Source organism: Pseudomonas sp. (assembly GCF_035497915.1).
Taxonomy (GTDB): Bacteria; Pseudomonadota; Gammaproteobacteria; order Pseudomonadales; family Pseudomonadaceae; genus Serpens.
This window is the reverse complement of sequence record NZ_DATJCS010000039.1, coordinates 1-56,319: the sequence shown is the minus strand read 5'-3', so window position 1 is coordinate 56,319 and position 56,319 is coordinate 1. Positions and strand designations below refer to the sequence as shown.

The 56,319-nt window shown below is 65.9% G+C and carries 53 protein-coding genes and 1 tRNA gene (1 of these 54 only partly in view); 23 read left to right on the top strand and 31 right to left on the bottom strand.

The window, feature by feature from the left end; translation table 11 throughout:
* On the top strand, positions 1–315 hold the 3' portion of the coding sequence (locus VL129_RS12230) for a phosphatidate cytidylyltransferase (RefSeq protein WP_325413094.1). 615 nt of this gene lie to the left of the window's left edge; the window shows 315 of its 930 coding nt (coding positions 616–930); the start codon falls outside the window, past its left edge; its stop codon occupies positions 313–315.
* Here VL129_RS12230 and VL129_RS12225 read toward each other — a convergent pair whose 3' ends face one another.
* The 6 genes from VL129_RS12225 to VL129_RS12200 all read right to left on the bottom strand — a co-directional run bounded on the left by VL129_RS12225 (position 316) and on the right by VL129_RS12200 (position 3,776).
* Positions 316–837, bottom strand: coding sequence for a DUF3299 domain-containing protein (locus VL129_RS12225; protein ID WP_325413093.1), 522 nt, complete (start codon positions 835–837; stop codon positions 316–318). It lies immediately after the preceding gene.
* Between the two features lie 64 nt (positions 838–901).
* The gene (locus tag VL129_RS12220; RefSeq protein WP_027588819.1) at positions 902–1,153 is read right to left on the bottom strand and encodes a GlsB/YeaQ/YmgE family stress response membrane protein; all 252 of its coding nucleotides are present in this window, start codon (positions 1,151–1,153) and stop codon (positions 902–904) included.
* A gap of 261 nt (positions 1,154–1,414) precedes the next feature.
* A complete protein-coding gene (locus tag VL129_RS12215; protein ID WP_325413092.1) occupies positions 1,415–2,500 on the bottom strand; it encodes a 5-(carboxyamino)imidazole ribonucleotide synthase in 1,086 nt (361 codons plus the stop codon).
* A 22-nt stretch (positions 2,501–2,522) separates the two neighbouring features.
* The gene (gene purE, locus VL129_RS12210) at positions 2,523–3,014 is read right to left on the bottom strand and encodes a 5-(carboxyamino)imidazole ribonucleotide mutase (protein ID WP_325413091.1); all 492 of its coding nucleotides are present in this window, start codon (positions 3,012–3,014) and stop codon (positions 2,523–2,525) included.
* A gap of 170 nt (positions 3,015–3,184) precedes the next feature.
* Entirely contained in the window at positions 3,185–3,469 is a 285-nt protein-coding gene (locus tag VL129_RS12205; RefSeq protein WP_325413090.1) for a helix-turn-helix domain-containing protein, read from the bottom strand.
* Positions 3,462–3,776 (bottom strand): transcriptional regulator, encoded by a 315-nt coding sequence (locus VL129_RS12200; RefSeq protein ID WP_325413089.1) that lies wholly within the window; start codon positions 3,774–3,776, stop codon positions 3,462–3,464. Before VL129_RS12200 ends, VL129_RS12205 begins: the two co-directional genes overlap by 8 nt.
* 110 nt (positions 3,777–3,886) lie before the next feature.
* Here VL129_RS12200 and ggt point away from each other — a divergent pair, with 110 nt between their 5' ends.
* Positions 3,887–5,605: a gamma-glutamyltransferase gene (gene ggt, locus VL129_RS12195; RefSeq protein WP_325413088.1), complete on the top strand. Its 1,719-nt coding sequence runs from the start codon at positions 3,887–3,889 to the stop codon at positions 5,603–5,605.
* A gap of 414 nt (positions 5,606–6,019) precedes the next feature.
* Here the strand turns inward: ggt and VL129_RS12190 are convergent, their stop codons facing one another.
* Positions 6,020–6,928, bottom strand: coding sequence for a LysR substrate-binding domain-containing protein (locus VL129_RS12190; protein ID WP_325413087.1), 909 nt, complete (start codon positions 6,926–6,928; stop codon positions 6,020–6,022).
* Between the two features lie 237 nt (positions 6,929–7,165).
* On the opposite strand from VL129_RS12190, the gene VL129_RS12185 reads away from it, so the two are divergent.
* From VL129_RS12185 to VL129_RS12175, 3 genes are read left to right on the top strand one after another with little or no spacing between them, the layout of a single operon-like run.
* Positions 7,166–7,303 carry a hypothetical protein gene (locus VL129_RS12185; RefSeq protein WP_325413086.1) on the top strand — a complete coding sequence of 46 codons (138 nt, stop codon included), beginning with the start codon at positions 7,166–7,168 and terminating at the stop codon, positions 7,301–7,303.
* 38 nt (positions 7,304–7,341) lie between these two features.
* Entirely contained in the window at positions 7,342–8,334 is a 993-nt protein-coding gene (locus tag VL129_RS12180) for an asparaginase (RefSeq protein ID WP_325413085.1), read from the top strand.
* Positions 8,335–8,369: 35 nt separating this feature from the next.
* Positions 8,370–8,831, top strand: coding sequence for a GNAT family N-acetyltransferase (locus tag VL129_RS12175; protein ID WP_325413084.1), 462 nt, complete (start codon positions 8,370–8,372; stop codon positions 8,829–8,831).
* A 108-nt stretch (positions 8,832–8,939) separates the two neighbouring features.
* Here VL129_RS12175 and zwf read toward each other — a convergent pair whose 3' ends face one another.
* Complete coding sequence (zwf, locus tag VL129_RS12170; protein ID WP_325413302.1) at positions 8,940–10,367, bottom strand: glucose-6-phosphate dehydrogenase; 1,428 nt, start codon at positions 10,365–10,367, stop codon at positions 8,940–8,942.
* A 117-nt stretch (positions 10,368–10,484) separates the two neighbouring features.
* Between zwf and hexR the strand changes: the two genes are divergently transcribed.
* Positions 10,485–11,351 carry a transcriptional regulator HexR gene (gene hexR / locus VL129_RS12165; protein WP_325413083.1) on the top strand — a complete coding sequence of 289 codons (867 nt, stop codon included), beginning with the start codon at positions 10,485–10,487 and terminating at the stop codon, positions 11,349–11,351.
* Between the two features lie 200 nt (positions 11,352–11,551).
* Positions 11,552–11,695, top strand: coding sequence for a PA3496 family putative envelope integrity protein (locus tag VL129_RS12160; RefSeq protein ID WP_325413082.1), 144 nt, complete (start codon positions 11,552–11,554; stop codon positions 11,693–11,695).
* Here VL129_RS12160 and VL129_RS12155 read toward each other — a convergent pair.
* Positions 11,689–12,633 carry a LysR family transcriptional regulator gene (locus VL129_RS12155; protein ID WP_325413081.1) on the bottom strand — a complete coding sequence of 315 codons (945 nt, stop codon included), beginning with the start codon at positions 12,631–12,633 and terminating at the stop codon, positions 11,689–11,691. The genes VL129_RS12160 and VL129_RS12155 overlap by 7 nt on opposite strands.
* A 127-nt stretch (positions 12,634–12,760) precedes the next feature.
* Here VL129_RS12155 and VL129_RS12150 point away from each other — a divergent pair, with 127 nt between their 5' ends.
* The 12 genes from VL129_RS12150 to VL129_RS12095 all read left to right on the top strand — a co-directional run bounded on the left by VL129_RS12150 (position 12,761) and on the right by VL129_RS12095 (position 28,509).
* Positions 12,761–14,176, top strand: coding sequence for an acetyl-CoA carboxylase biotin carboxylase subunit (locus VL129_RS12150; protein WP_325413080.1), 1,416 nt, complete (start codon positions 12,761–12,763; stop codon positions 14,174–14,176).
* 11 nt (positions 14,177–14,187) lie between these two features.
* Positions 14,188–16,002 carry a sodium-extruding oxaloacetate decarboxylase subunit alpha gene (gene oadA, locus VL129_RS12145; RefSeq protein ID WP_325413079.1) on the top strand — a complete coding sequence of 605 codons (1,815 nt, stop codon included), beginning with the start codon at positions 14,188–14,190 and terminating at the stop codon, positions 16,000–16,002.
* A 369-nt stretch (positions 16,003–16,371) separates the two neighbouring features.
* A complete protein-coding gene (locus VL129_RS12140) occupies positions 16,372–16,887 on the top strand; it encodes an Hcp family type VI secretion system effector (RefSeq protein WP_325413078.1) in 516 nt (171 codons plus the stop codon).
* 52 nt (positions 16,888–16,939) lie between these two features.
* Positions 16,940–19,003 (top strand): type VI secretion system tip protein TssI/VgrG, encoded by a 2,064-nt coding sequence (tssI, locus tag VL129_RS12135; protein ID WP_414705198.1) that lies wholly within the window; start codon positions 16,940–16,942, stop codon positions 19,001–19,003.
* The gene (locus VL129_RS12130; protein ID WP_325413076.1) at positions 19,000–22,266 is read left to right on the top strand and encodes a hypothetical protein; all 3,267 of its coding nucleotides are present in this window, start codon (positions 19,000–19,002) and stop codon (positions 22,264–22,266) included. Before tssI ends, VL129_RS12130 begins: the two co-directional genes overlap by 4 nt.
* Before the next feature lie 527 nt (positions 22,267–22,793).
* Positions 22,794–23,441, top strand: a complete 648-nt coding sequence (locus VL129_RS12125; protein ID WP_414705200.1) for a hypothetical protein — start codon at positions 22,794–22,796, stop codon at positions 23,439–23,441.
* A gap of 233 nt (positions 23,442–23,674) precedes the next feature.
* Positions 23,675–23,851 carry a sulfur starvation response protein OscA gene (gene oscA, locus VL129_RS12120; protein WP_325413075.1) on the top strand — a complete coding sequence of 59 codons (177 nt, stop codon included), beginning with the start codon at positions 23,675–23,677 and terminating at the stop codon, positions 23,849–23,851.
* A gap of 96 nt (positions 23,852–23,947) precedes the next feature.
* Positions 23,948–24,946 (top strand): sulfate ABC transporter substrate-binding protein, encoded by a 999-nt coding sequence (locus tag VL129_RS12115; RefSeq protein WP_325413074.1) that lies wholly within the window; start codon positions 23,948–23,950, stop codon positions 24,944–24,946.
* Positions 24,947–24,961: 15 nt separating this feature from the next.
* Positions 24,962–25,780: a sulfate ABC transporter permease subunit CysT gene (gene cysT, locus VL129_RS12110; protein WP_325413073.1), complete on the top strand. Its 819-nt coding sequence runs from the start codon at positions 24,962–24,964 to the stop codon at positions 25,778–25,780.
* Between the two features lie 5 nt (positions 25,781–25,785).
* Positions 25,786–26,664 (top strand): sulfate ABC transporter permease subunit CysW, encoded by an 879-nt coding sequence (cysW, locus tag VL129_RS12105; RefSeq protein ID WP_414705197.1) that lies wholly within the window; start codon positions 25,786–25,788, stop codon positions 26,662–26,664.
* Between the two features lie 4 nt (positions 26,665–26,668).
* On the top strand, positions 26,669–27,658 hold the full coding sequence (locus VL129_RS12100) for a sulfate/molybdate ABC transporter ATP-binding protein (protein ID WP_325413071.1): 990 nt from the start codon (positions 26,669–26,671) through the stop codon (positions 27,656–27,658).
* Between the two features lie 113 nt (positions 27,659–27,771).
* A complete protein-coding gene (locus tag VL129_RS12095) occupies positions 27,772–28,509 on the top strand; it encodes a hypothetical protein (RefSeq protein WP_325413070.1) in 738 nt (245 codons plus the stop codon).
* 117 nt (positions 28,510–28,626) lie between these two features.
* Here VL129_RS12095 and gabT read toward each other — a convergent pair whose 3' ends face one another.
* The gene (gabT, locus tag VL129_RS12090) at positions 28,627–29,907 is read right to left on the bottom strand and encodes a 4-aminobutyrate--2-oxoglutarate transaminase (RefSeq protein ID WP_325413069.1); all 1,281 of its coding nucleotides are present in this window, start codon (positions 29,905–29,907) and stop codon (positions 28,627–28,629) included.
* A gap of 8 nt (positions 29,908–29,915) precedes the next feature.
* On the bottom strand, positions 29,916–31,364 hold the full coding sequence (gabD, locus tag VL129_RS12085) for an NADP-dependent succinate-semialdehyde dehydrogenase (RefSeq protein ID WP_325413068.1): 1,449 nt from the start codon (positions 31,362–31,364) through the stop codon (positions 29,916–29,918).
* A gap of 179 nt (positions 31,365–31,543) precedes the next feature.
* Here gabD and VL129_RS12080 point away from each other — a divergent pair.
* The 3 genes from VL129_RS12080 to VL129_RS12070 all read left to right on the top strand — a co-directional run bounded on the left by VL129_RS12080 (position 31,544) and on the right by VL129_RS12070 (position 33,789).
* Positions 31,544–31,620: transfer RNA gene (locus tag VL129_RS12080), tRNA-Arg, on the top strand.
* A gap of 146 nt (positions 31,621–31,766) precedes the next feature.
* Positions 31,767–32,645 carry a PA4780 family RIO1-like protein kinase gene (locus VL129_RS12075; RefSeq protein WP_325413067.1) on the top strand — a complete coding sequence of 293 codons (879 nt, stop codon included), beginning with the start codon at positions 31,767–31,769 and terminating at the stop codon, positions 32,643–32,645.
* 370 nt (positions 32,646–33,015) lie between these two features.
* Positions 33,016–33,789 carry a nuclease-related domain-containing protein gene (locus VL129_RS12070; RefSeq protein ID WP_325413066.1) on the top strand — a complete coding sequence of 258 codons (774 nt, stop codon included), beginning with the start codon at positions 33,016–33,018 and terminating at the stop codon, positions 33,787–33,789.
* A 10-nt stretch (positions 33,790–33,799) separates the two neighbouring features.
* On the opposite strand, the gene VL129_RS12065 is transcribed toward VL129_RS12070, so the two are convergent.
* The 20 genes from VL129_RS12065 to flgB form a co-directional block, all read right to left on the bottom strand.
* Positions 33,800–34,024: a hypothetical protein gene (locus tag VL129_RS12065; protein ID WP_325413065.1), complete on the bottom strand. Its 225-nt coding sequence runs from the start codon at positions 34,022–34,024 to the stop codon at positions 33,800–33,802.
* A 196-nt stretch (positions 34,025–34,220) separates the two neighbouring features.
* Positions 34,221–38,180: a trifunctional transcriptional regulator/proline dehydrogenase/L-glutamate gamma-semialdehyde dehydrogenase gene (gene putA, locus VL129_RS12060; RefSeq protein WP_325413064.1), complete on the bottom strand. Its 3,960-nt coding sequence runs from the start codon at positions 38,178–38,180 to the stop codon at positions 34,221–34,223.
* Positions 38,181–38,373: 193 nt separating this feature from the next.
* Positions 38,374–39,024 carry a DNA oxidative demethylase AlkB gene (gene alkB / locus VL129_RS12055; RefSeq protein ID WP_325413063.1) on the bottom strand — a complete coding sequence of 217 codons (651 nt, stop codon included), beginning with the start codon at positions 39,022–39,024 and terminating at the stop codon, positions 38,374–38,376.
* Between the two features lie 243 nt (positions 39,025–39,267).
* The gene (locus VL129_RS12050; RefSeq protein ID WP_325413062.1) at positions 39,268–40,647 is read right to left on the bottom strand and encodes a nucleobase:cation symporter-2 family protein; all 1,380 of its coding nucleotides are present in this window, start codon (positions 40,645–40,647) and stop codon (positions 39,268–39,270) included.
* A 201-nt stretch (positions 40,648–40,848) separates the two neighbouring features.
* Entirely contained in the window at positions 40,849–41,409 is a 561-nt protein-coding gene (locus tag VL129_RS12045; protein WP_325413061.1) for a hypothetical protein, read from the bottom strand.
* 74 nt (positions 41,410–41,483) lie between these two features.
* Positions 41,484–42,686 (bottom strand): transglycosylase SLT domain-containing protein, encoded by a 1,203-nt coding sequence (locus tag VL129_RS12040; protein ID WP_325413060.1) that lies wholly within the window; start codon positions 42,684–42,686, stop codon positions 41,484–41,486.
* Positions 42,687–42,751: 65 nt separating this feature from the next.
* A complete protein-coding gene (locus VL129_RS12035) occupies positions 42,752–43,765 on the bottom strand; it encodes a hypothetical protein (protein WP_325413059.1) in 1,014 nt (337 codons plus the stop codon).
* A 55-nt stretch (positions 43,766–43,820) separates the two neighbouring features.
* Positions 43,821–44,801, bottom strand: a complete 981-nt coding sequence (locus VL129_RS12030) for an LPP20 family lipoprotein (protein ID WP_325413058.1) — start codon at positions 44,799–44,801, stop codon at positions 43,821–43,823.
* 311 nt (positions 44,802–45,112) lie between these two features.
* Positions 45,113–46,159, bottom strand: a complete 1,047-nt coding sequence (locus VL129_RS12025; RefSeq protein ID WP_325413057.1) for a hypothetical protein — start codon at positions 46,157–46,159, stop codon at positions 45,113–45,115.
* A gap of 15 nt (positions 46,160–46,174) precedes the next feature.
* Positions 46,175–47,071: a flagellar hook-associated protein FlgL gene (gene flgL / locus VL129_RS12020; RefSeq protein ID WP_325413056.1), complete on the bottom strand. Its 897-nt coding sequence runs from the start codon at positions 47,069–47,071 to the stop codon at positions 46,175–46,177.
* A gap of 19 nt (positions 47,072–47,090) precedes the next feature.
* Positions 47,091–48,482: a flagellar hook-associated protein FlgK gene (flgK, locus tag VL129_RS12015; RefSeq protein WP_325413055.1), complete on the bottom strand. Its 1,392-nt coding sequence runs from the start codon at positions 48,480–48,482 to the stop codon at positions 47,091–47,093.
* On the bottom strand, positions 48,479–48,961 hold the full coding sequence (locus VL129_RS17200; RefSeq protein WP_414705196.1) for a rod-binding protein: 483 nt from the start codon (positions 48,959–48,961) through the stop codon (positions 48,479–48,481). The genes flgK and VL129_RS17200 overlap by 4 nt, the downstream gene beginning before the upstream one ends.
* A 2-nt stretch (positions 48,962–48,963) precedes the next feature.
* Positions 48,964–50,061: a flagellar basal body P-ring protein FlgI gene (locus VL129_RS12005; protein WP_325413054.1), complete on the bottom strand. Its 1,098-nt coding sequence runs from the start codon at positions 50,059–50,061 to the stop codon at positions 48,964–48,966.
* Positions 50,062–50,072: 11 nt separating this feature from the next.
* Positions 50,073–50,735, bottom strand: coding sequence for a flagellar basal body L-ring protein FlgH (gene flgH / locus VL129_RS12000; protein WP_325413053.1), 663 nt, complete (start codon positions 50,733–50,735; stop codon positions 50,073–50,075).
* A gap of 5 nt (positions 50,736–50,740) precedes the next feature.
* A complete protein-coding gene (flgG, locus tag VL129_RS11995) occupies positions 50,741–51,523 on the bottom strand; it encodes a flagellar basal-body rod protein FlgG (RefSeq protein ID WP_325413052.1) in 783 nt (260 codons plus the stop codon).
* A 216-nt stretch (positions 51,524–51,739) separates the two neighbouring features.
* The gene (locus tag VL129_RS11990; protein ID WP_325413051.1) at positions 51,740–52,465 is read right to left on the bottom strand and encodes a flagellar basal body rod protein FlgF; all 726 of its coding nucleotides are present in this window, start codon (positions 52,463–52,465) and stop codon (positions 51,740–51,742) included.
* A gap of 13 nt (positions 52,466–52,478) precedes the next feature.
* A complete protein-coding gene (flgE, locus tag VL129_RS11985) occupies positions 52,479–53,678 on the bottom strand; it encodes a flagellar hook protein FlgE (RefSeq protein ID WP_325413050.1) in 1,200 nt (399 codons plus the stop codon).
* 25 nt (positions 53,679–53,703) lie between these two features.
* Positions 53,704–54,351, bottom strand: a complete 648-nt coding sequence (locus tag VL129_RS11980; RefSeq protein ID WP_325413049.1) for a flagellar hook capping FlgD N-terminal domain-containing protein — start codon at positions 54,349–54,351, stop codon at positions 53,704–53,706.
* On the bottom strand, positions 54,351–54,779 hold the full coding sequence (gene flgC, locus VL129_RS11975) for a flagellar basal body rod protein FlgC (protein ID WP_325413048.1): 429 nt from the start codon (positions 54,777–54,779) through the stop codon (positions 54,351–54,353). Before flgC ends, VL129_RS11980 begins: the two co-directional genes overlap by 1 nt.
* A 3-nt stretch (positions 54,780–54,782) precedes the next feature.
* Entirely contained in the window at positions 54,783–55,142 is a 360-nt protein-coding gene (gene flgB / locus VL129_RS11970; RefSeq protein WP_325413047.1) for a flagellar basal body rod protein FlgB, read from the bottom strand.
* Between the two features lie 191 nt (positions 55,143–55,333).
* Here flgB and flgA point away from each other — a divergent pair, with 191 nt between their 5' ends.
* Positions 55,334–56,017, top strand: coding sequence for a flagellar basal body P-ring formation chaperone FlgA (gene flgA / locus VL129_RS11965; protein WP_325413046.1), 684 nt, complete (start codon positions 55,334–55,336; stop codon positions 56,015–56,017).
* Positions 56,018–56,319: the final 302 nt, after the last annotated feature.

The following is a 56,319-nucleotide window of genomic DNA, read 5'->3' as shown; positions in this document are numbered from 1 at the left end:
CGCAAGATCGCGCCCTTGCTGTCGCCGTCGAAGACCGTGGAGGGGTTCGTGGGCGGCGTCGCCTTGTCCACGCTGATCGGCGCGCTGCTGTGCTGGATCACGCCGTTCAGCTTCTGGCAGGCGCTGGGCATCGCCTTGATCGTCAATCTGCTCGGCTTCTTCGGCGGGCTGGTGATGAGCGCCATCAAGCGCGACCGCGGGGTGAAGGACTGGGGGCACATGATCGAGGGCCACGGCGGCATGCTCGATCGGCTGGATTCGGTGTGCTTCGCCGCGCCGATCTTCTTCCACCTGGTGCGCTACTTCTGGACCTGATTACTCCAGCACCCTGACCTTCGCCGCGCCCAGCGCGTAGGCCGCATCGGCCGCCGCGTTGCTGGCCGCCTCGACGCGCAGGCGGCCGTCGACTTCCAGCGGCGCGTAGATGTCGTCGATGCGGATGCCCCTGGGGTAGCGCACCAGCACGATCTGGTTCGGTGGCGGCGGTGGCACGTGGATGCAGGCGCCCGGATAGGGCACCAGGAAGAACTCGACGAAGCGTCCCTGTGCGTCGCTTTCCAGCGGCACCGGGTAGCCGGCCAGGCGGATCTCCCGGTTGTCCAGCGCCGTCACGGTGCGGGTCGAGTACATCACCTCGGGCAGGCCGGGCGCCTGCTTCAGATAGCCGCCCCCGTCGCTGAAGCCCTGGGCCTCGGCGCCGTCGTGTTCGATCTCCGGCATGGCCTCCAGCGCCGCCAGGTCCTCGGGCGGCAGCAGCTCGAGCCAGTCCAGCTCGGCGGGAGCGGCGTGCAGGGTCAGGGACAAGGTGAACAGCAGCAGGGTGACAAGGCTTCGCATGGACGACTGGCTCATGAACAGGACGGGGCCGCGCGCGACCCCGACAAAGACAACGGCGTGAGGGTCAGGTTCGCTTGCGCGTCACCATGCCATAGATCACCAGCAGGATGATCGCGCCAATCACCGCGCCGATGAATCCGGCCGGTTCGCCAGCGTCGTAGAAGCCCACCGCCTGGCCGCCGTAGGTGGCCAGCAGGGCGCCGCCGATGCCCAGCAGGATGGTCATGATCCAGCCCATGCTGTCGTCGCCCGGTTTGAGGAAGCGCGCGATCAGGCCAACGATCAGGCCGATGATGATGGTTCCGATGATGCCCATGAATCCTCCGTCCCGACGGGGGTTGCGTGGCGGACGCCACTCCGTTGCTTGGGACCGTGAGGGGGCGGGGCAGTTCGCGGCTCTGCGCAAAGCGGTGTTGATGTGCCATTGCGGGGGTTGCTACCCCTCTCCCCAGCCCTCTCCCGCAAGGGGAGAGGGAGTGGTGCCCCATGGCGGAGTCCTTGCTCCCATGTTGCCGGCTTGCACAATGGTTTCCCCTCTCCCCTCGCGGGAGAGGGGCCAGGGGAGCGGGGGCAGTTCTCAGCCCTTGGCGATCAGCGCCTGAACCTCGGCGATGCGGGCCTGCAGCGTGGCGGAATCCTTGCAGCGCAGGGTGGCGTGGCCGACCTTGCGGCCCGCCTTGAACGCCTTGCCGTAGTGGTGCAGGTGGCAGTCGGCGATACGGATGACCTGCTCGGTCGGCGGCACCGAACCGAGGAAGTTGACCATCGCGCTTTCGCCTACCTTGGCGGTCGAACCCAGTGGCAGGCCGGCGACGGCGCGCAGGTGGTTCTCGAACTGGCTGCACTCGGCGCCTTCGATGGTCCAGTGCCCGGAGTTGTGCACACGCGGGGCGATCTCGTTGGCCTTCAGGCCACCGTCCACCTCGAAGAACTCGAAGGCCAGTACGCCGACGTAATCCAGCTTGGTCAGCACACGGCTGATGTAGTCCTCGGCCAGCGTCTGCAGCGGATGCGCGCTGCTGGCGATGGACAGGTTCAGCACGCCACCCACGTGGGTGTTGTGGGACAGCGGGTAGAAGCGGGTTTCCCCGTCGCGACCGCGCACCGCCACCAGCGACACCTCGCCGGTAAAGGGTACGAAGCCTTCGAGGATGCAGGGCACGCTGCCCAGCTCGGCGAAGGCGCCGGTCACGTCGGCGGGCTGGCGCAGCACCTTCTGGCCCTTGCCGTCGTAGCCCAGGGTACGGGTCTTGAGCACCGCCGGCAGGCCGATGGCGGCCACCGCGGCGTCCAGGTCGGCCTGCGACTGGATGTCGGCGAAATCGGGGGTGGGAATGCCCAGTTCCTTGAACAGGGACTTCTCGAACCAGCGGTCGCGGGCGATGCGCAGGGGCTCGGCGGCCGGGTACACCGGCACGTACTTCGCCAGGAAGGCGACGGTTTCCGCCGGCACGTTCTCGAACTCGAAGGTCACCAGATCGACGCTCTCGGCCATGCGGCGCAGCGCCTCAGGGTCGTCGTAGCCGCCCAGCAGATGCTCGCCCAGCGCGGCGGCGCAGGCGTCCGGCGCCGGGTCGAGGAAGACGAAGTTCATGTCCAGCGGCGTACCCGCCAGCGCCAGCATGCGACCCAGCTGGCCGCCACCGATTACACCGATTTTCATGTTCGCGTTCCTAACTAACGTCTCAGGCCTGACGGGGGTCCGGGTTGTCCAGCACCGTGTTGGTCTGGTCTTCGCGGAACTGCTTGAGCGCCGCATGGTACTGCGGATGCTTGCCGCCGAGGATGCTCGCCGCCAGCAGCGCGGCGTTGATGGCGCCGGCCTTGCCGATGGCCAGGGTGGCGACCGGGATGCCGCCGGGCATCTGCACGATGGACAGCAGCGAGTCCACGCCGGAGAGCATCGACGACTGCACCGGCACGCCGAGCACCGGCAGGTGGGTCTTGGCCGCGCACATGCCCGGCAGGTGGGCGGCGCCGCCGGCACCGGCGATGATCACCTCGATGCCGCGTTCCTCGGCCTGCTCGGCGTACTGGAACAGCAGATCCGGGGTGCGGTGCGCGGACACCACCTTCACCTCGTGGGGAATGCCGAGCTTTTCCAGCATTTCCACCGTATGACTCAGGGTGCTCCAATCGGACTTGGAACCCATGATCACGCCAACCAGTGCGCTCATCCTCGTGCCTCTTTGCGGTGCGCCAGGCGGCGCGCTCAAAAACCAACAAGCCACGCGGATCGGGCGTGGCTTGTCATGTCGGGGCAAACCAGCGGGCCGGCTGGCTTGAAGGCGCGGCATTATACCGGAAAGGCGCGGCTGTCGCGCCTGTGGCTTGTCGGACCCGCCGGCTAGGCGTCGTGCAGATCGAGCAGCGCTTCGGGATGCCGTGCGGCCACGCGCAGCAGGGTCTGCGCCGCGCCAGTGGGCTGCCGGCGGCCCTGCTCCCAATCCTGCAGGGTCCGCAGACTGACCCCCAGCAATTCGGCGAAGGCGCTCTGCGTCATGCCCGTCCGGGCGCGCGCCTCTGCGGCCGGGGTCAGCCGTACTTCGGTCCGGCGCGCGGCTTGACCGGCCTTCATCTGGCGAACGGACTGGAGCAGGTCCGCCTGGAATTGCTCGAATTCCTTATCCATCGCTAATCGCCTCTTTCAGCTGCTTGAGAAAGGCCACGGGAAGGTTGTCGAAGCGCGCCTTGGCGTAGGCGATCAACAGCCAGATTTGCCCTTGCGGCAGAGCGTTGTAGTAGATGACCCGCACCCCGCCCCGCTTACCCGTCCCGGGCCGTGACCAGCGCACCTTGCGCAACCCGCCGCTGCCGGGAATGACGTCACCCGCCAGCGGATTGGCCGCCAGCCAGGCGATAAACGCCTCTCGCTCGCCATCCTCCCAGATCGTCTCGGCATAGCGCACGAAGATGTCGGTTTCGATGACGGTGTACATGACGAAGGAAGGTACGGCGATGCCGTATTCATGACAAGTACCGAGCAGCGGGAACGCCCCGCCATTTGCTGCCACACTCTGCGAGCCGCTTCGTTACCCGGAGATCCCCCATGACGCGCCTCGTTTCCCTTCTGTTGCTCAGCCTGAGCCTGTTTTCCGTCGGCCCGCTGCAGGCCGCCCGGCTGGAGGCCGCCGCCGTGGCCGCGCCGGACCGGCATTCGGCCGAAGTCGCCGCCCAGGTGCTGCGCCGCGGCGGTAACGCGGTGGATGCCGCGGTGGCCACCGGCTTCGCCCTGGCGGTGACCCACCCGGAAGCCGGCAACATCGGCGGTGGCGGCTTCATGACCCTGTTCGTGGAGGGCCAGGCCTACTTCCTCGACTACCGCGAGATGGCGCCGCAGGGCGCGCGGCGCGACATGTATCTGGATGAAAGCGGCGAGGTAGTGCCAGACCTCAGCACCGTCGGCGCCAAGGCCGCCGGCGTGCCCGGCACGGTGATGGGCCTGTGGGAGGCGCATCGCCGCTTCGGCAGCCTGCCCTGGGCCGAACTGCTGACCCCGGCCATCGTGCTGGCGCGCCAGGGCTTCATCGTCGACGAGCGGCAGGTGGCGGAGCGCGACGGGGCGGCGAAATTCTTCGCCGGACGTACCAATTTCGAGCGCTACTTCGGCGGCATGCAGGCCGGCAAGCGTTTCGTGCAGGAGGAGCTGGCGCAGACCCTGGAGCGCATCGCCGACCAGGGTCCGGAGGATTTCTACCGTGGCCGCACCGCCGAGCTGCTGGTGGCGCAGATGCAGCGCAGCGACGGGCTGATCCGCGCCACCGACCTGCACGCCTATCGCGCCATCTGGCGCGAGCCGCTGCGCTTCGACTGGCAGGGCCAGGTGGTCTACACCGCGCCGCCGCCCAGCTCCGGTGGCATCGCCCTGGCGCAGCTGCTGGGCATCAAGGCGCTGCGCGAGCAGGACTTCGCCGGCGTGCCGCTCAACTCGGCGCGCTACGTGCACCTGCTGGCGGAAATCGAGAAGCGCGTGTTCGCCGACCGCGCCGACTACCTGGGCGACCCGGATTACTTCGAAGTGCCCACCGCGCAGCTGACCGCCCCCGAGTACCTGCAGCGGCGCGCGGCGGAGATCGATCCGCAACGCATCTCACCCACCGAGGCGGTACGCCCGGGGCTGGAGTCGCCGCAGACCACGCACTTCTCCATTATCGATGCCGACGGCAACGCGGTAAGCAATACCTATACCCTGAACCTGGATTTCGGTAACGGGCTGGTGGTGGAGGGCGCCGGCTTCCTGCTCAACAACGAGATGGACGACTTCAGCGCCAAGCCCGGCGTGGCCAACGCCTTCGGGGTGATCGGCAGCGACGCCAACGCCATCGACGCCGGCAAGCGCATGTTGTCGTCGATGAGCCCGACGGTGCTGACCCGCGACGGGGCGGTGACGCTGGCCATCGGCACGCCCGGCGGCTCGCGGATCTTCACCACCGTCTTCCAGGTGCTCAGCAACATCTACGACCACGGGCTGCCGCTGCCCGAGGCGCTGAAGGCGCAGCGCGTGCATCACCAACTGCTGCCCAGGGACACGATCTTTCTCGACCCCCATTCGCCGCTCAAGGGCCAGGCCGCCCAGGAGCTGCGGGCGATGGGCTACACGCTGACCGAGCAGGGCTGGCCGATGGGCGACGTGCAGGCGGTGCAGGTGCTCGACGGTCGCCCGCTGCCGGCTTCCGACCCGCGCGGACGGGGCGAGACGCGGGTGGTGGAAGTCAGCCGCGCGCCGCAGGCGGAGGGCGCAGCGCCGGTTGTCGAGCCGGCGTTGTAGGGCGACCTCCTGCCAACGCCGAACCCTGTAGGGCCGGGTTTACGCCGGCCGATGGAGGTCGGAACGACTCGAAGGCGTGGAATGCAGCGCCGCTGGCCGGCGGCCCTACACAGGGTCGGAGCCGTACCCGCTTCCTGCCAACACAGAACCCTGTAGGGCCGGACCTACCCGGCCGGGTTTACCCCGGCCGACGGAGGTCGGAACGACACGAAGGCGTGGAATGCAGCGCCGCTGGCCGGCGTAAAGCCGGCCCTACAGAGGGTCGGAGCCGTACCCACTTCTCCTGCCAACCAGAACCCTGTAGGGCCTGACCTACCCGGCCGGGTTTACCCCGGCCGGCGCGGGTCGGAGCGACTCGAAGGTGGTGGAACCTTCAGCGCCGCTGGCCGGCGTAAAGCCGGCCCTACAGGGATCTCAGGCGGGTTCGGCGCCCGCCTCCATCAGCTTGCGCCACAGCAGCCGCACCTGGGCCTTGCGGACCAGGGCGCAGCGGTGCAGGCGGATCTCCAGCGGCACGCGCCAGCTGGCATCGCCGCATTCCACCAGTTCGCCGCGCGTCAGCTCGGCTTCCACGCTCAGGCGCGGCACCCAGGCGACGCCCAGGCCCTGCAGCGCCATGCTCTTCAGGCTGTCGGCCATCGCCGTCTCGTAGACGGTGACGTAGCGCAGGTTGCGCTGGCGCAGCAGCGCGCCCACCGAACGGCCCAGGAAAGCGCCGGCGCTGTAGGCGAGCAACGGCACGCTGGCGCTGTCGTTCAGGTCGAACAGCGGCCGGCCCTGCGCATCCGGTGCGCACACCGGAATGATCTCGCTGTTGGCCAGGTGCAGCGAGGGGAAGATCTCCGGGTCCATCTGCAGCACGGCGTCCGGATCATGGAACGCCAGCATCAGGTCGCAGGTGCCCTCGCGCAGCGCATGCACCGCCTCGCCCACGTTGGTGGCCACCAGCCGCGAGGCGAAATGGATGCCCTCGTTGCGCAGGCCGGCCACCCACTGGGGGAAGAAGCCCAGCGCCAGCGAGTGCGCGGCGGCCACCTGCAGCACCTCGCCCTGCTGGCCCTCCAGGTGATGCAGGTGACGCAGCGCCTCGCCGAGCTGCTCGACCACGTTGCGCGCGGTGACCAGGAACAGCTGGCCCGCCTCGGTGAGCTCCACCGGCGTATGGCTGCGGTTGACCAGCGTCAGCCCGAGCACCTCCTCCAGGCTGCGGATGCGCCGACTGAAGGCCGGCTGGGTCACGAAACGCCGCTCGGCGGCCTTGGAAAAGCTGCGCGTGGTGGCCAGCGCGACAAAATCCTCCAGCCACTTGGTCTCCAGATTCATGCCATCCCTCGCTCTGCTCACGGGCCTGGAAAAGTCACAGCAAGGTTATGCCGTTTGTGCATAGGACAGCAATTAAAGGCATTGGTCGACGATCGGTCGCAGACCCTATGATTCGGGCGCTCGCAGACACAACCTGCTTCCCGCTTACTTGTCATGGTCATGCAGACAAGGCCAACCCGACCGGGCGCCCAGCTTCTGACCATCAGCGCCAAAAGCGCCATCCCCAGGAGTACCAACATGCGTATCAACGCACGCCCGATGACCACCGCCGTCCAGCCGCCGGCCCGCTACATGCCTTTCCTCGGCCTGGCCTTCACCAGCTCCAAGGCCAACCGCACCGCCAAGGCACTGGCCAGCGCCACCCAGCGCGTTTAAGTTTCGCCCCAGGGCTTTTCCCTTGCCCTGGGAGGAACATGCGCACACTGATTCTCTATACCGGTGGCACCATCGGCATGCACGCCAGTGCGGCCGGTCTGGTGCCCGCCGGTGGCTTCGAGGCCCGCCTGCGGGCCGAAGCGGCCCGTCGTCCAAACGCCCCCTCCGTGGATTGGCGTTTCCGCGAACTCTCCCCGCCCATCGACAGCGCCAACATGAGCCAGGCCCACTGGCTGGCCATGCGTGACGTCATTGTCGAAGCCGTCGAGCGGGACGCTTGCCAGGCAGTGCTGGTGCTGCACGGCACCGACACGCTGGCCTACAGCGCCGCCGCCCTGAGCTTTCTGTTGCTTGGCCTGCCCGTTCCGGTCGTGCTGACCGGCTCCATGCTGCCCGCCAGCGTGCCCGGGAGCGACGCCTGGGACAATCTGTTCGGCGCCTTGCGGCATCTGGCGGAGGGTGCCGCACCGGGTGTGCATCTGTTCTTCCATGGCCATCTGCTGCAGGGCACGCGGGTGACCAAGCGCAGCAGCGAGCAGTTCGACGCCTTTGCCGAGACCCTGCGCCCCGTCGCGCATCCTCGATTCCTGTCCCTGCCCGCACCCGATTACCGTATCCCGCGCCGGGAAGTGAAGCTGGCTTGCCTTCCCCTACACCCCGGTCTGCGCGCCGAGCATGTGCAGGCCCTGCTAGACACCGGGCTGCAGGCCTTGCTGCTGGAGTGCTACGGCAGTGGCACGGGCCCGGCCGATAACGCCGCGCTGATCGAGGTCCTGCGCCAGGCCCACACACGCGGCGTGGTCCTCGCCGCCATCAGCCAGTGCCCGGAAGGCCGGGTGGATTTCACCACCTACGCCGCCGGCAGCCAGCTGGCCGCCTGCGGCGTGATTGGCGGTGGCGGCATGACCCGCGAAGCCGCGCTGGCCAAGCTGTTCGCCCTGCTCGGCGCCGGCCTGGAACAAAAGGCGGTCGAAACCCTGTTTGGCGAAGACCTGTGCGGGGAGCTGACCGGAACGGGCACTAGCCACTAAGATTGGCGCGTCTGTGCTTGCCGAGGATGTGCGTCATGAGCCGCCGTTTACCCGTGGAAATCCGCCCGGTCGGGCCCGACGACCATGACGCCTGGCTGCCCCTGTGGCAGGGCTACCAGCGCTTCTACATGATGAGCCTGGAGCCGGCGGTCAGCGCCGCCACCTGGCAGCGCTTTCTGGATGCCAGCGAAGGCCAGCACGCCGCCCTCGCCTGGGCCGATGGCCAGGCGGTGGGTCTGGTGCACTGGTTGTATCACCGCAACACCTGGACGCTGAATCCGGTCTGCTACCTGCAGGACCTGTTCATTGCCCGCGACCTGCGCAGCCAGGGCGTCGGTCGCCAGCTGATCGAGCATGTCGAGCAGCAGGCCCGCCAGGTACCCTGCGACGAACTCTACTGGCTGACCCACGAGACCAACACCAACGCCATCCGCCTGTACGCGCGGGTGGCCGAGCGCACCGGCTTCGTGCAGTTTCTGAAGAAGCTCAAGGGCTGAGAGCCGCTATTCCGGCCGACAGCGGTGGGCTGAAACCACTCCGCTGGCCGGCGTAACGCCGGCCCTACAGGATTCGTAGCGCCGGCACACGCATGGCGCTCGGGGCAGTCACTCGTGCCAGCGCCGCTCGCTGTTCTCCAGCAGGCTGGCGGCCTGGTCCGGGCCGTTGCTGCCGGCCGGGTAGGGCTTCGGGCGCTGGTAGTACTCCTGCCAGCCCTGCAGGATCGGGTCGATCCAGCGCCAGGCGGCCTCCACCTCGTCGCGACGCATGAACAGCGTCGAATCGCCCTCGATCACGTCCAGCAGCAGCCGCTCGTAGGCCTCCCAGCGCCGCCGCTGGCGGAAGGCATCGGCCAGGTTCAGGTCCAGCTCCACCGGCTCCAGGCTCATGCCCTTGCCCGGCTGCTTGGCCATCAGCTGCAGGCTGATGCGCTCTTCCGGCTGCAGGCGGATGATCAGCCGGTTGGCCTCGCTGCCATTGAACAGGCGGTGTGGCACCGGCTTGAACTGGATAACGATCTCCGACGTCTTGCGCGCCATGCGCTTGCCGGTACGCAGGTAGAACGGCACGCCGGCCCAGCGCCAGTTGTCGATTTCCGCCTGCACAGCGACGAAGGTTTCGGTGTCGCTGTCGTTGTCGACGTTCTTCTCGAAGTAGTAAGCCGGCACGTCGTGGCCGCCGATGCGCCCGGCCACGTACTGGCCGCGCACCGTCTTGTCCTGCACATCCAGGCCGGTGATCGGCTTGAGCGCCTCGAGCACCTTGACCTTCTCGCTGCGCACCGAGTCGGCGTCGAAGCGCACCGGCGCCTCCATGGCCACCAGGCACAAGAGCTGCAGCAGGTGGTTCTGCAGCATGTCGCGCATGGCGCCGGCGTGATCGTAGTAAGCGCCGCGGTTTTCCACGCCAAGGGTCTCGCACACGCTGATCTGCACGTGGTCGATGTGTCCGGAACGCCACACCGGTTCGAACAGGGCATTGGCGAAGCGCAGCGCCATGAGGTTCTGCACCGTTTCCTTGCCCAGGTAGTGGTCGATGCGGAAGATCTGCGGCTCTTCGAACGCCTGGCCGATGCCGGCGTTGATCGCCTGGGCGGAGGCCAGCGAACGGCCAATGGGCTTTTCCAGCACGATGCGGGTGTGCTCGCCGGTCAGCCGGGCGGTGGCCAGCGAAGCGGCAATGTCCTGGAACAGGTCCGGCGCGGTGGCCATGTAGTAGATGCGCCCCCGTCGGCAGGCGCCCTGCTCCAGGTAGCGGGCCAGGCGGCCATAATCGGCGCTCTGGCTGGCGTCCATGGCCAGATAGTCCAGACGCGCGGCGAAGCCCTGCCAGGCCTCGAGGTCGAAGGTGGCGCGTGGAATGTGCGCGCGACAATGGCGCTCGGCCAATGCCTGATAGGCGGCGCGCTGCAGCGGCTGGCGCGCCAGGGCCAGAATGCGCATGTCCGCCGGCAGGCGGCCATCGCGATGCAAGTGATAAAGGGCCGGCAGCAGCTTGTGCAACGCCAGGTCGCCCGTGCCGCCGAAAACCAGCATGTCGCAGGGAAGTGTCACCGGTCACGCTCCAGAGTTGGCCTCGTGCTGGCAGTGTCATGTAGTATCACTACAAAACCCACTACAGCCCCGGCCGCCGATCATACCCGAGTCCCGCCCTTGAATCTGTTGCAGCACATTGCCCAGTCCCGCCACCTGCTCCGCAAGTCGGAGCTCAAGGTCGCCGACCATCTCCTGCTCGATCCCGCTGCTGTCATCCACAGCTCCATGGCGGATCTGGCCCATAACGTTGGAGTCAGCGAGCCCACCATCGTGCGTTTTTGCCGCGCCATCGGCTGCAACGGCTTCCAGGATCTCAAGCTCCGGCTGGCGCAGAGCCTGGCCGCCGGCGCCAGCTTCGGCCAGTTCGCCATTCGCGAGGACGATTCGGTCACCGACTTCAGCCTGAAGATCTTCGACACCACCCTGCACACGCTGATGGAAGTGCGCGAGCGGCTGAGCGTCGAATCGCTGGAGCGGGCCATCGCCGCCATCGCCAAGGCGCAGCGCGTGGAGTTCTACGGCTTCGGCGCCTCCGGCGCGGTGGCCACCGACGCCCAGCACAAGTTCTTCCGCCTGCTGCTGACCGCCGCCGCCTATTCCGACCCGCACATGCAGGCGATGTCGGCGGTGACCCTCAAGCCGGGCGACGTGGCCATCTGCATCTCGCAGTCCGGGCGTTCCAAGGACCTGCTGACCACCGCGCACCTGGTGCGCGAGACCGGCGCCACGCTGATCACCCTGTGCCCGGGCCAGACGCCGCTGGCCGAGCTGTCGGACATCAACCTGGCCATCGACGTGCAGGAAGACACCGAGATCTACACCCCGCTGACCTCGCGCATCGCCCACCTGGTGGTGATCGACGTGCTGGCCATGGGCGTAGCCATGGCGCGCGGCCCGGATCTGGTCGAACACCTCAAGAGCGTCAAGCGCAGCCTGCGCAGCCTGCGCCTGTCGCCCAAGTCGGTGAAGAGCCAGGAAGACTGAAGCCCCGCTTTTGTGGGAGCGGCTTCAGCCGCGATGCTCTGTGCAGCCCATGCCAGAAGCTCGCGACTGAAGTCGCTCCTACAGGTTCCATGCTGCACGCCGCCTGTCACCCTTAACCCGCCTGTCAGCAAACCGTCCCGCAACCGTCATTTCCCCTTGCAAGGCTGAAGCTCCCACACATCACGTTCGGGAGACTCGCCATGCGCCGTCACGTCGATACCTACCCCCAGGATGATGCCAAGGCCCGCCGCAAGCAGGAGGAAATCCGCCGCATGCGCTACCGCCGGGCCATCGAACGCTACTGGGAGGAGCGTCAGCTGCACGCCACGCTGAGCCCCTACTGAATCCGCTGCGCGAAGCGCTCGGCCAGGGCGGTGAGGCTGCCGCGCTCGCGGCGCACGTAGTCGAAGAACGCCTGCGCCACCGGCGACAGCTGCTTGTCGCGCGCATGCACCACGCACCAGCTGCGCCGCAGCGGCAGTTCGGCCACCGGCAGCTCGACCAGCTCGCCATTGGCCAGCTCGCGGCGCACCGCGTGACGCGGCAGCAACGCCAGGCCCAGCCCGGCGATAGCGCCTTCGCGCTGCGCTTCCAGCGAACCGAGTTCCAGCGTCTGCGGGAAATGCGCACGCTTCTGGTGGCAGTACTCCTCGGTCACCGCGCGCGTGGCCGAGCCCTGCTCGCGCACCAGCAGCAGGTGGCCGGTCAGATCCTGTAGCTGCAGGCCGCTGAGTTGCGCCAGCGGATGATCCGGCCGCGCCACAGCGATGATCGGATTGTCCAGAAACGGCAGGAACTCCAGGCCCATGTCGGCCGGGACCATGGTCAGGATCAGCAGGTCGTCACGGTGCACCGACAGGCGCTTGAGCGCCTGGGCATGATTGACCACGGCCAGTTGCAGGCTGACTTCCGGATGGCGCGCGCGGAACCCCGCGAACAGATGCGGCCCGAAATACTGGGCACTGGATTCCACCGCCAGGCGCAACTGACCCTGCAGCGAGCCGCGCAGGTCGGACAGCTGCATGTCGAGGTTTTCCAGACGACCGAGCACATCCAGACAGGCGCGCTGCAGCGCCTCGGCGGCTTCGGTCAGGTGCAGCTTGCGCGCCACGTACTCGAACAGCGGCTGGCCAATCAGCTCCTCCAGCTGACGCATCTGCAGGCTGATGGCCGGCTGGGAAAGCGCCATGGCTTCGGCGGCGCGGCTGTAGGAGCGGTGATCGCAAACCGCGAGAAACAGCTGCATCTGGCGCAGCGTCAGGCGATTGAGAGGCTTGCGCATGTCTGACCTCGTGCCAATTTGTGCCCTTGTATAAGTTTTTACTTATCCAGAGGCAAATAAATATTGATTTTCCTTACTTGGCGAACCGGGCGTAGGGTTTGACGCAACCGATGGCGAGGACCACCCAGTGATCAAGAAAATCCTCATCGCCAACCGCGGCGAGATTGCCGTGCGCATCGTGCGCGCCTGCGCCGAGATGGGCATCCGTTCGGTGGCGGTGTACTCCGAGGCCGACCGCCATGCGCTGCACGTGAAGCGCGCCGACGAGGCCTACAACCTCGGTGACGACCCGCTGGCCGGCTACCTGAATCCGCGCAAGCTGGTGAACCTGGCGGTGGAAACCGGCTGCGATGCGCTGCACCCCGGCTACGGCTTCCTGTCCGAGAATGCCGAGCTGGCTGACATCTGCGCCGAGCGCGGCATCATCTTCATCGGCCCGTCCGCCGAGGTCATCCGCCGCATGGGCGACAAGACCGAGGCGCGCCGCTCGATGATTGCCGCTGGCGTGCCGGTCACCCCGGGTACCGAAGGCAACGTCGCCGACCTGGACGAAGCGCTGCGCGAGGCCGAGCGGCTCGGCTACCCGGTGATGCTCAAGGCCACCTCCGGTGGCGGCGGACGCGGCATCCGCCGCTGCAACGACCGCGCGGAACTGGAATACGCCTGGCCGCGGGTGATTTCCGAGGCCACCAAGGCGTTCGGCAACGCCGAGGTGTTCCTGGAAAAGTGCATCGTCAACCCGAAGCACATCGAGGTGCAGATCCTCGCCGACCGCTTCGGCAATACCGTGCACCTGTTCGAGCGCGACTGCTCGATCCAGCGCCGCAACCAGAAGCTCATCGAGATCGCCCCCAGCCCGCAGCTGACCCCCGAACAGCGCGCCTATATCGGCGAATTGGCGGTGCGCGCCGCCAAGGCGGTGAGCTACGAAAACGCCGGCACCGTGGAGTTCCTGCTCGCCGAGGGCGAGGTGTACTTCATGGAGATGAACACCCGCGTGCAGGTGGAGCACACCATCAGCGAGGAAATCACCGGCATCGACATCGTGCGCGAGCAGATCCGCATCGCCTCGGGCCTGCCGCTGTCCGTGCAGCAGGACGACATCCAGCATCGCGGCTTCGCCCTGCAGTTCCGCATCAACGCCGAGGACCCGCGCAACAACTTCCTGCCCTGCTTCGGCAAGATCACCCGCTACTACGCCCCCGGCGGCCCGGGCGTGCGTACCGACACGGCGATCTACACCGGCTACACCATTCCGCCGTATTACGACTCGATGTGCCTGAAGCTGATCGTCTGGGCGCTGACCTGGGAAGAAGCCGTCGCCCGCGGCTCGCGCGCGCTGGACGACATGCGCCTGCAGGGGGTGAAGACCACCGCCACCTATTACCAGCAGATCCTGGCCAATCCGGATTTTCGCAGCGGCCGCTTCAACACCAGCTTCGTCGACGAGCACCCGGAACTGCTGAACTACTCGATCAAACGCAAGCCGGGCGAACTGGCCCTGGCCATTGCCGCGGCGATCGCCGCCCACGCCGGCCTGTGAGGGACTGAACCATGACCAAGAAGATCACCGTTACCGACACCATCCTGCGTGATGCGCACCAGTCGCTGCTGGCCACCCGCATGCGCACCGAGGACATGCTGCCGATCTGCGACAAGCTGGATCGCGTCGGCTACTGGTCGCTGGAAGTCTGGGGCGGCGCCACCTTCGACGCCTGCGTGCGCTTCCTCAAGGAAGACCCGTGGGAACGCCTGCGCCAGCTGCGCGCCGCGCTGCCCAACACCCGTCTGCAGATGCTGCTGCGCGGCCAGAACCTGCTCGGCTATCGCCACTACAGCGACGACGTGGTGGAAGCCTTCGTCGCCAAGGCGGCCGAGAACGGCATCGACGTGTTCCGCATCTTCGACGCCATGAACGACGTACGGAACCTGGAAACCGCCATCCGTGCGGTGAAGAAGAGCGGCAAGCACGCCCAGGGCACCCTCTGCTACACCACCAGCCCGGTGCACACCATCGACGCCTTCGTCGAGCAGGCCCGGCAGATGGCCGCGATGGGCGTCGACTCCATCGCCATCAAGGACATGGCCGGCCTGCTGACGCCCTATGCCACCGGCGCGCTGGTCAAGGCCCTCAAACAAGCCCTGCCGCAGCTGGAGGTGGTGGTGCACTCCCACGACACCGCCGGCGTGGCCAGCATGTGCCAGCTCAAGGGCATCGAGAACGGCGCCGACCGCATCGACACAGCCATCTCCAGCCTGGCCTGGGGCACCAGCCACCCGGGCACCGAGTCCATGGTCGCCGCCCTGCGTGGCAGCGAGTACGACACCGGCCTGGATCTGGAACTGCTGCAGGAAATCGGCCTGTACTTCTACGCGGTGCGCAAGAAGTACCACCAGTTCGAGAGCGAATTCACCGGCGTGGACACCCGCGTGCAGGTCAACCAGGTGCCTGGCGGGATGATTTCCAACCTGGCCAACCAGCTCAAGGAGCAGGGCGCGCTGCACCGCATGGACGAAGTGCTGGCGGAAATCCCCAAGGTGCGCCAGGACCTCGGCTACCCGCCGCTGGTCACCCCCACCTCGCAGATTGTCGGCACCCAGGCGTTCTTCAACGTGCTGGCCGGCGAGCGCTACAAGACCATCACCAACGAGGTGAAGCTGTACCTGCAGGGCCGCTACGGCAAGGCGCCGGGCGAGGTGAACGAACGGCTGCGCTTCCAGGCCATCGGCCATGAGGAAGTGATCGTCTGCCGCCCGGCCGACCTGCTCAAGCCGGAGATGGACCGCCTGCGCGCGGAGATCGGCGAGCTGGCAACGTCCGAGGAAGACGTGCTGACCTTCGCCATGTTCCCGGACATCGGCCGCAAGTTCCTGGAAGAGCGCGCCGCCGGCACCCTGACCCCCGAACCCCTGCTGCCGATTCCCGATGGCCACGGCCCGCGCGAACCGTCCGAGGAAGGTGTGCCCACCGAATTCGTCATCGACGTGCACGGCGAAACCTACCGGGTGGACATCACCGGCGTGGGCGTGAAGAGCGGCGGCAAGCGCCACTTCTTCCTGTCCATCGACGGCATGCCCGAGGAGGTGGTGTTCGAACCGCTCAACACCTTCGTGGCCGACGGCGCGGCGGGCAAGCGCAAGCCGGCCAGCGCTCCGGGCGATGTCAGCACCCATATGCCGGGCAACATCGTCGACGTGCTGGTCAAGGAAGGCGATGTGGTCAAGGCCGGTCAACCTGTACTGATCGCCGAGGCGATGAAGATGGAGACCGAGGTACAGGCGCCGATCACCGGCACGGTGAAGGCGGTGCACGTGGCCAAGGGCGACCGCGTCACGCCCGGCGAGGTGCTGATCGAGATCGCCGGCTGAGCCGCAACAGTTTCCTCATCGGGGAGCAGGATGCTCCCCTTTTTTATGGGACCGGATTTATCCCGGCCGGCCCGGAAGCCGGCTTTTCGTGGGAGCGGACTCGTCCGCGAGCCCTTTCGGCGACCGGCCAGCTTGTCGAGCCCACCCAACAGCTCGCGAATGAATTCGCTCCTACAAAAAGGAGTGGGCCGCCCTGCTGCGCAGCCTGCCGCCATCCGCCGCGCAGCTTGTTGCACAACTTCCCGTGACACGCCGCACACCACGCTTGCCATTGGCTTACAAGCCATTGATATACAAGACTTTTATGCTTCAGGCACGCCCCTTGCCAAGAGAACGGGGCAATCCCATTCACCTACAAGGAGCGTACCCATGCCAACACCCGCCTACCTGACCGTCGAAGGCAGCAAGCAGGGCCTGATCACCGCCGGCACCTTCACCGAGGACTCGGTCGGCAACATCTTCCAGGAAGGTCACGAAGACCAGATCCTGGTCCAGGCCTTCAGCCACCAGGTGATCATTCCCCGCGACCCGCAGTCCGGCCAGCCGACCGGCCAGCGCGTGCACAAGCCGCTGATGATCACCAAGGTGTTCGACAAATCCTCGCCGCTGCTCTTCAACGCCCTGACCTCCGGCGAGCGCCTGAACAAGTGCCGCCTGGAGTGGTTCCGCACCTCGGCCACCGGCACCCAGGAGCACTACTTCACCATAGAGCTGGAAGACGCGGTGATCGTCGACCTGCAGTCGCGCATGCCCAACTGCCAGGACCCGGGCATGACCCACTTCACCCACCTGGAAGACGTCTACTTCACCTACCGCAAGATCGTCTGGACCCACGAAGTCGCCGGCACCTCCGGCTCCGACGACTGGCGCGCGCCGAACGTCTGAGTCCGTATGGACGCTCCGGGAACGGAGCGTCCTTCAGTGACAGGGAATGTCTATGTCGAGCACCCGCTTCACCCTGCAACTGGCCGGGCTGGATGTTCAGGTTCTGGCCTTCGAGGCCGTGGAAGCCATCGGCCAGCCGTATACCATCGACGTGCGCCTGGTCTGCACCCGACCCGATCTGGATCTGGCCGCCCTGCTGCGTCAGCCGGCCTGGCTCGCGTTCGGCGACGGGCGCGGCCTGCATGGTCTGGTCTGGCGCATCGAGCAGAGCCAGTGCGGTCGCGACCTGAGCCACTACCGCATCGAGCTGCGCCCGGCGCTGGCCTGGCTCGAGCAACGCCGCAACAGCCGCATCTTCGAACAGAAGAGCGTGCCGCAGATCCTCCAGCACCTGCTGGCCGAGCACGGCATCCAGGGCGACGCCTGCCGCTTCTCACTCGGCAGCCCATACCCGGCGCGCGACTATTGCGTGCAGTACGCCGAGAGCGACCTGCACTTCCTGCAGCGCATGTGCGAGGAGGAAGGCCTGCATTACCACTTCCGGCACAGCGACCAGGGCCATGTGCTGGTGTTCGGCGACGACCAGACGCCCTTCCCGCGCCTGGAAACCGCGCCGATCTGCCGACCGGGCAACGTCGGCATCCAGCGTTTCGCCGTGCGCCTGGAGACCCGCAGCGACAGCGTCACGCTGCGCGATCACGATTTCGACCAGCCGCGTCTGGACATGGACAGCAGCGCCTGCGCTGAAGACACCCCGACCGCCGCGCTGGACCTCTACGACTACCCCGGCCGGTTCAACGACCGCGCCCGTGGCCGCCAGCTGGCCCGCCGCGCGCTGGAAGCCGCCCGCCATGACCGGCAACTGGCCAGCGGCGCCAGCGACCAGCCGAACCTGGCCAGCGGACATTTCCTCGACCTGCGCGACCATCCGCACAGCGACTATCAACAGCTCTGGCTGCTCACCGAAGTGCGCCATCAGGGCTATCAGCCACAGGTGCTGGAGGCCTACGCCGACAGCGACGCCACCACGCCGCAGGGCTACCGCAACAGCTTCACCGCCACACTCTGGGACGTACCCTTTCGCCTGCCGCGCCGCCATGCCCGACCGCGTCTGATCGGCAGCCAGAGCGCCGTGGTCACCGGCCCGGCCAACGAAGACATCCATTGCGACGCGCAGGGCCGCGTCCAGGTGCGCTTCCACTGGGAGCGTGAAGCGCGCGACGAATCCCGTGCCTGGCTGCGTGTGGCCAGCGGCTGGGCCGGTAACCAGTACGGCGCGCTGGCGATTCCACGGGTCGGCATGGAGGTGCTGGTCGGCTTTCTCGACGGCGACCCGGACCGGCCGCTGGTGACCGGCTGCCTCTACCACGGCGAGCACGAACCGCCCTGCCCGCTACCGGAACACCAGACGCGCAGCGTCTTCCGAACGCGCAGCTCCCCCGGCGGCGAAGGCTTCCACGAGTTGCACATCGACGACCGCCAGGGCGCCGAACGGATCTACCTCCACGCCCAGCGCGACTGGCAACAGCACATCCGCCACGACCTGCGCCTGCAAGTCGGCCACGCACAACACCAGACGGTGGGCGGCAACCGCTACAGCGAGATCCAGGGCGAACAGCACAGCCTTCTTCACGCCAACCGCCTGGGCGAAGTGAAGGCCAGCGATCACCTGACCGTCGGCAAGAGCCGGCACGTGAGGCTGGGCGACGGCCAATTCATCGAGGCCGCGCGGGAGATTCACCTGTCCAGCGGGCAGAAGATCGTCATGGCCGCCGGCAGCGCACTGACCCTCAAGGCCGGCGGCAGCTTCGTGAAACTCGACGCCAGCGGCGTGACGCTGGTGGGGGCGCAGGTGAGGGTGAACTCGGGGGGCAGTGCGGGTGTGGGGTCCGGGGCAAGGCCGGCACTGCCGGAGTTTTCCCAGAAGGGCGAAGAACTGCAGCCGGGCGACAGCGCGCCATCCACGGCCTCCTCTCGGCAGTCCACCGGACCGGAGACCGCCGCAGCACAGAGCGCGGAAACGGCACCGCTGTCGCGCGAACTGATCGTCGATGTCTGGGGCGATCCCGCGCTGGGCGACCAACTGCAACTGCTCGACTCCAGGGAGAAGGCATGAGCGAACTGAAGGATCAGTCCATCGATCAGGGCGTGCGCAAACGTACCGAATACGATGACGCCCGCCACGCGCGCCTGGTACTGAATATCGCGCGCAGCGATGGCGGCACCTTTGCCATTCCACTACTGGAAGACGCGCGCAGCACGGAAGAACAACCGAACCTGCAGAAAAACACCCTGCTCGCCGTCCTGCCGCTGGCCCGCCTGCCGGGGTACGACAGTCAAAACGAAGCGCCCAAGGGAGCACTGCCGCGGCCGGGCCGCATCTATGTCTTCTGGGGCAACCGGCTGTGGCGGGAGTTAGAGAGCGATGGCGCGGGACAGCTGTTCGAAGTGGACCTCGCCCATTGGCGCGAACAGGCCGAACAGGAGGCGGAAGCCGACGAACGCCCTCCCGTCGGCGCTCGCCAGTATCTGATCCTGCTGCCGATGCTGCTGCAGGGCCGGGCAGTAACCGGCGATCTGCATATGGCCTACAGCGAACTGCCGTGGACCTGGGAATACATCGAGTGGCTGGAGCAGGATGTTGCGCGCATTCAGCGGCGCTGCAGAAACCTGGCTCCCGCTTGGGCGGCCGCCGTGGGAAAACCCGAGCACTGGCGCGCGACCCAGGCCATGCCGGCGCTGGCCATCGACACGCTGAGCGAAGGGCTGCGGGCTCGGGACTTCGCGGTGGAGAGCAACCTGGCCGACCCGGCAACCTTTACGCCCGATTTCACCGGCTTCGCTGAAACCGAATGGGTGATGCGATTGCAGCGTGCCAAGGAAGAACTGGCCGAACACCAAGGCGACCCGCAGCCCGAGCCCTTGCCTGCACTGGAAGCTGGCGTCGATGTATTGGCCGAATTCAACCTGCGCGGCTATCCCCGACTGATTGGCTTCATACTCGACGACCCATTGTTCAGCCTTCGGCATGCCACCGCTCAGATGCGCCTGACGGGTGCCTACTCACTCTGCCAGAACGCCTTGGTCGCCCAGCATCCCCATGGCGCTTATGTCCAGGCGCTGTACAGCCTGGTCATGCGCCCCGGCGACAACCCCCTGGCACACTTGCAGGCGTATCTGGACACGCCGGGGGTGCGTGAGGCCGCACGTGAAACCCAGCGAAACGCCGCGCAAACCCACCTGAAAACGATCCTGGCGCGACTGATCGCACTGACAGACCAACTGGCGCCTTTCATCAAGGATTGGCTCTTCAGCAACGATGAGCGCTTGCTAGAGCCCTATGCATTGCTAAGCGAAATCCTCGAAGTCCTCAAGCACCCCTCGCAAAGCGATGCCCTCTACCTGGCTTCTGGCGATGATGACCTGGGAAAAGCCATCAACCGGTTAGCGGTTCAACTGCTCGAAGCCACACATGCCGTTACGCAGCCACTCCTGAATGATACGGAGCAGGCGGTTATTCGTTTGCAAGCCATGGCCGGGATTAAGCGCGAAGCCAACCCCCAGCGAATGGGTCTCAGCACGTTGCTGCAGGCGGCAGGCGAGGACTCTGCGGCATTCGATACCCTGTCGCTGAACAAGAACACCACGGCCTTGGTGGGGGACCTGATGGACATCGTCTCCACGGCAATCTGCACGCAGGTCAGCCGCCTGAGCGATGCGGTTGTCGCGGTGGAGCTGCCGCGCTTGTTTGCCCCGAGTTTCGGTGTGTTCAAGACATTGTCGCCTTCATGGCGCGGCCTGGAGCTGATGCCGCGCGGACAGGCGCTGGCGCAACGGCTGGTGATCCTTGGGGTCGAAGGTGGCGGCCTGAGTTATGGCCTGACTCCGGAAGAGCGAACAACCCTGACCACCAAGAATTACAGCCACGCCGTCGTACACGATCAGGCGGGCAATCCCCTCGCCTCCAACAGCCCGCGAAAGATGCCGAACCAACCGAACCTCGGTCGGGCCACGGTTATTGCAGCGCCCGCGGATCATCCGCATGTACGGAGTCTTAATGCCTGGAAGTTGCAGGCCAACCGCAAGATACAGGGCGTTCTGGAGACACCAACCATTCCATTGGTTGCGGTGGCTTGTGCGGTGTTCAACTTGCAGACGCAGATTGTGAGCATGAAGGAAATAGCCAATGAAGGATTAGAGGGCAAGCTACGCTATGAGTTAGGAGTTTTATCAGCAACCCTCGACATGATTGTTGCACTAGCCAACTTAAGCAAACCAGTTCTAGGGTCAAGCAGCTCGCTCGTTCAAATACTCGAAAAGCCTCGCTTCAATGTCGCGAAGATCTCCGAGAAATGGGCGAAAAGCCTAGAATTATTAACTGGCAGTTCAAGACTTACACTGCTCCGAGCCATATCTGGAGCAGCGATGTCCATTACTAGTTTACTGAGTGCATGGGACGCCTCCCGCGCCTGGCGCCAAGGCGATTATAATGCCGCACTCGCCTATGGTGTGCTGGCCACTTCCGGCTCTGCTTTGTGGACAGCCGCCACATTGGGCATGGCGATAAATCCCATGGTGCTGCTGATCAGCGGGTTGATATTCATAGGCGGCAGCCTGCTGGCCAACTGGCTCATCGACACCGATCTCGAAGCGCTGGCGAAACATGGCCCCTTCGGCAAGGAGCATCCAAAGTCCGACGATGAACGTTTCGGCCACTTGCGCGACCCATGGAACGCCTACACGCAACTGCTCGGCATTCTGGGCAAGCCGATCATTCAGGTGGTGCCCCTATCCGAATGGCGAAAGAACGCCCCATTAAAGCATCGTGCGGTACTACGCCAAGTCGCCTCCGAACGCTCGTCAATGCCGTTGGGCTGCCAACCCACGCAGATGCAACCACTGGAAGACGGCGACTGGGTAATGACCCTTCAATCGCCCCTGCTCCCCATGTTCCAAGGAGGGCGAGACTTTGTATTGCTGCCCGAAGAACAGGTCCAGGCCCTCCCGCGTAGCGATGCCGCCAGAATGCAGCCGCTTCACCGAAAAGCGATCAATGAATTCAAACTGAATGCATGTCCACTGGACGAAAGCACGTTGCTTTACGTACTACCTCGGCAATTTCCTCCGGTACAACTAACTCCGCGAGAGCGATATCACTATACGATTGCCCAGCGAGTGGTTCTTCGCGCCCAATTCCATCTGAGCCAGCCCGGGAAATTGAAAGCCCAAGGTGGCCCGGCAAAAACGCTGGTCCTACCCCAGCCGAGCCCCAAACGCTGGCAAGCCTGGCAAGAGACATTCAGAAGACAGCCGACTCCAGCGATCCTTTCGAACGACGCCCCTTATTGGCTGATCGAAACCACGGAATTCAAGGCATGAGCGCAAAAGACCACAGCATTCCCTACGGCCCCGGCGCCTATCGCAGTGATGCGCTTCCCGATCTACCCCTGTCCCGCCAACAGCAAGGGGGACTGTTCGAGACGCCGCTGCGCCGGGGACATTACGCCGGACTGGACTCTCCCGTGGAGGTTGAGTCACAACTGGAAAGCGAAGCCCATAAGGCATATGAACAGCAGCTTACCGAAGGGCAACAGCCACTCATCTTCTGTGATGCGCAGCGCTGGAGATTCCAAAACACTAGCTTTATTCCTTACCTAATCTTCATCTCCAAGCTACTTTTTATATTTTTTTCAGCCGTACTACTATCAATAAATATCGCCGTAATACTAGACAACTCTATGTTCTCGATACTAGGAGCATTAGCTGCATTTGCAACCCTTTCCTTTTTTGGAACAGAAAATCAAAAATATGCACACACCATAATTCTCACATTGGCGATTTCAACAGTTGCTCTCATTGAATGGGAAGAAAGTGGTTTATGGGGGCCGGAGCAAGGAGTGTTCTGGATCAGCGCTTTCCTCTACCTCCACGCCATCATCGGCGCCGACCTACTACTCGCGCTCTACGTCCGCTTCTACAAACACGACGGCAGCGAATTCAATCGCCAGAACGGTACCCTGACCATTGCCCGTCGCTTCCGTAAACCCTTCGTGGCGCCCTTCTACGAGTTCGATCCCGTCATACAGTTGTTGCCCACCGGCTATGGCGGCCATGACTACGCCCTCTGGCTGCACCACCGCTACGACGACACCAAGGTCTGCCTGGCCCGCAAGGTCCATACCCTGGGGCTGGACAAGCACAACCTGCACGCCTTCTGGGACACATTGCAGCGCTACATGGACGTCAGCCAGCCACTGCCGGATCTACCGGTACTGGAGCAGAGCCGCCACCTGGACCCGGTCACCGCCGCCCACGACGCCGCCACCGGACGCAACCCGCGCAAATGGCGTGACCTGAACGTCGAGGCATGGAAACGCAAGGAAGGAAAAAAGCTGCGTGAGAAAGTTGCCGCCTACCCCTGGCAGAAAAAGCCCTGCACGCTCCAGGCTCGGATCGATCCCAACCTGACCATCGAAGCCTATTACCGTGGCCAGGAAGCCAGGGGCATTCAGGCCACGCCCCAGGCCGAGGATTTCACCTTCAGCCGATGCTGATCTCGGGCCCAACCCGACCTTCCGCCCATCAGGCGCTGCAGCCTCTTCCCATGGCGGCAACATCGGCAGGCGCAGGCCTGCGCAGTCGCCTTGGATCGGGCACGCCGGCGCTAATGTAAATATCCCCTTATGGAATATAAAAATTCTTAAAAGATATTTTTAAGAATAAGACCCTCTCTCTATAGTCCGCTCCATCCTCACCACGGTGAGGGAACCCCAGATGGAGCACACCCATGAGCACAACGCCCCGCAGCCTCGACGTGCCGGCCGATGACGCTTCCTTGCTGCGTGAGATTCATGCCGCCCTGCGCAACCTGCGCTACGGCTCGGTGGAGATCACTGTGCACGACAGCCGTGTCGTGCAGATTGAGCGCAAGGAAAAGTACCGGCTGAGCGAGCCGCGCAAGTAACCGCTGAAGAACACGATACGGCCCGACTGGACAACCGGAGGGCGCGCCCAGACGCACCACTGCCGCAATCCGAACCCGTCATTCCAGGAGCTTCACATGTCCATTCGCCGTTTCGCGTTCGCCGCCCTCGCCGGCGCGCTGTTTACCCCTCAAGCCTTCGCCGCCGACACCCTGCTCAACGTGTCCTACGACCCGACTCGCGAGCTGTACCAGGAATTCAATGCCGCCTTTGCCCAGCACTGGAAAGCCCAGGGCAAGGGTGACGTTACCCTCCAGCAATCCCACGGCGGCTCGGGCAAGCAGGCCCGCTCGGTGATCGACGGCCTGCGCGCCGATGTGGTGACCCTGGCGCTGGCCGGCGACATCGACGAACTGCACCGCCTCGGCAAGCTGATCCCCGCCGACTGGCAGTCGCGCCTGCCGGACGCCAGCACGCCCTACACCTCGACCATCGTGTTCCTGGTGCGCAAGGGAAATCCCAAGGGCCTGAAGGACTGGGGCGACCTGGTGAAACCGGGCGTGGAAGTCATCACCCCGAACCCGAAGACCTCTGGTGGCGCCCGCTGGAACTTCCTCGCCGCCTGGGCATGGGCGAAGAAGCAGTACGGCAGCGACGAGAAAGCCCAGGAATACGTGGCCCAGCTGTATAAGCAGGTGCCGGTGCTGGATACCGGCGCGCGCGGCTCGACCATCACCTTCGTCAACAACCGGATCGGCGACGTGCTGCTGGCCTGGGAAAACGAAGCCTTCCTGGCGCTGAAGGAACAGGGCGGCGAGCAGCTGGAGATCGTCGTGCCGTCGCTGTCGATCCTCGCCGAGCCGCCGGTGGCCGTGGTGGACCGCAATGTCGAGCGCAAGGGCACGCGCGAACTGGCCACCGCCTACCTGAATCACCTGTACAGCGAGGAGGGCCAGCGCATCGCCGCGAAGAACTTCTACCGCCCGCGCAATGCCAAGGTGGTCGCCGAGTTCGCCGAACAGTTCCCGCAACTGGAGCTGGTGACCATCGACGGCGCCTTCAATGGCTGGAAGGACGCACAGCCCCGCTTCTTTAGCGACGGCGGCGTGTTCGACCAGATCTACCAGGCCCACTGACGGTAGGGGTATTCCATGTCGCGTCGCACCTCGCCCGTCATCCCCGGTTTCGGCCTGACCCTGGGTTACACGCTCTGCTACCTCAGCTTCCTGGTGCTGATTCCGCTGGCCGCACTGTTCGTGAAGACCGCCGAGCTGACCTGGGACCAGTTCATCACGGTCACCACCTCGGCCCGCGTGCTGACCGCCCTGCAGCTCAGCTTCGCCACCGCGTTTGGCGCCGCGCTGCTCAACGGGGTGATCGGCACGCTGCTGGCCTGGGTGCTGGTGCGTTATCGCTTCCCCGGCCGCAAGCTGATCGACGCGCTGATCGACCTGCCGTTCGCCCTGCCGACCGCCGTGGCCGGCATCGCCCTCACCGCACTGTATGCGCCCAACGGCCTGATTGGTCAGTTCGCCAGCGCCGTGGGCCTGAAGATCGCCTACAGTCCGCTGGGCATCACCCTGGCCCTGACCTTCGTCACCCTGCCGTTCGTGGTGCGCACCCTGCAGCCGGTGCTGGCCGACATCCCCCGGGGGGTCGAGGAAGCCGCCAGCTGCCTGGGCGCCAAACCGCTGCAGGTGTTTCGCCATGTGCTGGTGCCGGCGCTGCTGCCCGCCTGGCTGACCGGCTTCGCGCTGGCCTTCGCCCGCGGCGTCGGCGAGTACGGCTCGGTGATCTTCATCGCCGGCAACATGCCGGGCAAGACCGAGATCCTGCCGCTGCTGATCATGGTCAAGCTCGACCAGTACGACTACGCCGGCGCCACCGCCATCGGCGTACTGATGCTGGCGGTCGCCTTCATCCTGCTGCTGCTGCTCAATCTGCTGCAGCGCCACATCCGGACCCGCTGAGGAGCATGCCCATGAGCAGTCTTTCCGTGGCGGTGCCGCTTCCCGCCGTTGCCCGCCAGGCCCCGCTGCAGTGGAGCCGCCTGACGCTGATCGGCGCCGCCTGGAGCGTGTTCGCCTTGTTCCTGCTGCTGCCGCTGGTGATCGTGTTGTCCGAGGCCTTGCAAGCCGGCGTCGGCACCTTCTTCAGCGCCATTTTCGAGCCCGATGCACTCGCCGCCCTGCGGCTGACGCTGCTGGCCGTGGCCATTTCCGTGCCGCTCAATCTGCTGTTCGGCGTGGCCGCCGCCTGGTGCGTGAGCAAGTACGAGTTTCGCGGCAAGAGCCTGCTGGTCACCCTGATCGACCTGCCGTTCTCGGTGTCGCCGGTGATTGCCGGTCTGATCTATGTGCTGCTGTTCGGCGCCCAGGGCCTGTTCGGCGAATGGCTGCTGGAGCACGACATCCAGATCGTCTTCGCGGTGCCGGGCATCGTGCTGGCCACGCTGTTCGTCACCGTGCCGTTCGTGGCCCGCGAACTGATCCCGCTGATGCAGGAACAGGGCACCCAGGAAGAGGAAGCCGCCCGCCTGCTGGGCGCCAGCGGCTGGCAAATGTTCTGGCACGTCACCGTGCCGAACATCCGCTGGGGGCTGATTTATGGCGTGGTACTCTGCACCGCTCGCGCCATGGGTGAATTCGGCGCCGTGTCGGTGGTGTCCGGGCACATTCGCGGCCTGACCAACACCCTGCCCCTGCATGTCGAAATTCTCTACAACGAATACAACCACGTCGCCGCGTTCAGCGTCGCCAGCCTCCTGCTGGCACTGGCCCTGGTCATCCTGTTGCTCAAGCAATGGAGCGAATCGCGCATCAACCGCCTACGCCACAGTGGCGCGGAGGAATAAACCTGTGAGTATCGAAGTCCGTAACGTGAACAAGCAGTTCGGCGCCTTCCGCGCGCTGAACGACATCAACCTGGACATCCATAGCGGCGAGCTGGTCGCCCTGCTCGGCCCGTCCGGCTGCGGCAAGACCACCCTGCTGCGCATCATTGCCGGCCTGGAAACCCCGGACAGCGGCTCGATCGTGTTCCACGGCGAGGACGTGTCGACCCGCGACGTGCGCGACCGCAACGTCGGCTTCGTATTCCAGCACTACGCGCTGTTCCGCCACATGAGCATCTTCGACAACGTCGCCTTCGGCCTGCGCATGAAGCCCAAGTCCGAGCGCCCGGACGAAGCCACCATCGCCCGCCGCGTGAAGGAGCTGCTGGAGATGGTGCAGCTCGACTGGCTGGGCGACCGCTACCCCGAACAGCTGTCCGGCGGCCAGCGCCAGCGCATCGCCCTGGCCCGCGCCCTGGCGGTGGAACCGAAGATCCTTCTGCTCGACGAACCCTTCGGCGCCCTGGACGCCAAGGTGCGCAAGGAGCTGCGCCGCTGGCTGGCGCGCCTGCACGAGGAGATCAACCTGACCAGCGTGTTCGTCACCCATGACCAGGAAGAAGCCATGGAAGTGGCCGACCGCATCGTGGTGATGAACAAGGGCGTGATCGAGCAGATCGGCTCGCCGGCAGAGGTCTATGAGCATCCGGCCAACCCGTTCGTGTACCACTTCCTCGGCGATGCCAACCGGCTGTACATGGGCGAGGAACATCACATCCTGTTCCGCCCGCACGAGATCTCGCTGTCGCGCAGCGCCGAGGACGAGCATCGTCCGGCGGAAGTCCGCGACATCCGTCCGCTGGGTGCGATCACCCGCGTGACCCTCAAGGTCGACGGCCAGGAAGAGCCCATCGAGGCCGAAGTCGCCAAGGACGACGCCAGCCTGGTCGATCTGGCGCGTGGCCAGACGCTCTACTTCAAGCCCAAGGCCGGTGTGCCGGCGCATCTGACCTGAGGACGAGGCAGCGCTCACAAAACCAGCGTCAGGGATGACTTTGCGCCATTACGGGGGGTAGGCTGTGCCCACATGCAGCCGTTTGCTCACAACAACAAAAAAGGAGCACCCCCATGCATCGCTTCGTCCTGTTGCGCCGAGGACTCGGCGCCGTCCTGATGCTGCTGGCCACCCTGCCGGCGTTCACCTTCGCCGCCGCATCCCCCGTGGAGCGGGCGCAGATCCAGGCCACGCGCGCCACCAGCAGCCTGATGCTGGTGCGCGGCGAAGGCTTCCAGAAGGCTCATCTGCAACGGTTGGAAGAGGATCTGCAGGCGCTCGACCAGGCCATGCAGACGCTGGCGCCGGACGAAACCCTGCGCCGCCGCCACCAGGCGCTGATCGAGCAGATTCGCCAGGGCGTGGCCTTCGGCCCCGGTGAGGAAAACATGCCCTGGCGCTACCCCGAAGCACTGAGCCAGGCGCTGCGCGACTTTCTCACCGGCCTGCGCGCGCACCCCACCGCCACACCCGCCGAGCTGGCCGCCAAGATCGAATACCTGTCGGTGCAGTACCTGAGCCGCGCCTACTTCGGCAACTTCGAGATTGCCCGCGAGCAGCCGAATGCCTATCTGGGCCAGGACGAGCGCGTCCTCGTGCCGGCCATCGACAAGGAAGTGGAAACCCTGGCGGGCCAGAACCCCCAGGTGGCCGACAAGCTGAAGGTGCGCTGGAATTACCTGCGCAATGCCTTCGTCGACATGAACAGCCAGAGCAACGCCCTGGTCAGCCAGTCGGGCCGCCCCTTCGCGCCACTGGCCATCGACCGCCACACCCGCGCCCTGAGCGAGCAGTGGATGGCGCTGGAGTAGCGACAGCACAGCCGCCTGACCTGTGGGAGCGAATTCATTCGCGAGCTTTTTTGCTGGGGTCGACAAGAAAAGCTCGCGGACAAGTCCGCTCCTACGGCGGGTGCGGCGTAGACGCTATCAGGCCAACTCGTCGAAGCACTCCGCCAGCATCGCCAGGCCCTGCTGCAGCTGCGCATCCGGCACCGTCAGCGGCACCAGCACGCGAATGACGTTGCCGTAGCTGCCGCACGACAGCAGGATCAACCCCTTCTCCCGCGCCCGCGCCACGATCTTTCCGGTCAGCTCGGCCGCCGGCTTGTGCGGGTCGCCGCCTTCGCACAGCTCCATCGCCACCATGGCCCCCAGGCCGCGCACTTCGGCGATCACCGGGTGCTGCGCCTGCAACTGGCGCAACGCGGCGGTGATCCGCTCACCGACCTGCCGGCTGCGCGCCAGCAGCTGCTCCTCCTCGAACACCTCCAGCACCGCCAGCGCCGCCGCGCAGGCGATCGGGCTGCCGGCATAGGTGCCACCCAATCCGCCGGGGGCGATCACGTCCATGATCTCCGCCTTGCCGCACACGCCCGACAGCGGGAAGCCACCGGCGATGGACTTGGCAAAGGTGGTCAGGTCCGCCACCACGCCCAGCTGTTCCATGGCGAAGAAGCTGCCGGTACGTCCGGCGCCGGTCTGCACCTCGTCGGCGATCAGCAGGATGCCGTGCTGGTCGCACAGCGCGCGCAGGCGCTGCAGGAAATCCTTCGGCGCCACATGGAAACCGCCCTCGCCCTGCACCGGCTCGATGACGATGGCGGCGATGTCGCGCGGCTCGGCGTCGTTCTTGAAGATACGTTCGATGCTGGCGATGGCGTCATCCACGCTCACCCCGTGCAGCGCGCACGGGTACTGGGCGCGGAACACCCCGCCGGGCATCAGGCCCATGCCAGCGGCATAGGGCACCTTCTTGCCGGTCAGCGCCAGGGTCATCATGGTGCGGCCGTGGTAGCCGCTGGTGAAGGCGATCACCCCGGCGCGACTGGTGGCGGCGCGGGCGATCTTCACGGCGTTTTCCACCGCCTCGGAGCCGGAGGTCACCAGCAGGGTCTTCTTGGCGAAGTCGCCCGGCACCCGCGCGGCGATCTTCTCGCACAGCTCCACGTAGGGCTCGTAGGCCAGCACCTGGAAGCAGGTGTGCGACAGCTTGCCGAGCTGCGCCTGCACGGCGGCCACCACCTTCGGGTGCAGGTGACCGGTGTTGAGCACGGCGATGCCGCCGGCGAAGTCGATGTACTCGCGGCCTTCCACGTCCCAGACGGTGGCGTTCTCCGCACGCTCGGCGAAGATCGGATGGATCTGCCCCACCCCGCGCGGCACGGCGGCCATGCGGCGTTGCATCAGCGTCTCGTTGCTCTTGCTCATGGTCGTCCTCACAGCCCCAGGCACAGGTATTTGAGTTCCAGGTATTCCTCGATGCCGTACTTGCTGCCTTCGCGGCCCAGGCCGGAGGCCTTGACGCCGCCGAACGGCGCCACCTCGTTGGAAATGATCCCGGTGTTGATGCCGACCATGCCGTACTCCAGCGCCTCGGCGACGCGGAACACCCGGGACAGGTCGCGGGCATAGAAGTACGAGGCCAGACCGAATTCGGTGTCGTTGGCCATGGTGATGACCTCGTCCTCGTCCTTGAAGCGGAACAGCGGCGCCAGCGGGCCGAAGGTCTCCTCGCGCGACACCCTGGCGCTGCGCGGCACATTCACCAGGATGGTCGGCTCGAAGAAGCTGCCGCCCAGCGCATGGGACTGGCCGCCCAGCACCACCTCGGCGCCCTGGCCCAGGGCGTCGTCGATATGCTCGCGGACCTTGGCCACCGCCTTGTCGTCGATCAGCGGGCCGGTGGTCACGCCGGCCTCCAGGCCATTGCCGACCTTCAGCGTGCTCACCGCCGCCTTGAGCTTCGCGACGAAGGCGTCATACACGCCATCCTGCACGTAGATGCGGTTGGCGCACACGCAGGTCTGCCCGGCGTTGCGGTACTTGGAGGCCAGGGCGCCGTCCACCGCCTTGTCCAGGTCGGCGTCGTCGAACACGATGAAGGGCGCGTTGCCGCCCAGCTCCAGCGACAGTTTCTTGATGTCCGGCGCGCACTGGGCCATCAGCTGACGGCCGATCTCGGTGGAGCCGGTGAACGACAGCTTGCGCACGATGGGATTGCCGGTCAGCTCGTCGCCGATCTCGCTGGCCGAACCGGTGACCACGCTGAGCACCCCGGCGGGAATGCCGGCACGCTCGGCCAGCGCCACCAGCGCCAGCGCGGAAAAGGGGGTTTGCGACGCCGGCTTGACCACCATGGTGCAGCCGGCGGCCAGCGCCGGTCCCGCCTTGCGGGTGATCATCGCGGCCGGGAAGTTCCACGGCGTGATCGCGGCGGTCACACCGATCGGCTGCTTGATGACGATCAGCCGCTTGTCGGCCTGGTGGCCGGGAATGGTGTCGCCATAGACGCGCTTGGCCTCCTCGGCGAACCACTCGATGAAGGACGCGGCGTAGGCGATCTCGCCCTTGGCCTCGGCCAGCGGCTTGCCCTGTTCCAGGGTCATCAGCCGGGCCAGATCGTCCTGGTTCTCCATCAGCAGCTCAAACCAGCGACGCAGCTTCTGCGCGCGGTCCTTGGCGGTCAGCGCGCGCCAGGCCGGCAGCGCCCGGTTGGCGGCCTCGATGGCGCGGCGGGTTTCCGCGCCGCCCAGCTTCGGCACCGTGCCGAGGATTTCCCCGCTGGCGGGGTTGTTCACCGCGATGGTCTGGCCGCTGTCGGCGTCGACCCAGGCGCCGTCAATGTAGGCCTGCTGGCGGAACAGCGTGGAATCGTTGAGTTGCATGGCAGGCTGCGCTCCAGGAATGTTTGAAATTTCAAACGCAATCCTAGGATTGGGCCTCCGGAAGGGCAATACACGTTTGAAAAAATCCACGCCCGTGCATCCCGAAGCGCCGTTTGAACCCCGTCGCACCGGCGTCGTGGACGCCCGCAGGCCAGATGAGTATCATGGCGGCCCTCAACGCATCCGTAGCTCAGCTGGATAGAGTACTGCCCTCCGAAGGCAGGGGTCGTGGGTTCGAATCCCGCCGGATGCGCCATATAAGAAAGCCCCAGGTGAAAGCCTGGGGCTTTTGTATTTCCGGCCTCCGCGTCGCCAACATGGCCATACGCCGCCCATCTTGGTTAAGCTGCCGCACCACCGTCAGGGATCGAACATGACCAGCAACGTTGCCTCCAGCATCCAATGAAAACACCGAAACGACTTGAGTCCCTGCAAGAGGACGGCCTGATTGACGAGGTAGTCCGCTCGCTAATGAGCGGCAAGGAAGCCTCCGTGTATGTGGTGCGCTGCGGTGACGAGCTGCGCTGCGCCAAGGTGTACAAGGAGGCCAACAAGCGCAGCTTCCGGCAGGCGGCCGAGTATCAGGAAGGCCGCAAGGTGCGCAGCAGCCGCGCCACGCGGGCCATGGCCAAGGGCTCGAAGTATGGTCGCAAGGAGCAGGAAGAGGCCTGGCAGAACGCCGAAGTGGCCGCCCTGTTCCGCTTGGCCAGCGCCGGTGTGCGGGTGCCCAGCCCCTACGATTTCCAGGACGGCGTGCTGCTCATGGAGCTGGTCACCGATGGCAGCGGCGAAGTGGCGCCGCGCCTGAATGACGTCGACATGAGCCCGGAAGATGCCCGCGAATTCCACGCCTTCATGATCCGCGAGATCGTCAAGATGCTCTGCGCCGGCCTGGTGCATGGCGACCTGTCGGAGTTCAACGTGCTGCTCGGCCCGGACGGTCCGGTGATCATCGACCTGCCCCAGGCGGTGGATGCCGCCGGCAACAACCACGCCTTCAGCATGCTGGAGCGGGACGTGGCCAACATGGCCGGCTATTTCGGACGCTTCGCCCCGGAACTGCGCCAGACGAAGTACGCCAAGGAAATGTGGGCGCTCTACGAGGAAGGCAAGCTGACGCCGGAGACGCCACTGACCGGCGAATTCGCCGAACCCGAGGAGGCGGCGGATCTCGACGCGGTGATGCGCGAGATCAACGCCACCCTGGCCGATCAGGCCCGCAAGGAAGCAGCGCTGAAGGAGACGGCCGAGGAAGAACCCACGCCGCCGTGGATGCTGTAGTACCCGCTGGCCCCATTTAGGGTGGTCAAGGCTTGCCTTGGCCGCCAACGCGTCGATAACCCGGGGCTGGAATGCGCCGGTTCGCTTTGTGAAGGCGGAACAGGGAACCTGCACACATCCCTGACGCCCAGGCAGTCCTAAGTCCGTAGGGTGGAAAACTCGCGCAGCGATTTTCCACCGCCTGCCCCGCCGCTGCGTCCCGGTGGAAAAGCCTGCGGCGTTTTCCACCCTACAGCCTGACACCGCTGGGCAGCGGAACGGGAACCCGCACACACCCCAGGCGCCCAAGCGGTCCTAAGATGCCCTGCCCGGTCGAACGGACCGGGGCAAGCCACCCGGACTCATCACCGTTTGCCTAGCAGGGACCGCCATGAACACCCACGCCATTCTCCAGCCATTGCTCAGCGCCATGACCTGGCTGATACCGATGATGCTGCTTCTGGTGCTGCTGAAAAGCCCGTGGTTCAAGGGCTGGGTCGGCGAGCAACTGGTGCGGCTGTTCGCCCATTACCAACTGGACCGGCGGGTCTATCGACGCCTGCATGACGTGACCCTGACCACCCCGGATGGCACGACGCAGATCGACCATGTTTTCGTGTCGCCCTTCGGCATCTTCGTGGTGGAAACCAAGAACATGAGCGGCTGGATCTTCGGTGGCGAGCAGCAAGCGCAGTGGACCCAGCAGATCTACAAGCGGCGCTTCAAGTTCCAGAACCCGCTGCGGCAGAACTACAAGCACCTCAAGGCACTGGAAGCGGCGCTGGGCATTGCACCCGAACACATTCATTCGGTGATCGTGTTTGTCGGCGGCAGCACCTTCAAGACGACGATGCCGCCGAACGTGACCGAAGGCATCGGCTTCATTCGCCATATCCGCGCCTTCCAGCAGCCGGTCTTTTCCGAACCGCAGGTCAACGCCATGGTTCAGGCGCTGCAAGGCGGCCGCCTGGCTCCGACGCTGGCGACGCGACGCGAGCATGTCGAACGTCTCCGGCAGCGCAGCGATCCGAACGCGACCCGCCAGTGCCCGCGCTGCGGCAGCGCGCTGGTCATTCGCAGCATCAAGAGCGGCCCCAAGGCCGGCCAGCAGTTCTGGGGCTGCAGCACCTTTCCGAAATGCCGTACCCAGCAGCCGCTCGGGTGACGCGGCGCGTTCAACGCGGATTGATCACCCCATCCCGCTCGCCTTGATCCGGATCGGTATCCGGCATGTCTTCCAGATTTTCCCATTCCTCCCGGTCGCGGGGCAGTTCGCCTTCGTTGTCCGGCAATTCGTCGATGCCGGGTTCGTCGCTGGGGTTCACATCGACGCGGCCCCGGCCGGGCGGTTGCGGGTGGCCGGGGTAGAGGCGTTCGGGGGTGGGTTTGTCGGGGGACATGGTATTGGCGGGAGCGATGCCGAGGCGCGGGATTCAGCTCCGCTGGCCGGCGTAAAGCCGGCCCCACAGGGTGACCCAGCCAAGCCCGTAGGGTGGAAAACTCGCGCAGCGATTTTCCACCACCTGCCCCGCCGCTGCGCCCCCGGTGGAGCCTGCGGCGTTTCCCACCCTACGGTTGGTGCAGAACCAGTACTGCTTAGCCAATGGTCATCAGGCTCGCATTGCCCCCCGCCGCCGCGGTGTTGACGCTCAGGGTCCGTTCGATCAGCAGGCGTTCCAGCGGGATGTCCGTGTCGCCGGCCGGCAGGCCGATCACGGCGACCAGCGGACCGTTGCGGCGGGCGAGTTGCTGGCTGATGCCGCGTAGCTGGTCGGCGTCGCCGTGGTGCAGCACCGCGTCGAAGGCGACGGCTTCGCCGTTCCAGTCACGGATCAGGCTGATGCGGTCCTGCACGACCCGGGGCAGCGCGCCGCGCAGGGTGCGGTTGGCTTCGTCGTCGGGCCAGAACAGGTGGTTGCCCACCGCCAGGCCGGCGGCCAGCTGGCAGAGGCGGTCGGCTTCGTTGTCGGCCAGGCTGAGCACGCTTTCCCGGGGCAGCAGCAGGTAGCTGTTGCGCTCCCCGGTCGGCCCGTTGAGCACGCGGCTCAGGCCGCTTTGCGAGTCGGCGGCGTAGCGGTCGCACAGTTCCACCAGCGGGCCGCGTTCCTGTTGCGCCGCCCAGTCGCGCAGGGCGCCCAATGGGCGGCCGAGCTGGCTGTCCAGCTGCTCGCGCAGGCCAGGGTCGGCGGGGCTGGGTTCGTCGTGGCGGGCGAAGGTTTTGCGCAGGGCATCCTCGGGGCGGCTGGACAGCAAACGGTACAGGTACAGCGGCCCGCCGGCCTTGGGTCCGGTGCCGGACAGCCCTTCCCCGCCGAACGGCTGGACGCCGACCACGGCGCCGATCATGTTGCGGTTCACGTACAGATTGCCGGCCTGCACCTGATCCACCACCTGGGCGATGGTTTCGTCGATGCGCGTGTGGATGCCGAAGGTCAGCCCGTAACCGGTGCCGTTGATCTGTTCGATCAGCCGGTCCAGGTCTTCGCGCTGATAACGCACCACGTGGAGAATCGGGCCGAATACCTCGCGGCCCAGCTCCTGGATGCTGTCCAGCTCGATCAGCGTGGGCAGCACGAAGGTGCCGTACTGCAGGTTGGCGCCCACGGTGCGTGCCGCCTGGTGGACGCCGTGACGGCGCTCGCGCATGGCCTGGATATGCCGTTCCAGACCGGCCTTGGCTTCGGCGTCGATCACCGGGCCGATATCCACCGCCAGTTGGTCGGGGTTGCCAATCCGGTATTCGGCCATGGCGCCCTTGAGCATGGTGAGAATGCGCTCGGCCACGTCTTCCTGCAGGCACAGTACGCGCAGCGCCGAGCAGCGCTGGCCGGCGCTGTCGAAGGCCGAGGCGACCACGTCGGTGACTACCTGTTCGGCCAGTGCCGAGGAGTCGACGATCATGGCGTTCTGCCCACCAGTTTCGGCGATCAGCGGCACCGCGCGGCCCCGGGCATCCAGGCGGCCGGCGAGGTTGCCGGCGATCAGCCGGGCCACTTCGGTGGAACCGGTGAAGATCACGCCCTTCACCCGCTCGTTGCGCACCAGCGCATCGCCCACGTCTTCGCCGCGTCCGGGCAGCAGTTGCAGCGCGCCGCGCGGCACGCCGGCCTGGTGCAGCAGGTGCACGGCCTGGGTGGCGATCAGTGGGGTCTGCTCGGCCGGCTTGGCCAGCACCGTGTTGCCGGCGGCCAGCGCGGCGGCCACCTGGCCGGTGAAGATCGCCAGCGGGAAGTTCCACGGGCTGATGCACACCACCGGGCCGAGCGGCCGGTGGGTGTCGTTGGCGAAGTCGGCGCGCACCTGGGCGGCGTAGTAGCGCAGGAAATCCACCGCCTCGCGCACTTCGCCGATGGCGTTGGCAAAGGTCTTGCCGGCCTCGCGCACGGTGATGCCGACCAGCGCCTGCAGGTCGCCCTCGAACAGGTCGGCGGCCCGTTCGAGAATCTGCGCGCGCTGGTCGGGCGGCGTGGCCTGCCAGCCGGCGCCGGCACGCTCGGCGGCGGCGACGGCGTTGCCCACATCCGCCAGGCTGGCCAGTTGCACCTCGCCGACCTGATCGCGCTGGTCCGCCGGGTTGCACACCGGCAACGTGTGGCCGCCCTCGACCGGGCCATCCAGCAGCGGTTCGGCCCGCCACTCCACGTGGGCGCCGGCGAGCAGCGCGCCGGACAGCGAACCCAGCCGGTGTTCGTTGGACAGGTCGAGGCCGAAGGAATTGAGCCGCGCCTCGCCGTACAGCTGGCGCGGCAGCGGAATGCGCGGATGCGGCAAGCCCAGGGCGCCTTCCCGGGCCGCCAGGCTTTCCGCCTTGGTCACCGGGTCCTCGACCAACTCGCGCAGATTGACGTCCGGGTCGGCGATCAGGTTGACGAACGAGGTGTTGGCGCCGTTTTCCAGCAGGCGGCGCACCAGGTAGGCGAGCAGCGTTTCATGGGTGCCGACCGGCGCGTAGATGCGGCACGGACGGTTCAGCTTGCCATCGGCCACCGGGCCGACCACCTGCTCGTAGAGCGGCTCGCCCATGCCGTGCAGGCACTGGAACTCGTACTGGCCGGGGTAGTAGTTGTGACCGGCCAGGTGGTAGATGGTCGCCATGGTATGGGCGTTGTGGGTCGCGAACTGCGGGAAGATGGCGTCCGGCGCGGCCAGCAGCTTGCGCGCACAGGCGATGTAGGAGACGTCCGTGTACACCTTGCGGGTGAACACCGGGTAACCCTCCAGGCCGTCCACCTGGGCACGCTTGATCTCGCTGTCCCAGTAGGCGCCCTTGACCAGGCGAATCATCAGGCGGTGGCCGCTGCGCCGCGCCAGGTCGATCAGGTGGTCGACCACATGGAAGCAGCGCTTCTGGTAACCCTGGATGACGAAGCCGATGCCGTTCCAGCCGCGCAGCGCGGGCTCGAAGCACAGGCGCTCCAGCAGGTCGAGGGAGATTTCCAGGCGGTCGGCTTCCTCGGCGTCGATGTTCAGGCCGATGTCGTACTGGCGCGACAACTGGGTCAGAGCGAGCACGCGCGGGTACAGCTCGTTGATCACCCGCTCGAACTGCGCGCGGCTGTAGCGCGGGTGCAGCGCGGAGAGCTTGATGGAAATGCCCGGGCCTTCGTAGATGCCGCGCCCGTGGGAGGCCTTGCCGATGGCGTGGATGGCCTGCTCGTAGGAGGCCAGGTAGCGCAGCGCGTCGTCCTCAGTGAGGGCCGCCTCGCCGAGCATGTCGTAGGAGTAGCGGAAGCCCTTGGCTTCCATCTTGCCGGCGTTGGCCAGGGCCTCGCCGATGGTTTCGCCGGTGACGAACTGCTCGCCCATCATGCGCATGGCCATGTCCACGCCCTTGCGGATCACCGGCTCGCCGCCCTTGCCGATCAGCCGGTTGAGCGCGCTGGAGAGTCCCGTTTCCGTGTGCGTGGCGACCAGCCGCCCGGTGAGCAGCAGCCCCCAGGAAGCGGCGTTGACGAACACCGACGGGCTCTGGCCGAGGTGCTGCTGCCAGTTGCCGGCGCTGATCTTGTCGCGGATCAGCGCGTCGCGGGTGCCCTTGTCGGGAACGCGCAGCAGCGCCTCGGCCAGGCACATCAGCGCCACGCCCTCCTGGGACGACAGCGAGAATTCCTGCAGCAAGCCCTGTACCAGCCCGGCGCGACCCATGCCGGCCTTCTGGTTGCGCAGGGTTTCCGCCAGTCGGTAGGCCAGGCTGCTGGCCTTGGTGCTCAGCTCGGCGGGCAGGCGCGCCTGTTCGACCAGCACCGGCACCACTTCCGGCTCGGGGCGCCGGTAGGCAGCGGTAATGGCTTCGCGCAGCACGGACTGGGGATGCACGCTTTCGGCAAAGGCGAGGAAGGGCTGGTGGCGGACGTCTTCCCGAGGTTCCTCCTCCTCGGGCTCGTCCAGCAGGCTGTCCTCGGAGGCGTCCGGATAGTCGCCGCGCTCGATCTGCTCCAGGTACAGGTGGATGGCCTGCCGGACCAGCCAGTTCGGCGTGCGGTCGATCTGGCGGGCAGCGGCTTCAAGCCGCGTGCGGGTGGTGTCGTCGAGTGTCACGCCAAACGTGCTGCTCATGCTCTGCCCTCCGAACCCTGTTGTCGGTACCCCGGCGCTCGATGGCCTGGCGGCCCGGCTGCTCAACCAGTGTAGCTTTCGGAAAAGCGTGGGGGCGGAGGGCGAAGGGCGGGCAATGTGGGAGCGAATTCATTCGCGAGCTTTGCAGGCCGCAGCCAAAAGCTCGCGGACAAGTCCGCTCCCACAGAGCTCGTCAGCCGGCGCGGCGAAAGGTCAGGTTGATGCGTTGCGCGCCGAGCAACGGATGCTGGCCCTCCTTGAGCGCCAGCACGCCGTGGTAGCGCAGGCGGTCGACGCCGCCCCAGACCAGCACGTCGCCATGCAGCAGCGCGACGCGCTCCGGCTTGTCGGCGCGGCGCATGCCGCCGAACTGGAAGACGGCCGGCAGGCCCAGGGAGATGGACACGATGGGCGCGCTGAAGTCGCGCTCATCCTTGTCCTGATGCAGCGACAGGCGCGCACCCGGCAGGTAGCGGTTGATCAGGCAGGCGTCGGGCACGAAACCAGGGAAGCCGGCTGCGGCGGCGGCCTGTTCGGCCAGCTGGCGGAACGTCGTCGGCATGGGCGGCCAGGGCTGGCCCGTGTCGGGATCGCTCGGGCTGTAGCGGTAGCCGTGGCGGTCACTGATCCAGCCGAGCGGGCCGCAGTTGGTCTGCGCCACCGACATGCGCAGACCGCCCGGGGTGAACATGTGGCGAAAGGGGGCGGCGGCCTCGATCAGGCGCAGCTCGGTCAGCAGCGCGTCCATCCAGGAGTGGGCGAAGCCGCGTAGCAACCAGGTGGCGGGGCCGAGCTGCTGGCGGCCGGACTGGAAGGGTTCGGCGAACAGGTCAACCGTCGGCATGGACCAACCTCCGGAGGTGGGGATGCGGCGAGTTTACCCTGTGGGGTGGCACAGGCTTATTCCTGACCGCCGAGCAGCGCCGAACCGCTGTGGGGCCGGCTTTACGCCGGCCAGCGGAGTTAGAGCCCGCGCTTGCGGTGTCGCTCCCGCCGCCGTCGGCCGGCATAAAGCCGGCCCCACAGGGCTGCCACCACCACGACCGGGACAAATTCGGCTGGATAGGTCTGGCTGAGGTAATAGGCCTCAGCGCACCGCCTCAGCCGCCTTCCCGATCTCCGGCAGGAACCAATTCATGACCAGCGCGCAGATGCCACCGGTGGCCACACCGGATTCCAGCACGCTGCGCAGGCCTGCCGGCAGGTGGGCGAGGAATTCCGGCACCTGGGAGAAGCCCAGGCCGAGGGCCAGCGACACGGAGATGATCAGCAACGCGCGGCGGTCCAGGTCGATGCCGGCGAGGATGTTGATGCCCGCTGCGGCCACGGCGCCGAACATCACCAGCGCGGCGCCGCCGAGCACCGGTTCGGGCACCGCCTGCAGCACGCCGGCCACCGCCGGGAACAGGCCGAGGATCACCAGCATGGCGGCCAGCCACATGCCGATGTAGCGGCTGGCGATGCCGGTGAGCTGGATGATGCCGTTGTTCTGCGCGAACACCGAGCTGGGGAAGGTGTTGAAGAAGCCGGCCAGCAGCGAGTTGGCGCCGTTGACCAGCACGCCGCCCTTGATGCGCTGCATCCACAGCGGCCCTTCCACCGGCTGGCGGGAGATCTTGCTGGTGGCGGTCACATCGCCGATGGCTTCCAGCGAGGTCACCAGGTAGATCACCACCATGGGGATGAACAGGCTCCACGACCAGCCGAGGCCGAAGTGCAGCGGCATCGGCACCTGGAACAGCTCGGCCTCGCGCATGCCGGTGAAATCCAGGCGGCCCAGGTAGGCGGCCAGCGCATAGCCCACCACCAGGGCGATGACGATGGCGCAGCTGCGCAGCCACACCACCGGGATGCGGTTGAGGATGACGATCAGCGCCAGCACCACGCCGGAGAGCAGCAGGTTCTCGCCGTTGGCAAAGGTGCCGTTGCCCATGGCCGCGTAGCCGCCGCCCATGCTGATCAGGCCGACCTTGATCAGCGTCAGGCCGATCATCAGCACCACGATGCCGGTCACCAGCGGGGTGATCAGCCGCTTCACGAACGGCAGCACGCGCGACACGCCCATCTCGATGAACGAGCCGGCGATCACCACGCCGAAGATGGCCGCCATCACCGCTTCCACCGGCATGCCGTCCTTGACCATCAGCACGCCGCCGGCGATCAGCGGGCCGACGAAGTTGAAGCTGGTGCCCTGCACGATCAGCAGGCCCGCACCGAACGGCCCGAAGCGCCGGCATTGCACGAAGGTGGCGATACCGGAGATCACCAGCGACATGGAGACGATGATGTTGGTGTCGCGCGGCGACACGCCGATGGCCTGACAGATCAGCAGACCGGGGGTGACGATCGGCACGATGATCGCCAGCAGGTGCTGCAGGGCGGCCAGCAAGGCGATCCAGGGACGCGGACGATCGTTCAGGCCGAGGACCAGTTCGTGGCGCGGTTCGGTGGGAGTGGGGGAAGTCATGGCAGAGCCCGGCTATAAAAAGCGGCGGATTCTACTCGTGGCGGGCGGCGAGGGACAGAGTGGGCGCGTGCGGACGGCCCATCCGGGAGCCGCCTGCCTGGTGGACAGGGAAAACGTTGTCCACCCTACGGCAAGTTTTGTCCCGCCCAATGAAAACGCCGCTTCCGGGGGGAAGCGGCGTTCGGGCGAAGCCAGGAGCGATCAGCGGGTTGCTTCGCTCAGCTCGTTCTGGGCCTTGGAGGCGCGGAATTCCTGATAAAGGATGTCTTCGTCCTGAGCCGACAGCTTGCGTTGGCTCTGCTGGATGATGCTGTCGTACAGGGCCTTGGTGGCCTCCGGCTGGATGGCAACCATGACGCACAGCTGGCGCTGGCCATCCATGTCCACGAAATCGACCTTGACCGCTTTGGATCCCGAAATCTGCTGTTGTGCCACTTGGCGGGATACCGACTCGAAGCTGCTGCCAACCTGGGTCTTGCCAGCGGCATCGGTGCGGCTGCCGTAGGTCTTGTCCATTGCCGCGACCTTGAGGTTGATTTCCTTGGTGAGCGCGGCGCGGGCGTTGGCGGTGGCCTGGGAACGATCGATGCTGAAGTTACCGCTGGAACTTACACAGTCGGTGGCCGCGATGCCGCCTTCGACGACCGGCGACATGACCCAGTCCGGCAGGCTGGACGTGGGGGCAGCGGGCTTGGAGCCGCAACCGGTCAGTACGGCGGCGGTGAGGGCGGTCAGGCAAAACAGCGAAGAGAAACGCTTCATTCGGGAGCTCCCTTGGGACTTCAGCGGTAAGTCGGCGGCACAACGCCGCCAACCAATGAGTGTTTTCGAGACATTTACAGCGACCGATAGCTCGGCAGGCGCGAGGCGACCCGCTGGAGGTAGTTGCGGGTTTCCTCGTAGGGCAGCCGGGTGCGCATGTGTTCGAAGTTGGCCTTGGGCGACAGGCGATTGATCTGCTCCGCCGCCTTGTTGATGTTGGTGGTGCCGGTGTAGCTGCGCGCCACGTTGCCGGCGCCGGTGTTGTAGGCGGCGATGGCGCAGTACAGGCGGCTTTCCGGATCCTTGACGGCCTTCAGGTAGCGGGTCTGCAGCAGGTGCAGATAGGCCGCGCCCAGCTGGATGTTCTTGGCCGAATCGTACAGGTAGGACGGCGCCACGACGCGCGACTGCCCGTAGACCAGTTCGGTCGCGTCCTTGCCCGCCGAGCCGGGCACGATCTGCATCAGGCCGTAGGCCGGAACCGGGGAGCGGGCCAGCGGATTGAAGGCGCTCTCGGTGTGCATCACCGCCAGAATCAGCGCGGGTTCGATCTTCCAGCGGCTGCCCTGCTCACGCGCATCGGCGAGGAATTCCCGGGCCTTGCTCGCGGGGCGCTGCTCCGGCAGGGGAACCGAAATGGTCACCAGGCCGTTGCTTTGCGTGGTCTGGGCCTGCTCGATGAGTTGCTCGGAGACCTGACGCACCTCCCGATCGGACGGCGCCGGGGAACTGAACAGCTCGCTGAGCACCGCCTTGTTCTCGCCGGCCGACCGTTCGACCAGTCCCGGCGCGGCCTGGCTGACCGCCTGTTCGACCGCCGTGGTCAGCGGATCGTTGCGGGCGGCATCGGCCACATCGGTGGAAAGCAGGCCACGCATTTCGCTCAGAAGGCGCGCCCGGTCGGGCACTCCCGCTTCCTGACGGAAGTTCAGGGTGATGCGGTTCGCCTCGAAATCCACGACCCGCTGTACCGTCTGGTCGCCGCTGTACTCGACCCAGCGGGTCTTGCTGCTCAGTTCGGCATTGCGCCAGTGGGCAGCCAGCTCGCGTTGACGCTCCCGCACCGCCGCCGCATAGCTGTTGCTGTAGGCGGCGAAGCCAGCGGCCAGCTCACGCTGATAGGCTTCGAACTCGGCGCCGCGAGTGGCCGCGAACTCCTGCCGCTGCGCCTGCTGCGAACGGCGAAACGCCTCGAACTCGCTCTCGGCCCGGGCGCCCGTCAGCGTCAGCCCGGCCAGCGCGCCGAGCGACGTGGTGAGGAAAGAACGTCTGTCCATCTACTACCCGTTCCTGAATGCAAAAGGCCTGACACCCGCACGCGGCGGGTGTCAGGCTCGACGGATCACATCTTGACGACGTCTCTGAGGTCAGCGAAGTGATCGCCGAACCCCTTCTTGAACTGCAGGCGGACCGGCTGACCGATGCGGATCTTCTCGGCGATTTCCTCGTCGATGATGATCCAGGCCGATTCGGTACCGATCTGGTTGGACACGCGTGCGCTGCCCAGCTTGAAGGTTTCGATGCTGGTCTGGTTGGTCAGCGGGTTGTTCATGCGGGTGACGTTCATGATTTCCACGGTGTCACCCTCCTTCACGCCATGCTTGCCGCCCAGGGTCACCTTGACCACGACCTGATCCTTGTTGGCGCGCTGCTCGATCACGAAGCCGGTCGGCGCGAACTGGTTCTGCAGCTGGGTGCGCATGCGCGCCACGGCGCGGGCCGCCGCGTCGCGAGCAAACTGCTCGGCGCCGGTCTTGGAAATGGCGCAATCCTGGCTGTAACGGACATCCTCGCTGGAGTAAGCCGAGCCGGCCAGCTCTTCAGTGGTCACCGGACGCATGGACGGCATCTTGTAGATGCGCACGCTGCCGGCCACATCGCCGCTGTATTTGCACGAGGGGGCAATGGTCACCGTGTTGCCTTTGTTGTCAACGAAGCGCTTGCCTTCGGTGAACTGGGCGCCCGCAGCCGCCTGGGACACCACGCCGAGGATGGCGAAGTCCGCCACCTGCTCGCCCTGGTACTCGGCCTTGCCGTGCATCTCGGCCAGCGCCAGCTCCTTGCGCAGCTTGTTGGCCAGCTTGCGATCCACCAGCTCCACGTTGGTGGCCGCCAGGTGCTTCTCGATTTCGCTGGCGATGGTGCTGCCGACCCGTGCCGATTTGGCCAGCGCGATATCGCCATCCTCGGCCTCGAACACCACGACGCGCGGCTTGCCCCCGGCGAGCTCGGCCTTGCTGGGCATCACGTCGCTGGGCTGCAGGCTCACCGGCTGCATGGCATCCAGGTTCTTGATGGTGGTGGACGAGCAACCGGCCATCGCCAGTGCCATCGTCAGCAGTGCTACTTTTTTCATGGTTCCCTCCCCGGGTAAACAAACGGTACAGCTCAGCGCCCTGTCGATGCAGGACTCAGTTGAGGCGCAGGTCGGTCAGAATCTGGTCGACCCCGCCGGAATTCAGGAACTTGCGCAGGGCGTCTTGGCGCGCCCCGTCGTAACTGATCATCGAGATGCCGTTCAGCCGGTAGCTTTTGCGCGCCACCACGCTGTTGCGGTCGTCCAGCAGCGCCACCGACAGGTCGACGACCGCATTCAGGTTGCCGAACATCTCCTGGTTGGTCACCGTGCCCTTGATTTCCAGGCGCCCATCGGCACGCCCGGAGGAAACGGTGCGCACGTTGAGCGCCTGGCCGACCGCCTCGGCCACCGCTTCGAAGGCCGGCGACGCCTGCAGCTGCAGGGTCAGGTTCTGCAGGGCCTGGGCGCAGTCGCGCTGGTAGGCCTCATAGCGCTCCATGGCCGGATTGGCTTCGAAGAAGGTGTCCGCCGTGGACAGCACCAGGGTCAGCAGGCGCGCCTGGTCGATGAGGCCGGGCGCGGCCTGGCAGCCCAGGAAGCGCTGGAAGGGACGCGCGGTCAGCTTGGGATCCAGGCGGCGGCGCAGGTCGGCTTCCACCGTGTCGAGCTGCAGACGGGTGTCGCGCACGAAGTCCTCGCGGGACATTTCCACCAGCACGAAGTAGCGGCCACTGACCAGTTCGGTCTGGCGGACGTTGTAGGCGGAGAGCTTGATGTCCTGGATATAGGCTTCGACCGTTTCCTGGTAACTGCGGGTAACGGTGTTGCCGGAGATGCCCCCGCTGGACACCGCGTCGCTGCGAATGCGGGTGCTCAGCTTGCCGGCGATGGAACGCAGGGCCTGCTGGGTGGCGTCGTTCAGGGTGGCCCCTTCGCCCACCCCGAAGAAGGCGATGAGGTTGTCCTGGGGCGGCGTGCTGACCCAGCTGGGCAGCGCCGCGGCCTGCGCCACGGGAGACACGCCAAGGAGTCCGCTCGACAGAGCCAGGACCGCCGACAGACCGATGACCAGGCGCTGACGCCGCGTGCCCATACCCATGCTCCAGGAACTCCCCTGCTTTCGCCGCAATGTCGCGGTGATATTAAGATGATGTCAGATTATTATCATGGGAGACCGGCCTGTCCAGAATTTTGACCTGGGTCACACCATGGTCTAACGGGCAGGCTTGGCGGGAAATGCGAGGGGGAAGGACACGCGCGCGGCTGGTGGCTCGGCAGGGTGGACGACGTGATTCTGTCCACCCCGGTAGCGGCCTGATTGGTGGACAAAAACAGCGTTGTCCACCCTACGTGTCTCAGAGCCGCCGGGTTGGTGACAGGACCGCGTTTTCCACCCTACCTGTCTCAGGCCAGCAGGCTGACCACGCTGTAGCGGTTCAGGTTGGCCTGGCTGACGATGATCTGCGACTGGGCAATGTAGCTGCTGGCGCCGGAACGCAGCACCTTGAGCAGCGAGCCGAGGTAGTTCTGCGCCCACTGCTGCTCGTCACCGTCCAGCTGCTCGCGCAGGAACTGGCGGATGTCCGCTTCGCGTTCGCGAATCTGCTCGCGCAGCACGGCGATGCGGTCCAGGGCCGAAATCACGTTGTCGAGAATGGCGCGCATCTCGCCGACGGAGTCGAGTTGCGAGTCGCTGGGCAGGCCGAGCAGGCCGTCCTCTGCGCTTTCCACCCGGGCGAAGCTGTCCTTGGCGAACAGCTTGCCTTCGCCGCGCACCGCCAACTGGTCACGCAGCGCGGCCCAGTCGCTTTCGCGGGCGGAGAACATCAGCCGACCTTCGTTATCCAGCTCGGCGCGCAGGCCCGCCTGGCCCAGGCTGACATTGAAGCGGCGCAGCACCTGCTCGTCACTCAGGCCCTCGTCCAGCACCACGGCCAGCGGCTCCGGCAGCTTGCGCCCGGCGGTGAACACCAGGGTTTCCTGGCCGGCCTCGCTGATCCGGTCGATGCTGTCCAGCCCCTGCAGGCTGAAGCGCACGCGCACTGGCTCGGTCAGCTTGAGCTGGAAGCCCGGGTCGATGACGTTATCGTCCAGTCGGCTGCGCTGCTGGAGCATCGCATTGACCTTCTGCAGCGCCTCGCGGGCGCCATCCATTTCAGCCGTGCCGGTCGAGGGCGCACTGAGCTGCCGACCGAGCTTGAGCTTCAGCTGGCTGAGCCGGGATTGCACCTGACTCAGGTAGCTGCTGGCCGACTGCATGGCCGACAGCTGCTGGTTGAGCTGCAGGCCATAGGTGCCGCTCTGGCGTGGCATCGATTCGCTGCGCGGAGCTTCCCGCTCGGCGGGCAGGCCGGCGCCGCTGGCGCGCTGCGGGGCGACACCCTTGAGGTCTGGCGTCTGCCGATCCAGCGCAAACGGCGTTACGGCCGGCAGTTGCTTATCAACCTTCATGGTGTCTCCTTGCCCTTACATCAGGTCGAACAGATTCAGACTGTGCAGCTTCAGGTAGGACTTCTGCGTCGCCTGCAGCGCCACCTGGTAATTGCTCAGGTCCAGCGAGGCTTCTGCATAGTCGAGGGAGGACAGCTCGCCCTCGATCTTCTGGTTGACCAGCGACACGTCGGCCTGGCTGTCCTTGAGCAGCGACAGGGTGTTCTGCCGGCCGCCGAGTTCGGTGATCTGGCCGCTCAGGGAGGCCAGCACCTTGTCCAGGCTGCCGATGGCATCGCCGATGTGGGTGGTGATGCTGGCCGGGTTGTTGAGCATCAGGTCGACCAGTACATTCAACTGGTTGAGGAAGCCGGGGGCACCCGCCAGCACATCGGTGGCGGTGACGTTGTCCTTGATCAGCACACCATTGGCCACCGCCACTTCGCGGGGCTTGTCATTGCCGGTCAGCGTATAGGCGCCGGCCGCGAGCGTGACGGCGCGCTGATCCGTCTTGGTGCCGGAAAAGTAGTAGCGGCCTTCCTCGTCACGCACGTTCAGGTAGCTGACGAAGGTTTCCTTCAGAGTGTCCAGCTCGCTGGCCATACTGCCCAGGTCGTCGTCCGAGTTGGCACCGCGGTTGGCCGCCCAGAGCAGCAGGTCGCGCATTTCCAGCAGGGTGTCGGAGCCGGCCTGCAGGTTGGTTTCCGCCGCCGACAGGCGCCCCTTAAGGCTGTCGATGTTGTGCTGGTATTGGTTGAGGCTGGCCTCCTCGCGGGCGATGCGCAGCAGGCGCACGCTGGCGATGGGGTCGTCGGACGGCACGATGATGCGCTTGCCGGTGGCCATCTGCTGCATCAGCTTGCCGGTGGCGGCCGCGTTGTGACCCAGCGAGCTGTTCATGATGGCGTTGATCTGGGCGTTGGTAATGCGCATGGCGGCGGTCTCGCTGGGATCAGAACATGCCCAGCACGCTGTCGAACAGCGCACCGGCAGTGGTGATGACTTTCAGGTTGGCCTGGTAGGCCTGCTGGTAGTTCATCAGGTTGACGCCTTCCTCGTCGAGGTTCACGGCGCTGATGCTGTCTCGCTGGGCCTGAGCCTGCTTGAGCACCGAGGCGGCGGTTTCCACATCGGCCTGGCCCTGACGGCTCTGGCTGGCGATGCCGCCGAGCAGCGTGGCGTAGGCGTCATTGAGGGTTACGGACGAGCTGACGCCGCCAATGGTGAGAGTCACCTTCTGGTTCTTGAGCGCCAGCAGATCACGCAGCTTATCGTTATTGCCCGGCTCATCCGCCGCAGAGGAGAACGCAAGGTCCTTGGGTTCCAGGTCGTTGACCTTCAGCACCTGGGAAATGCTGCCCGGCGTATGGGTGAACAATTCCAGAGCCAGACCGGAGTCGCCATCCAGATCATAGGCATTGCCATCCGCTAGCACGCCGTTGAAAAGCGCGGCGATTTCCCCGGCGATATCGCTGATGGTTTTCTGCGTGGACCGCAGCCCGTTGTACTCAGCCTCGTACAGGCCACCCAGCTGGCCGCCCCAGCCATCGCGGGCCATGGGGAAGGGGGTGCCGGCGAAATCCAGGGAAAAGTCCTGATGATTGTTCGCCAGGGTGGTCAGCTTCACCGTGGCCGCAGTCGGCCCGGCAACCAGCGGCTGGCCGTTGGCCAGCGACACGTTGAAGCTGCCGTCGGCGGCTTCCATGACGCGCACATCGGCCAGTTCAGCCAGGTCCTGGACCAGCTTGTCGCGCTGGTCGCGCAGGGCTTTGGCGTCGCCGTTGGAGGCTTCGACATGGGTGATGCGCTTGTTCAGCGTGGCCAGGTTGTCGGTCAGGCCGTTGAGCTCGACGATGATCGCCTCGCGCTGGCCGCGCAGGCCGTTGAGCTGGGTCTCGATGTTGTTGCTCAGGCTGTTGACGCGCTGGGCCAGGTTGCGTGCCTCGTTGAGGATCTGCTGGCGCAGGGCGATGGAGTCCGGCGTCGAGGTGGCCTCGCTGAGCGCGGCGTAGAAGTTGTCCAGGCCGCCGCTGATGTTCGAGCCTTCGCTGGCCATCAGGGTTTCCAGCGCGCTGACGTACTTCTGCTGGCTTTCGGTGAAGCTCTCGTGGGAGGTGGCGCGCCACAGCTGGCGGTTGACGAAGTCGTCGGCGATGCGGCGGATGTTGTTGACCTGCACGCCGCGACCGCTGCTCAGCGCGGTGTGTCCGCTGAGCGAGCCCATTTCCACGCCCAGGCGGCTGAAGCCGGGGGTGTTGACGTTGGCGACGTTCTGCCCGGTGGCGGTCAGCGCCACCTGGGTGGCGCGCACGCCGCTGTAGCCGATCTGGCTCAAGAGACTCACGAGCGATTCTCCTTGGTGTCAGGACGAATCGGCTGGGCAAAGGCCGCCGATGCGTGCGGGGACGAACCGGTGTCCGTCATCTGTTGATCCTCAAGGGCGACCGTTTCGTCCGCCGACTTAAATGCCGCGTGCTGCGACCAGCTGCCGCCGATCGGCGCCTGCATGGCCTGGCTGGGCCGCGGTTCGCCGCCCATCTGCTCGACGATCATGCTGGCGATGCCGGTCTGGCGCTGGCCGGCCAGGTGCTCGGCCAGCACCTCGTCGTAGAAGTCGCGCATGGTGTCCAGCTCGCGGCTGCGCATCAGGCTGTCCTCGGACAGCACATCGCCGGCCTTGCGCATCTGCTTGAGGATCTGCTGCAGGAACATGGCCTCGAACTGCTCGGCGGCCGCCTGCAACTGGTCGTTGCGCGAGATGCCGGTCACCTCGGGGTTGTTGCGCCAGCTCTGCAGGGTATCCGGAAGGGAAAGAATGCTCATGGTCAGATCACGATCAGTTCGGCGTTGAGCGCCCCGGCGCGTTCCAGCGCCTGGAGGATGCTCATCACATCGTCCGGCGTGGCGCCCAGGCTGTTCACGGTGTTGATGATGCTGTCCAGGCTGGCGCCATCGGGCCACTTGAACATGCCGTTGCGGTCCTGGGCCACTTCCACCTGGGAACGCGGCACCACGGCAGTCTGGCCCTCGCTGAACGGCGCCGGCTGGCTGACCTGGGGCGTCTCGCTGATGGTTACCGTCAGGTTGCCGTGGGCCACGGCGGCGGCCTTGACGCGCACGCCCTCGCCCATCACCACTGTGCCGGTGCGGCTGTTGAACACCACCTTGGGGCGTTCGCGGCCTTCATCGACATCAATCATTTCCAGCACGGCCATGAAGCCCATGCGCTGGGTGCTGGTGACCGGGGCGCGCACCGCCACCTTGGTGGCGTTCAGCGCCACTGCGACGTCGTCGGCACCGACGTGCTCGTTGATCGCGCGCACGATGTTGGTGACCGTCTGGAAGCCGGGGTTGCGCAGGTTGAGCATGATCTCCGGGCGGTCGGCGAAATCGCTGCCGATGATTCGCTCGACGGTGGCGCCATTGGGTACTCGTCCCGTGGTGGCGCTGTTGATCGCCACGCTGGAACCGCTGTTGCCTTCGGCCTTCAGGCCGCCGACCACCAGGTTGCCCTGGGCCAGCGCGTAGACCTCGCCGTCCACGCCGCGCAGCGGGGTAAGCAGCAGCTGGCCGCCGCGCAGGCTCTTGGCATCGCCCAGCGAGGACACGGTGACGTCGATGGTCTGCCCCGGGCTGTAGGACGGCGGCACGCTGGCGGTGACCGTCACCGCGGCGACGTTCTTCAGCTTGGGGTCGACATTGGGCGGCAGATTCACGCCGAACTGCTGGATCAGGTTGGTCACCGACTGGCTGGTGAACTTCACCTGGTTCTTGTCGCCGGTGCCGTCCAGGCCGACCACCAGGCCGTAGCCGATCAGCTGGTTTTCGCGGATGCCCTCGACATCCACCAGATCCATCAGCGGCACCGCCCGCGCGGCGGCGGGCAGCGTCAGCAGAAACAGGAGGGGAAGCAGCTTGCGCATGGCGAACACCATCAGAAGGGGAACCAGGGGCTGGTGAAGAAGCGGGTCAGCCAGCCAGCCGAGTTGGCATCACTGAGCACGCCCTTGCCGGCATAGGAAATGCGCGCATCGGCAATGCTCTGCGAGGACACCTGGTTGTAGCGGTTGATGTCCTCGGGGCGCACCAGGCCGCTCAGGCGGATGAACTCGTCGCCCTGGTTCAGGCGCAGGCTCTTCTCGCCACGCACCAGCAGCACGCCGTTGGGCAGCACCTGATGCACGGTCACGGCGATGGCGCCGGCCAGGCTGTTCTGCTGCGAGCTGCGCGACGAGCCGGAAAAGTCCCGTTCGCCGCTGGCCGAGCTTTCCAGGCGGTCGTAGGTGTTCCCGAACAGGGTAGGGATACCGATGCCCACCGAGGCTTCCTTGCCGAAGCTGGTGCCGGCGCTCTTGCTCGACTGGGTCTGCTCGTTGAGCACCACCGTCAGGATGTCGCCCACCTGGAAGGCGCGCTTGTCGTACATCAGCGCGCTGCCGTTGCCACGGTACAGGCCACCGGCAACCGGCTTGGGCTGTTCGTAGTCCAGGGCCGGCGGCTGATAGAGGCTGGCGTCTTCGGTGTCCTCGCGCAGCTCGTGGAAGCTGGCGCAACCGCCGAGCAGGAGCGCGAGGGTGAGCGTCAGGGTGCGTTTCATGGTCATCACACGGACTGGTTGAGGTACTGCATCATGCCCGAGCTGGCATCCAGCACCTTGGCGTTGGCCTCGTAGGCGCGCTGCACCGCAATCATCTGCACCATGGCTTCCACTACCTGCACGTTGGAGCCCTCCAGGGCGTACTGCTTGAGCTGGCCCAGGCCATCGGTGCCGGCCACGCCTTCCACCGCCTCGCCGCTGGCGGCGGTTTCGCGGTACAGGTTGCCGCCCAGCGCTTCCAGACCGGCCGGATTGACGAAGTTGACCAGCAAGATCTGTCCCAGCTCTTCCTGCTGACCCTGGCCGTTGGTGACGGTGACGGTGCCGTCGCTGCCCACGTGGAAATTGCTGCTGCCTTCAGGCACCACGATCTGGTCGACCAGCGGCAGGCCCTGGGAGTTGACCACCAGGCCTTCGGCGTTCAGGTGCAGCTGGCCGTTCTCGGTGTAGCAGGTCTCGCCGTCGGCGCCTTCGACGCGGAAGAAGCCCTGGCCGACGATGGCCAGGTCCATCGGCTGGCCGGTGGTCTGGATATTGCCTTCGGTGAAGATCTTCTGGGTACCGACCACGCGCACGCCGTTACCCAGCTGCAGGCCGGACGGCACGGTGTTGATCTGGTCGGCCTGGGCGCCCGGCTGCACCTCGATGGAATAGAACAGGTCCTCGAAGACCGCGCGGTCGCTCTTGAAGCCGGTGGTGTTCACGTTCGCCAGGTTGTTGGCGATGGTGGTCATCGCCGTGTCCTGGGCGATCAGGCCGGTCTTGCTGACCCAGAGTGCTGAACTCATCTGTCGATCCTCTCTTCAAAGCCGCCCCGGCCAGGCCGAGGCGGGAAAAATCTGTTGTCGAGGCAGGTGGGGAACCCCTGTAGGGCCGGCTTTATGCCGGCCAGCGGAGCCGAAATCCCTCGCCTCGGCATCGCATCCACCTCTCTTCGGCCGGCGTAAAAGCCGGCCCCACACAAAGCGCCAAGCCCACGTCCTCTCGCCAGGAGAGGGAGTAACTTACCCGCGCAGCAGCCGGTTACCGGCCTCGGCCAGGGTGGTGGCGGCCTTCATCATCTTCACCTGGGTCTCGAACAGGCGGCTCAGACTCATGGTGGAGACCAGCTCATTGATCGCCGAGACGTTGCTGGACTCCAGGTAGCCGCTGGCCAGGGTCACGGTCTCGCTGGCTTCCAACGGCGCGTTGTTGCGCGCCGTCAGCAGACCTTCCGGGGTCTTCACCAGGTCGACACCCTGGCTGTCGGCGCGCTTGAGACGCCCGACCTCGACCATCAGGAAATCGCCACGCGGCAGCACCGAGACGGTGCCGTCGCTGCCGATGTGCAGCTGATCGTACTCGGGCAGCACCAGCGGGCCGCCCTCGCCCAGCAGCACCCGGCCGCCGACGGTGAGCTGCATGTCGGCATCCACCTGCAGGCTGCCCTGGCGGGTATAGGCCTCGCCGTCCCCATGCTGCACCGCCAGCAGGCCCTGGCCCTGGATGGCCACGTCCAGCGCTCGGCCGGTGAAGTTCAGCGGGCCGGGACTCAGGTTGACGCCGTTGTTCTCGACCCGGGCCATGTGGCGGCTGTCGTAGCCGTAGCCTTCCACCTGCACGGCGGCGGCGCGCTCCATGTCGGCGCGAAAGCCGGCAGTGTTGACGTTGGCCAGGTTGTTGGCGTGGATCTGCAGTGCCTGCATGCTGCGGTTGGCCGCAGTCATCGCCGTGTATCCGAGACGATCCATGAGTCAGCCTCGCTTACATCGCGCTGAACAGGATCTGGTCGAGATCCTTCTGGGTGGAAATCACCTTGGTGTTGGCCTGGTAGTTGCGCTGGCCCTGCATCAGGCTCACCAGCTCCTCGGTCAGGTCGACGTTGGAGTTCTCCAGGGTGCCGGCGTTGACCGTGCCGAACTGGGCCACGCCGGGTGCGCCGGTCAGGGCTTGGCCGGAATCAGTCGTGGACACCCAAGCGGTGCCGCTGACGTTCTTCAGCCCCTCCGGGTTGATGAAGCTGGCCAGCACCACCTGACCCTGCAGCTGGCTCTCGCCGTTGCTGTAGTTGACGAACACGTTGCCCTTGCTGTCGATGCCCAGGCCGGTCTGCTCGCCGGAGGTGTAGCCCGACGCCAGGTTGGTGGAGACGCCGAAGTTGGTGCCGTTCTGGGTGGTGTCGGTGTAGTCGAGGGCGATGGTCAGCGGGGATGCGCCGGGCGGCGTGATGCCACCGAGGGGAACCGGAGCGGCGGGCGCGGTCATGACCCCATTGGTATCGAATGTCATCGCAGCGGATGCCGGCGTCATGGCGGCGCCATCCAGGTAGTAATGAGCCGTCCAGTTATTGGCTCCGGTGGTTACGAAGTACTGGGTCAGGGTGTGCTCCTTGCCCAGCGAGTCGTAGACCTTGGTGGTGTAGGTGTGGTTATAGCTATTCGGATCGCCCGGATTCAAAGGGTCGAACGGCACTGCCGGCGCAGTCTCGTTGGCATCCAGGTTGGCCACGAACTCCAGGCTGTCGGTGGCGCGCGCCGGCAGGGTCGCGGCCTGGATGCGCAGATCGCCCAGACTACCGGTCAGCAGGGTGCCATTGGCGTCGGTGGGATAACCCTGCAGCTTCTGCCCGGCCTTGTTGACGATGTAGTTGGCCGAGTCGGTGCCGAACACCCCGGCGCGGGTGTACTGGGTCTCGCCGTTGGTGCCCTTGACGATGAAGAAGCCGCCTCCGGAGATGGCCAGGTCGAGGGTGCGGCTGGTGTTGAGCAGCGCGCCGCCCAGGCTGATGCTCTGGGTGTTGCCCAGCACTTCCACGCCCATGGCCTGGGTGTCGGCGTACACGCTGCCGAATTCGGTGCGCGAGGACTTGAAGCCGGTGGTGTTGGAGTTGGCGATGTTGTTGCTGACGGTGTTCAGCTGTTCGGAGACGGCGTTCAGGCCGGTCAGGGCGATGTTGAAGCTCATGGTCTTCCCTCGATGATCAACAGGCTCAGCCGCGCTGGCCGAACTGGACGATTTGGTAGAACGGCACGCTGCCAATGCCGGCGATGTTCAGCACCGGGCCGCTGTCGCTGACGCGCACGTCGTTGACCTTGCCGGCCACCTGCAGGCGGGGTTCCTCGCCACTGGCGGTCTCGATGCGTACCTTGTAGGTGCCAGGCTTGAGCCCCAGTGCGGCGGGGTCGAGCGCAACGTCGGCCCGCCCGGCATCCTGGCGGCCCAGCGCCACCGGGGTTTCCTCGCCGTTGGCGTCGGTCAGCCAGAGCACGGTGTTGGTGGAGGTGTGCTGCAGGTCGAACTGAGCGTTGACCTTGCCGTCCAGCTGCAGGCTGTCGGCATGCACGGTGACGCTCTGGCCGACCAGGCTGGCGGCGGTGAGCATCTGCAGGTTGTCGGCCAGCACCAGGCTGCTCTGCTGCAGCTTGGTCATGTTCTCCAGGCTCTGCACCTGGGAGATGGTCGCGTACTGCTCGACAAACTGGGTGCTGTCCATCGGGTTGGTGGGATCCTGGTTCTGGATCTGCGCCACCATCAGGGTGATGAACTGGTTGCTCAGCTGGCCGGCCTCGCTGACGCTGATGGCTTCATCCGGCAGCGCGTACGGGTTGGAGCTGTTGTTGACACCACTGACACTCATCAGAGTTCTCCCAGACGCAGCAGGCTCTGCTGCATGCTCTTCAGGCGGTTGAGCACTTCCACGTTGGTTTCGAAGCTGCGGGTGGCCGACATCATGTCGGTCATTTCTTCGATCTGGTTGAGTGCCGGATAGAACACATAGCCATCGGCGCCGGCCAGCGGGTTGCCCGGCTCGTAGCGCTTGACCGGCTCACGGCCGGTGGTCACCACGTCCAGCACCTGCACATGGGCGCCGCCCATGCCGGCGCCGCGGGTCAGCTCGTCGTTGTTGTACACCGCGGCGAACACCGGGCGACGCGCCGCGTACACATCCTCGGCGGAGGCGGCGGCCGAGTCGATGTTGGCCAGGTTGCTGGCCACGGTGTTCAGGCGCACGGTCTGGGCATTCATGGCCGAGCCGGCGATGCGGTAGATGGATTCAAACGCCATGGCTTAACGTCCCTCGATGGCCTGCTTGAGACCGCTGAACTTCATGCTCAGGAAGGTCAGACTGGTCTGGAAATCCATGGAGTTGCGCGAGAACTCGGCTTGCTCGACGCTCAGCTCCACGGTGTTGCCGTCCAGGGAGGCCTGGTAGGGCACGCGGTACTTGAGCGGCGAATCGACGCGCAGGCTGTCGAGGTCCTGAGCGGACTCCAGGCGGCTCATCTCGCCAGCAAAGTCGACGTCCCGGGCCTGGAAGCCGGGGGTATCCACGTTGGCCAGGTTGGCGGCGAGAATCTCGCTGCGCTGCATGCGCACCTGCAGGGCATGGGCATGCACACCGACCACGTCATCAATCCGTATACTCATGGGCAACCCCAAAAAAATGTCACTCGATCACCCGTAGCAGCTTTTATGCCACTTAGCCATTACCGCATAGGTCATTGATTTTGAAGGCTTTTTATATAGACGATGGAACAACGCAGGACGAAGCGGCAGGCGTCGCGACAGTAAAACGCCGGCCCGGAGGAAAGAGGTTTTCCGCCTGTGTCGCGCTGCTGATGGCGCTGCCGGCGAGCAGCGCACAGGCTGCCACCGCCAGCACACAGATCGACCAGGCGCTGCGCCAGCACCTGCAGCCCGCGCTGGAGCGCGAGGCCCGGCAGCTGGGCTGGCAGCAGCCGCGCCTGAGCCTGGACCTCAGCCTGCCCGCCTCGGTCGAACAGCTGCCCGCCTGCTCCCGGACCCCGCACGCGCAGAGCCTGTCCGGGCGGCAGGAACTGCTCGCCCGCCAACGCTTCCGCCTGAGTTGCACACAGCCGCAGTGGAGCCAGGATGTCACCGCCCAGGCCAAGGTCAGCGTGCTGCTGCTGGTCGCCCGGCACACCCTGGATCGTGACCAGGCGTTGAGCGCAGAGGATGTGAAGATCGAACGCCAGGAGCTGGCCCGCCACGATCGCAGCTTCTTCGGCAAGGTCGAACAGGTGATTGGGCAGACCGCCAAGCGCCGCATCCGCGCCGGCCAGATGCTCACCGCCGAACTGCTGGACGCGCCCCTGTGGGTGCGCCGCGGCCAGTCGGTGACCATCGTCGCCCGCCACGACGGCATCGAGGCCAGCACCCTGGGCGAAGCCCTGGCCAACGGCCGCGAAGGGGAAATCGTGCGGGTACGCAACCGCAGCAGCGAGAAGATCATCGATGCCCAGGTGATCGGCGATGGAGTGGTGACCAGCACCTGGCGGTGAGAGGTGCACCCAACCTGTGGGGCCGGCTTTACGCCGGCCGGCAGAGCCGAGATCGAGCAACTTGGGCCGGCTGACGCCGGCCTTTGGCCGGGATAAACCCGGCCCCACAGGTGATGTACACCCCGTGGGAGCGAATTCATTCGCGAGCTTTTGGGGCGCCCGGCTAGGGATGGTCTGAAGTAGCTCCGCATTTCCGGCCAACTTCAGACCTCGCTGTTTTTTGAAGTGGTACATCGATCAAAAAACGCTCAGATCGACGTCTTATGTAGGGTTTCTAGCCGCTACGCGCACCCCGTAGCGGC

Excerpts from the sequence above, each read along its gene's own strand:
- VL129_RS17200 (WP_414705196.1), bottom strand. The coding sequence starts at position 48,961 with ATGAGCATTCTTTCCCTTCCGGATACCCTGCAGAGCTGGCGCAACAAC.
- cysT (WP_325413073.1), top strand. The coding sequence starts at position 24,962 with ATGTCGCGTCGCACCTCGCCCGTCATCCCCGGTTTCGGCCTGACCCTG.
- alkB (WP_325413063.1), bottom strand. The coding sequence starts at position 39,024 with ATGCCGACGGTTGACCTGTTCGCCGAACCCTTCCAGTCCGGCCGCCAG.
- VL129_RS12185 (WP_325413086.1), top strand. The coding sequence starts at position 7,166 with ATGCGTATCAACGCACGCCCGATGACCACCGCCGTCCAGCCGCCGGCC.
- tssI (WP_414705198.1), top strand. The coding sequence starts at position 16,940 with ATGTCGAGCACCCGCTTCACCCTGCAACTGGCCGGGCTGGATGTTCAG.
- VL129_RS12095 (WP_325413070.1), top strand. The coding sequence starts at position 27,772 with ATGCATCGCTTCGTCCTGTTGCGCCGAGGACTCGGCGCCGTCCTGATG.
- VL129_RS12030 (WP_325413058.1), bottom strand. The coding sequence starts at position 44,801 with ATGGGCACGCGGCGTCAGCGCCTGGTCATCGGTCTGTCGGCGGTCCTG.
- flgE (WP_325413050.1), bottom strand. The coding sequence starts at position 53,678 with ATGAGCTTCAACATCGCCCTGACCGGCCTGAACGCCGTCTCCGAACAG.
- VL129_RS12200 (WP_325413089.1), bottom strand. The coding sequence starts at position 3,776 with ATGTACACCGTCATCGAAACCGACATCTTCGTGCGCTATGCCGAGACG.
- flgH (WP_325413053.1), bottom strand. The coding sequence starts at position 50,735 with ATGAAACGCACCCTGACGCTCACCCTCGCGCTCCTGCTCGGCGGTTGC.
- flgC (WP_325413048.1), bottom strand. The coding sequence starts at position 54,779 with ATGGCGTTTGAATCCATCTACCGCATCGCCGGCTCGGCCATGAATGCC.
- VL129_RS12070 (WP_325413066.1), top strand. The coding sequence starts at position 33,016 with ATGAACACCCACGCCATTCTCCAGCCATTGCTCAGCGCCATGACCTGG.
- flgA (WP_325413046.1), top strand. The coding sequence starts at position 55,334 with ATGGCGCTGCCGGCGAGCAGCGCACAGGCTGCCACCGCCAGCACACAG.
- VL129_RS12035 (WP_325413059.1), bottom strand. The coding sequence starts at position 43,765 with ATGAAAAAAGTAGCACTGCTGACGATGGCACTGGCGATGGCCGGTTGC.
- VL129_RS12190 (WP_325413087.1), bottom strand. The coding sequence starts at position 6,928 with ATGAATCTGGAGACCAAGTGGCTGGAGGATTTTGTCGCGCTGGCCACC.
- oscA (WP_325413075.1), top strand. The coding sequence starts at position 23,675 with ATGAGCACAACGCCCCGCAGCCTCGACGTGCCGGCCGATGACGCTTCC.
- gabT (WP_325413069.1), bottom strand. The coding sequence starts at position 29,907 with ATGAGCAAGAGCAACGAGACGCTGATGCAACGCCGCATGGCCGCCGTG.
- VL129_RS12065 (WP_325413065.1), bottom strand. The coding sequence starts at position 34,024 with ATGTCCCCCGACAAACCCACCCCCGAACGCCTCTACCCCGGCCACCCG.
- VL129_RS12140 (WP_325413078.1), top strand. The coding sequence starts at position 16,372 with ATGCCAACACCCGCCTACCTGACCGTCGAAGGCAGCAAGCAGGGCCTG.
- VL129_RS12075 (WP_325413067.1), top strand. The coding sequence starts at position 31,767 with ATGAAAACACCGAAACGACTTGAGTCCCTGCAAGAGGACGGCCTGATT.
- VL129_RS12215 (WP_325413092.1), bottom strand. The coding sequence starts at position 2,500 with ATGAAAATCGGTGTAATCGGTGGCGGCCAGCTGGGTCGCATGCTGGCG.
- putA (WP_325413064.1), bottom strand. The coding sequence starts at position 38,180 with ATGAGCAGCACGTTTGGCGTGACACTCGACGACACCACCCGCACGCGG.
- VL129_RS11990 (WP_325413051.1), bottom strand. The coding sequence starts at position 52,465 with ATGGATCGTCTCGGATACACGGCGATGACTGCGGCCAACCGCAGCATG.
- purE (WP_325413091.1), bottom strand. The coding sequence starts at position 3,014 with ATGAGCGCACTGGTTGGCGTGATCATGGGTTCCAAGTCCGATTGGAGC.
- zwf (WP_325413302.1), bottom strand. The coding sequence starts at position 10,367 with ATGCTGGTTTTCGGCGGCACGGGCGACCTGGCGTTGCACAAGCTGCTG.
- VL129_RS12115 (WP_325413074.1), top strand. The coding sequence starts at position 23,948 with ATGTCCATTCGCCGTTTCGCGTTCGCCGCCCTCGCCGGCGCGCTGTTT.
- VL129_RS12050 (WP_325413062.1), bottom strand. The coding sequence starts at position 40,647 with ATGACTTCCCCCACTCCCACCGAACCGCGCCACGAACTGGTCCTCGGC.
- flgL (WP_325413056.1), bottom strand. The coding sequence starts at position 47,071 with ATGCGCATTACCAACGCCCAGATCAACGCCATCATGAACAGCTCGCTG.
- oadA (WP_325413079.1), top strand. The coding sequence starts at position 14,188 with ATGACCAAGAAGATCACCGTTACCGACACCATCCTGCGTGATGCGCAC.
- ggt (WP_325413088.1), top strand. The coding sequence starts at position 3,887 with ATGACGCGCCTCGTTTCCCTTCTGTTGCTCAGCCTGAGCCTGTTTTCC.
- VL129_RS12225 (WP_325413093.1), bottom strand. The coding sequence starts at position 837 with ATGCGAAGCCTTGTCACCCTGCTGCTGTTCACCTTGTCCCTGACCCTG.
- VL129_RS12025 (WP_325413057.1), bottom strand. The coding sequence starts at position 46,159 with ATGAAGGTTGATAAGCAACTGCCGGCCGTAACGCCGTTTGCGCTGGAT.
- VL129_RS12040 (WP_325413060.1), bottom strand. The coding sequence starts at position 42,686 with ATGGACAGACGTTCTTTCCTCACCACGTCGCTCGGCGCGCTGGCCGGG.
- VL129_RS12130 (WP_325413076.1), top strand. The coding sequence starts at position 19,000 with ATGAGCGAACTGAAGGATCAGTCCATCGATCAGGGCGTGCGCAAACGT.
- VL129_RS12220 (WP_027588819.1), bottom strand. The coding sequence starts at position 1,153 with ATGGGCATCATCGGAACCATCATCATCGGCCTGATCGTTGGCCTGATC.
- VL129_RS12005 (WP_325413054.1), bottom strand. The coding sequence starts at position 50,061 with ATGCGCAAGCTGCTTCCCCTCCTGTTTCTGCTGACGCTGCCCGCCGCC.
- VL129_RS11980 (WP_325413049.1), bottom strand. The coding sequence starts at position 54,351 with ATGAGTGTCAGTGGTGTCAACAACAGCTCCAACCCGTACGCGCTGCCG.
- gabD (WP_325413068.1), bottom strand. The coding sequence starts at position 31,364 with ATGCAACTCAACGATTCCACGCTGTTCCGCCAGCAGGCCTACATTGAC.
- VL129_RS12175 (WP_325413084.1), top strand. The coding sequence starts at position 8,370 with ATGAGCCGCCGTTTACCCGTGGAAATCCGCCCGGTCGGGCCCGACGAC.
- VL129_RS12180 (WP_325413085.1), top strand. The coding sequence starts at position 7,342 with ATGCGCACACTGATTCTCTATACCGGTGGCACCATCGGCATGCACGCC.
- VL129_RS12155 (WP_325413081.1), bottom strand. The coding sequence starts at position 12,633 with ATGCGCAAGCCTCTCAATCGCCTGACGCTGCGCCAGATGCAGCTGTTT.
- flgB (WP_325413047.1), bottom strand. The coding sequence starts at position 55,142 with ATGAGTATACGGATTGATGACGTGGTCGGTGTGCATGCCCATGCCCTG.
- VL129_RS12160 (WP_325413082.1), top strand. The coding sequence starts at position 11,552 with ATGCGCCGTCACGTCGATACCTACCCCCAGGATGATGCCAAGGCCCGC.
- VL129_RS12205 (WP_325413090.1), bottom strand. The coding sequence starts at position 3,469 with ATGGATAAGGAATTCGAGCAATTCCAGGCGGACCTGCTCCAGTCCGTT.
- flgG (WP_325413052.1), bottom strand. The coding sequence starts at position 51,523 with ATGAGTTCAGCACTCTGGGTCAGCAAGACCGGCCTGATCGCCCAGGAC.
- VL129_RS12045 (WP_325413061.1), bottom strand. The coding sequence starts at position 41,409 with ATGAAGCGTTTCTCTTCGCTGTTTTGCCTGACCGCCCTCACCGCCGCC.
- cysW (WP_414705197.1), top strand. The coding sequence starts at position 25,786 with ATGCCCATGAGCAGTCTTTCCGTGGCGGTGCCGCTTCCCGCCGTTGCC.